54 protein-coding genes and 1 riboswitch (2 of these 55 running past the window's edge) are annotated in these 55,306 nt (G+C 68.2%); of the genes, 31 read left to right on the top strand and 23 right to left on the bottom strand.

Going from position 1 to position 55,306, the window contains the following annotated elements:
* Both ACFOWB_RS16975 and otnI read right to left on the bottom strand, forming a co-directional pair.
* Nucleotides 1-708, bottom strand: the 5' portion of a protein-coding gene (locus ACFOWB_RS16975; protein ID WP_261403325.1) for an ATP-dependent DNA helicase. The gene continues 384 nt to the left of window position 1, outside the view; 708 of the gene's 1,092 nt are visible here — the first part of the coding sequence; its start codon is at nt 706-708; the stop codon falls past the left edge of the window.
* A 186-nt stretch (nt 709-894) separates the two neighbouring features.
* Nucleotides 895-1,680 (bottom strand): 2-oxo-tetronate isomerase, encoded by a 786-nt coding sequence (gene otnI, locus ACFOWB_RS16970; RefSeq protein ID WP_261403324.1) that lies wholly within the window; start codon nt 1,678-1,680, stop codon nt 895-897.
* 425 nt (nt 1,681-2,105) lie between these two features.
* On the opposite strand from otnI, the gene ACFOWB_RS16965 reads away from it, so the two are divergent.
* The 3 genes from ACFOWB_RS16965 (at nt 2,106) to ACFOWB_RS16955 (ending at nt 4,186) form a co-directional block, all read left to right on the top strand.
* Nucleotides 2,106-2,435, top strand: a complete 330-nt coding sequence (locus ACFOWB_RS16965) for a hypothetical protein (protein ID WP_261403323.1) — start codon at nt 2,106-2,108, stop codon at nt 2,433-2,435.
* Nucleotides 2,436-2,577: 142 nt separating this feature from the next.
* Nucleotides 2,578-3,498: an aldo/keto reductase gene (locus tag ACFOWB_RS16960; RefSeq protein ID WP_261403322.1), complete on the top strand. Its 921-nt coding sequence runs from the start codon at nt 2,578-2,580 to the stop codon at nt 3,496-3,498.
* 13 nt (nt 3,499-3,511) lie between these two features.
* A complete protein-coding gene (locus ACFOWB_RS16955) occupies nt 3,512-4,186 on the top strand; it encodes a DUF6064 family protein (protein ID WP_261403321.1) in 675 nt (224 codons plus the stop codon).
* On the opposite strand, the gene ACFOWB_RS16950 is transcribed toward ACFOWB_RS16955, so the two are convergent.
* The gene (locus ACFOWB_RS16950; protein ID WP_378148437.1) at nt 4,177-5,691 is read right to left on the bottom strand and encodes a malonate--CoA ligase; all 1,515 of its coding nucleotides are present in this window, start codon (nt 5,689-5,691) and stop codon (nt 4,177-4,179) included. The genes ACFOWB_RS16955 and ACFOWB_RS16950 overlap by 10 nt on opposite strands.
* A 120-nt stretch (nt 5,692-5,811) precedes the next feature.
* Here ACFOWB_RS16950 and ACFOWB_RS16945 point away from each other — a divergent pair, with 120 nt between their 5' ends.
* The 4 genes from ACFOWB_RS16945 to ACFOWB_RS16930 all read left to right on the top strand — a co-directional run bounded on the left by ACFOWB_RS16945 (nt 5,812) and on the right by ACFOWB_RS16930 (nt 7,664).
* A complete protein-coding gene (locus tag ACFOWB_RS16945) occupies nt 5,812-6,201 on the top strand; it encodes a thioredoxin family protein (protein WP_261403320.1) in 390 nt (129 codons plus the stop codon).
* A 111-nt stretch (nt 6,202-6,312) separates the two neighbouring features.
* Nucleotides 6,313-6,735 (top strand): VOC family protein, encoded by a 423-nt coding sequence (locus tag ACFOWB_RS16940; RefSeq protein ID WP_261403319.1) that lies wholly within the window; start codon nt 6,313-6,315, stop codon nt 6,733-6,735.
* A gap of 43 nt (nt 6,736-6,778) precedes the next feature.
* Nucleotides 6,779-7,264, top strand: a complete 486-nt coding sequence (locus ACFOWB_RS16935) for a VOC family protein (RefSeq protein WP_261403318.1) — start codon at nt 6,779-6,781, stop codon at nt 7,262-7,264.
* Between the two features lie 37 nt (nt 7,265-7,301).
* Nucleotides 7,302-7,664: a DUF1428 domain-containing protein gene (locus ACFOWB_RS16930; RefSeq protein ID WP_261403317.1), complete on the top strand. Its 363-nt coding sequence runs from the start codon at nt 7,302-7,304 to the stop codon at nt 7,662-7,664.
* Between the two features lie 7 nt (nt 7,665-7,671).
* On the opposite strand, the gene ACFOWB_RS16925 is transcribed toward ACFOWB_RS16930, so the two are convergent.
* Complete coding sequence (locus ACFOWB_RS16925; protein ID WP_261403316.1) at nt 7,672-8,622, bottom strand: DMT family transporter; 951 nt, start codon at nt 8,620-8,622, stop codon at nt 7,672-7,674.
* Nucleotides 8,623-8,912: 290 nt separating this feature from the next.
* Between ACFOWB_RS16925 and ACFOWB_RS16920 the strand changes: the two genes are divergently transcribed.
* On the top strand, nt 8,913-9,881 hold the full coding sequence (locus tag ACFOWB_RS16920) for a collagen-like protein (RefSeq protein WP_261403315.1): 969 nt from the start codon (nt 8,913-8,915) through the stop codon (nt 9,879-9,881).
* 71 nt (nt 9,882-9,952) lie between these two features.
* Here ACFOWB_RS16920 and ACFOWB_RS16915 read toward each other — a convergent pair whose 3' ends face one another.
* Together ACFOWB_RS16915 and ACFOWB_RS16910 are read right to left on the bottom strand one after the other, a co-directional pair.
* Nucleotides 9,953-11,080 (bottom strand): asparaginase, encoded by a 1,128-nt coding sequence (locus ACFOWB_RS16915; RefSeq protein WP_261403314.1) that lies wholly within the window; start codon nt 11,078-11,080, stop codon nt 9,953-9,955.
* Between the two features lie 129 nt (nt 11,081-11,209).
* Nucleotides 11,210-12,100, bottom strand: a complete 891-nt coding sequence (locus tag ACFOWB_RS16910) for a PhzF family phenazine biosynthesis protein (RefSeq protein ID WP_378148432.1) — start codon at nt 12,098-12,100, stop codon at nt 11,210-11,212.
* Between the two features lie 108 nt (nt 12,101-12,208).
* Between ACFOWB_RS16910 and ACFOWB_RS16905 the strand changes: the two genes are divergently transcribed.
* Nucleotides 12,209-12,913, top strand: a complete 705-nt coding sequence (locus ACFOWB_RS16905; RefSeq protein ID WP_261403313.1) for a RibD family protein — start codon at nt 12,209-12,211, stop codon at nt 12,911-12,913.
* 146 nt (nt 12,914-13,059) lie between these two features.
* Here ACFOWB_RS16905 and hemB read toward each other — a convergent pair whose 3' ends face one another.
* A complete protein-coding gene (gene hemB, locus ACFOWB_RS16900; RefSeq protein WP_261403312.1) occupies nt 13,060-14,088 on the bottom strand; it encodes a porphobilinogen synthase in 1,029 nt (342 codons plus the stop codon).
* Between the two features lie 155 nt (nt 14,089-14,243).
* Here hemB and ACFOWB_RS16895 point away from each other — a divergent pair, with 155 nt between their 5' ends.
* Nucleotides 14,244-14,687, top strand: a complete 444-nt coding sequence (locus tag ACFOWB_RS16895; RefSeq protein WP_261403311.1) for a DUF6163 family protein — start codon at nt 14,244-14,246, stop codon at nt 14,685-14,687.
* A gap of 265 nt (nt 14,688-14,952) precedes the next feature.
* Nucleotides 14,953-15,468, top strand: a complete 516-nt coding sequence (gene ldtR / locus ACFOWB_RS16890) for a transcriptional regulator LdtR (protein ID WP_261403310.1) — start codon at nt 14,953-14,955, stop codon at nt 15,466-15,468.
* Between the two features lie 73 nt (nt 15,469-15,541).
* Here the strand turns inward: ldtR and ACFOWB_RS16885 are convergent, their stop codons facing one another.
* Nucleotides 15,542-16,612 carry an outer membrane protein assembly factor BamB family protein gene (locus ACFOWB_RS16885; RefSeq protein ID WP_261403309.1) on the bottom strand — a complete coding sequence of 357 codons (1,071 nt, stop codon included), beginning with the start codon at nt 16,610-16,612 and terminating at the stop codon, nt 15,542-15,544.
* A gap of 540 nt (nt 16,613-17,152) precedes the next feature.
* Between ACFOWB_RS16885 and ACFOWB_RS16880 the strand changes: the two genes are divergently transcribed.
* Both ACFOWB_RS16880 and ACFOWB_RS16875 read left to right on the top strand, forming a co-directional pair.
* Nucleotides 17,153-18,487, top strand: coding sequence for a L,D-transpeptidase family protein (locus ACFOWB_RS16880; RefSeq protein ID WP_378148429.1), 1,335 nt, complete (start codon nt 17,153-17,155; stop codon nt 18,485-18,487).
* Nucleotides 18,484-18,714, top strand: coding sequence for a DUF6898 family protein (locus tag ACFOWB_RS16875; RefSeq protein ID WP_261403307.1), 231 nt, complete (start codon nt 18,484-18,486; stop codon nt 18,712-18,714). The genes ACFOWB_RS16880 and ACFOWB_RS16875 overlap by 4 nt, the downstream gene beginning before the upstream one ends.
* A gap of 23 nt (nt 18,715-18,737) precedes the next feature.
* On the opposite strand, the gene ACFOWB_RS16870 is transcribed toward ACFOWB_RS16875, so the two are convergent.
* Entirely contained in the window at nt 18,738-18,968 is a 231-nt protein-coding gene (locus tag ACFOWB_RS16870; protein WP_261403306.1) for a hypothetical protein, read from the bottom strand.
* 250 nt (nt 18,969-19,218) lie between these two features.
* On the opposite strand from ACFOWB_RS16870, the gene ssb reads away from it, so the two are divergent.
* The 12 genes from ssb to ACFOWB_RS16810 all read left to right on the top strand — a co-directional run bounded on the left by ssb (nt 19,219) and on the right by ACFOWB_RS16810 (nt 33,805).
* Entirely contained in the window at nt 19,219-19,740 is a 522-nt protein-coding gene (ssb, locus tag ACFOWB_RS16865; protein WP_378148426.1) for a single-stranded DNA-binding protein, read from the top strand.
* A 152-nt stretch (nt 19,741-19,892) separates the two neighbouring features.
* Nucleotides 19,893-21,092, top strand: a complete 1,200-nt coding sequence (locus ACFOWB_RS16860) for a tyrosine-type recombinase/integrase (RefSeq protein WP_261403305.1) — start codon at nt 19,893-19,895, stop codon at nt 21,090-21,092.
* A 50-nt stretch (nt 21,093-21,142) separates the two neighbouring features.
* Nucleotides 21,143-22,654 carry a site-specific integrase gene (locus ACFOWB_RS16855; protein ID WP_261403304.1) on the top strand — a complete coding sequence of 504 codons (1,512 nt, stop codon included), beginning with the start codon at nt 21,143-21,145 and terminating at the stop codon, nt 22,652-22,654.
* On the top strand, nt 22,651-24,609 hold the full coding sequence (locus ACFOWB_RS16850; RefSeq protein WP_378148423.1) for a hypothetical protein: 1,959 nt from the start codon (nt 22,651-22,653) through the stop codon (nt 24,607-24,609). The genes ACFOWB_RS16855 and ACFOWB_RS16850 overlap by 4 nt, the downstream gene beginning before the upstream one ends.
* An 89-nt stretch (nt 24,610-24,698) precedes the next feature.
* Nucleotides 24,699-25,160: a hypothetical protein gene (locus ACFOWB_RS16845; RefSeq protein WP_378148421.1), complete on the top strand. Its 462-nt coding sequence runs from the start codon at nt 24,699-24,701 to the stop codon at nt 25,158-25,160.
* Entirely contained in the window at nt 25,157-25,606 is a 450-nt protein-coding gene (locus ACFOWB_RS16840) for a DUF6262 family protein (RefSeq protein ID WP_378148419.1), read from the top strand. The genes ACFOWB_RS16845 and ACFOWB_RS16840 overlap by 4 nt, the downstream gene beginning before the upstream one ends.
* Nucleotides 25,607-25,752: 146 nt before the next feature.
* Nucleotides 25,753-27,633 carry an AAA family ATPase gene (locus ACFOWB_RS16835; protein ID WP_378148417.1) on the top strand — a complete coding sequence of 627 codons (1,881 nt, stop codon included), beginning with the start codon at nt 25,753-25,755 and terminating at the stop codon, nt 27,631-27,633.
* A 311-nt stretch (nt 27,634-27,944) separates the two neighbouring features.
* Complete coding sequence (locus ACFOWB_RS16830; RefSeq protein ID WP_261403297.1) at nt 27,945-28,307, top strand: DUF2946 family protein; 363 nt, start codon at nt 27,945-27,947, stop codon at nt 28,305-28,307.
* 105 nt (nt 28,308-28,412) lie between these two features.
* Nucleotides 28,413-30,647, top strand: a complete 2,235-nt coding sequence (locus ACFOWB_RS16825; RefSeq protein ID WP_378148415.1) for a TonB-dependent receptor — start codon at nt 28,413-28,415, stop codon at nt 30,645-30,647.
* A gap of 14 nt (nt 30,648-30,661) precedes the next feature.
* A complete protein-coding gene (locus tag ACFOWB_RS16820; RefSeq protein ID WP_378148413.1) occupies nt 30,662-32,050 on the top strand; it encodes a PepSY-associated TM helix domain-containing protein in 1,389 nt (462 codons plus the stop codon).
* A 107-nt stretch (nt 32,051-32,157) separates the two neighbouring features.
* Nucleotides 32,158-32,715 (top strand): hypothetical protein, encoded by a 558-nt coding sequence (locus ACFOWB_RS16815; protein ID WP_378148411.1) that lies wholly within the window; start codon nt 32,158-32,160, stop codon nt 32,713-32,715.
* 82 nt (nt 32,716-32,797) lie between these two features.
* Nucleotides 32,798-33,805: a zinc-dependent alcohol dehydrogenase family protein gene (locus tag ACFOWB_RS16810; protein ID WP_261403292.1), complete on the top strand. Its 1,008-nt coding sequence runs from the start codon at nt 32,798-32,800 to the stop codon at nt 33,803-33,805.
* A 168-nt stretch (nt 33,806-33,973) separates the two neighbouring features.
* Here the strand turns inward: ACFOWB_RS16810 and cobM are convergent, their stop codons facing one another.
* The 3 genes from cobM to ACFOWB_RS16795 form a co-directional block, all read right to left on the bottom strand.
* Nucleotides 33,974-34,735, bottom strand: coding sequence for a precorrin-4 C(11)-methyltransferase (cobM, locus tag ACFOWB_RS16805; RefSeq protein WP_378148408.1), 762 nt, complete (start codon nt 34,733-34,735; stop codon nt 33,974-33,976).
* Nucleotides 34,732-35,976, bottom strand: a complete 1,245-nt coding sequence (gene cbiE, locus ACFOWB_RS16800; protein ID WP_378148406.1) for a precorrin-6y C5,15-methyltransferase (decarboxylating) subunit CbiE — start codon at nt 35,974-35,976, stop codon at nt 34,732-34,734. The genes cobM and cbiE overlap by 4 nt, the downstream gene beginning before the upstream one ends.
* 77 nt (nt 35,977-36,053) lie before the next feature.
* Nucleotides 36,054-36,890 (bottom strand): cobalt-precorrin-6A reductase, encoded by an 837-nt coding sequence (locus ACFOWB_RS16795; protein ID WP_378148404.1) that lies wholly within the window; start codon nt 36,888-36,890, stop codon nt 36,054-36,056.
* A 51-nt stretch (nt 36,891-36,941) separates the two neighbouring features.
* Between ACFOWB_RS16795 and cobA the strand changes: the two genes are divergently transcribed.
* Together cobA and ACFOWB_RS16785 are read left to right on the top strand one after the other, a co-directional pair.
* Nucleotides 36,942-37,733 carry a uroporphyrinogen-III C-methyltransferase gene (gene cobA, locus ACFOWB_RS16790; RefSeq protein WP_378148821.1) on the top strand — a complete coding sequence of 264 codons (792 nt, stop codon included), beginning with the start codon at nt 36,942-36,944 and terminating at the stop codon, nt 37,731-37,733.
* Entirely contained in the window at nt 37,730-39,034 is a 1,305-nt protein-coding gene (locus ACFOWB_RS16785; protein ID WP_378148402.1) for a cobyrinate a,c-diamide synthase, read from the top strand. Before cobA ends, ACFOWB_RS16785 begins: the two co-directional genes overlap by 4 nt.
* On the opposite strand, the gene ACFOWB_RS16780 is transcribed toward ACFOWB_RS16785, so the two are convergent.
* Nucleotides 38,999-39,445 carry a DUF1636 domain-containing protein gene (locus ACFOWB_RS16780; RefSeq protein WP_261403289.1) on the bottom strand — a complete coding sequence of 149 codons (447 nt, stop codon included), beginning with the start codon at nt 39,443-39,445 and terminating at the stop codon, nt 38,999-39,001. The two genes, ACFOWB_RS16785 and ACFOWB_RS16780, sit on opposite strands and share 36 nt — an antisense overlap.
* Nucleotides 39,446-39,567: 122 nt before the next feature.
* On the opposite strand from ACFOWB_RS16780, the gene cobD reads away from it, so the two are divergent.
* Both cobD and cbiB read left to right on the top strand, forming a co-directional pair.
* On the top strand, nt 39,568-40,566 hold the full coding sequence (cobD, locus tag ACFOWB_RS16775) for a threonine-phosphate decarboxylase CobD (RefSeq protein ID WP_378148399.1): 999 nt from the start codon (nt 39,568-39,570) through the stop codon (nt 40,564-40,566).
* Between the two features lie 24 nt (nt 40,567-40,590).
* Nucleotides 40,591-41,571, top strand: coding sequence for an adenosylcobinamide-phosphate synthase CbiB (gene cbiB, locus ACFOWB_RS16770; protein ID WP_378148397.1), 981 nt, complete (start codon nt 40,591-40,593; stop codon nt 41,569-41,571).
* On the opposite strand, the gene ACFOWB_RS16765 is transcribed toward cbiB, so the two are convergent.
* The 9 genes from ACFOWB_RS16765 to ACFOWB_RS16725 form a co-directional block, all read right to left on the bottom strand.
* Nucleotides 41,568-43,046 carry a cobyric acid synthase gene (locus ACFOWB_RS16765; protein ID WP_378148395.1) on the bottom strand — a complete coding sequence of 493 codons (1,479 nt, stop codon included), beginning with the start codon at nt 43,044-43,046 and terminating at the stop codon, nt 41,568-41,570. The two genes, cbiB and ACFOWB_RS16765, sit on opposite strands and share 4 nt — an antisense overlap.
* A gap of 246 nt (nt 43,047-43,292) precedes the next feature.
* Nucleotides 43,293-43,895, bottom strand: a complete 603-nt coding sequence (cobO, locus tag ACFOWB_RS16760; RefSeq protein WP_261403287.1) for a cob(I)yrinic acid a,c-diamide adenosyltransferase — start codon at nt 43,893-43,895, stop codon at nt 43,293-43,295.
* Nucleotides 43,892-47,893, bottom strand: coding sequence for a cobaltochelatase subunit CobN (gene cobN, locus ACFOWB_RS16755; protein WP_378148392.1), 4,002 nt, complete (start codon nt 47,891-47,893; stop codon nt 43,892-43,894). Before cobN ends, cobO begins: the two co-directional genes overlap by 4 nt.
* Nucleotides 47,894-48,030: 137 nt before the next feature.
* The gene (gene cobW, locus ACFOWB_RS16750) at nt 48,031-49,068 is read right to left on the bottom strand and encodes a cobalamin biosynthesis protein CobW (protein WP_261403285.1); all 1,038 of its coding nucleotides are present in this window, start codon (nt 49,066-49,068) and stop codon (nt 48,031-48,033) included.
* Between the two features lies 1 nt (nt 49,069).
* Nucleotides 49,070-49,606, bottom strand: coding sequence for a bifunctional adenosylcobinamide kinase/adenosylcobinamide-phosphate guanylyltransferase (gene cobU / locus ACFOWB_RS16745; protein WP_261403284.1), 537 nt, complete (start codon nt 49,604-49,606; stop codon nt 49,070-49,072).
* A gap of 3 nt (nt 49,607-49,609) precedes the next feature.
* Complete coding sequence (locus ACFOWB_RS16740) at nt 49,610-50,356, bottom strand: CbtA family protein (protein WP_261403283.1); 747 nt, start codon at nt 50,354-50,356, stop codon at nt 49,610-49,612.
* A gap of 12 nt (nt 50,357-50,368) precedes the next feature.
* Nucleotides 50,369-50,551 carry a CbtB domain-containing protein gene (locus ACFOWB_RS16735; RefSeq protein WP_261403282.1) on the bottom strand — a complete coding sequence of 61 codons (183 nt, stop codon included), beginning with the start codon at nt 50,549-50,551 and terminating at the stop codon, nt 50,369-50,371.
* Between the two features lie 32 nt (nt 50,552-50,583).
* Nucleotides 50,584-50,782: riboswitch (cobalamin riboswitch) on the bottom strand.
* 50 nt (nt 50,783-50,832) lie between these two features.
* A complete protein-coding gene (locus ACFOWB_RS16730; RefSeq protein ID WP_261403281.1) occupies nt 50,833-51,207 on the bottom strand; it encodes a hypothetical protein in 375 nt (124 codons plus the stop codon).
* A gap of 77 nt (nt 51,208-51,284) precedes the next feature.
* Entirely contained in the window at nt 51,285-51,515 is a 231-nt protein-coding gene (locus tag ACFOWB_RS16725; protein WP_261403280.1) for a hypothetical protein, read from the bottom strand.
* Between the two features lie 127 nt (nt 51,516-51,642).
* Between ACFOWB_RS16725 and ACFOWB_RS16720 the strand changes: the two genes are divergently transcribed.
* Nucleotides 51,643-52,962: a porin gene (locus ACFOWB_RS16720; RefSeq protein WP_261403279.1), complete on the top strand. Its 1,320-nt coding sequence runs from the start codon at nt 51,643-51,645 to the stop codon at nt 52,960-52,962.
* Between the two features lie 280 nt (nt 52,963-53,242).
* Entirely contained in the window at nt 53,243-54,583 is a 1,341-nt protein-coding gene (locus ACFOWB_RS16715; protein ID WP_261403278.1) for a carbohydrate porin, read from the top strand.
* Nucleotides 54,584-54,639: 56 nt separating this feature from the next.
* On the opposite strand, the gene ACFOWB_RS16710 is transcribed toward ACFOWB_RS16715, so the two are convergent.
* A protein-coding gene (locus tag ACFOWB_RS16710; protein WP_261403277.1) for an alpha/beta fold hydrolase crosses the window boundary here: on the bottom strand, nt 54,640-55,306 show its 3' portion. It continues 212 nt past the right edge of the window; 667 of the gene's 879 nt are visible here — the last part of the coding sequence; its start codon lies off the right edge, out of view; the stop codon is at nt 54,640-54,642.

The following is a 55,306-nucleotide window of genomic DNA, read 5'->3' as shown; positions in this document are numbered from 1 at the left end:
GACGGCCGGCATCGGGTGGATAAGCCCCTTCAGCTCGCGCAGGCGGCCGTTGTAGAGCCGCCGGGTGCGGTTGGTGCCGACGAGCACCTGGTCGGCGCCGGTGACGTCTTCGGTCGCGATCTCGCGGCGCGACGCCACGCGGCTTTCGCCATACTGGCCGTAAGCGAGTTCGCGGCCCTCGCGCACGTCGAGCGACATCCGGATGATCGGATCGTCGGCGGCCTGCCGGTGGACTTCCGTCAGCATCGCGTCCGGCTCGGCCTCGGTGAAGAAGCCGCCGCCCTTGACCGGCGGCAACTGCGCCGGGTCGCCCAGCACCAGCACCTTCTTGCCGAAGGAGAGCAGGTCGCGGCCGAGCTCCTCGTCCACCATCGAGCATTCGTCGATGACGATGAGGTCGGCCTCGGCGGCCGAGCCCTGGCGGTTGATGGCGAAGGACGGCCCTTCCTCGTCGCCGCCGCGCGGGCGGTAGATCATCGCGTGGATGGTGCTCGCGCCGACGCAGCCCTTCGACCGCATCACGAGCGCGGCCTTGCCCGTGTAAGCCCCGAACGCGACGTCGCCGTCGATGTCCTCGGCGAGGTGGCGGGCGAGCGTCGTCTTTCCCGTGCCGGCGTAGCCGAACAGGCGGAACACCTGCTGGCGCGGCTTCGCGAGCCACTCCGCGACCGATTTCAGGGCGTCGTCCTGCTGGGGCGACCAGCGCATGCGTTCTCCGGGGAAGGGAGGTTGGAGGCAGACGTCTTAGCGCGAGTCGAACCGCAAGGCGTCATCCCCGTATGCCGCGGCCCTTGTGCTGGACCCGATCCGGCACCCAGAAACGGCGCCGGAAGACGAAAAAGGCGAAGACGTCCGGAGACTTTAAAACCCAGCGTCTCGGTTCTGGGTCTCGGATCAAGTCCGGGACAAGGGGGCGGCGCGGTCCATCCATCCCAGCCCGTCTTCCGTGCGCCCGAGCGGCCGATACTCGCAGCCGACGAAGCCCGCATAGCCCAACCGGTCGAGCGCCGCGAACACCGCGAAATCGTCGAGCTCTCCCGTTCCCGGCTCGTTGCGGCCGGGGACGCTCGCGACCTGCACATGGCCGATCAAGGGCATCAGCTCCTCGAGGCCGCGGATCACGTCGCCGCGCAGGATCTGGCGGTGATAGACGTCGAACTGCAGCTTCAGGTTCGGGCGCCCGAGCGCCGCGATGATCTCGGCGGCGCGCTCGAAGCTCGCAAGGTGATAGCCCGGCATGTCGCGGCCGTTGATCGGCTCGATCAGAACGTCGACGCCCATGGGACCGGCGCGGTCGCAGGCGAAGGCCAGGGCGTCGCGATAGGCGCTGGCCGCGCGGGCGTCGTCCGGCTGTGCGAGGCCCGCAAGCGCATGGAGGCGACGCGTGCCGAGACGCTGGGCATAGCGCAGCGCCTCCTCCACGGATGCGCGGAACTCCTCGGACCGGTGAGGGAAGGAGGCGAGGCCCCGCTCGCCCGCCGCCCAGTCTCCCGGGCGCATGTTGAACAGGACAAGCTCGAGATCGGCGGCCTTAAGCCATTCCGCAAGCGTTTCCGGCGCATGCTCGTAGGGGAACAGCATTTCGACGGCATCGAACCCTGCGGCGCGCGCGGCGTCGATGCGATCGGGCAAAGCGCGGTCGGCGAAGAGGAACGAGAGGTTCGCGGCGAAGCGGGGCAAGGCGTCTTTCCGACAGGGCGCAAGAGGGCGGGCGTCTTTTTACAGGGCCGGCGTTCGGGACACGAGGCGCGTCCGGCCGGCGGCGATCTCGTGAGCCGACTTTATGTCCCGGCGGACAATAGTCCTGACATTCACTGGGGTCATAGTCCTAGGATGGCGCATAATCCTAGGCTTGCGCTCTCGTTCGGTTTGCCGAACACGGGCTCGGCGGCGTCATCTGCAAAGCTTATTATGAAATTCATATCACACGCTCGTCAGTAACGCGTCATGCAGGATGACATGTTCGTAGATGGGCTTTTCTTATTCTCTCAAGAAATCATCTTTGTGCTCACGTCATGCAAAGACGTTCCGGATGACAGGTCAGCGCCTCGCGCCGTCAAGGTGGTCCGAGATCGATAAAACATGTGAAGAGAGGGCACATAACCATGATGACTTTTGCGAAAGCTGCAGTTCTGGCGCTCGGCGCGACGGCGTTCGCCGCGGCTCCCGCGCTTGCGGTGACGGTGGCCAACAAGTTCGACAAGGCCGTCGAGGTGACCGCCGACCTCGGCACCGAAGAGCCCAAGACCACGATCGAGGCCGGCAAGTCGGCCCAGATCAACTGCCCGGGCGGCTGCGAGCTGCGCGTCAACACCGGAAACTCCTACGGCCTCGCGGCGACCTCCGGCCAGAGCGTCGAGATCGGCAAGGACGGGATGCTCGTTCATGCCGGCGACGCGCAGGCCTCGAACGACAAGGGCGCCAAGTCGAAGTAACGGCGCTGCCGCGGAGTTCACGGTCTCTCCGGTCCGTGAACTCCGCGCGTCTCGATCGATCGCCGTGAGGGCCTAGATGAGAAACCGCCGGCGCGGCCCGCGCCGGCGGTTTTGTCCGCTCGCCCGACCGCGGAGGTTTCAGATGCCCGAGATCGACCGCCGCGCCGTCGTCGCCGGTATGGCCGCGCTCGGCGCCGCAGGGCTCGTCGGCGCCGCGGGCGCGCAGCAGGCCCCGAAGCCGCTGATGAAAACCATTCCGTCGTCCGGCGAAGCGATCCCAGCGGTCGGGCTCGGCACCTGGATAACCTTCAACGTCGGCGAGGATCAGGCGCTGCGCGACGAAAGCGCCGAGGTGATGCGGGCGTTCTTCGAGGCCGGCGGGCGCATGATCGACTCCTCGCCGATGTATGGATCGGCCCAGGCCGTCGTCGGCCACGGGCTGAAGAAGCTCGGGAGCCAGCAGGCGCTGTTCTCGGCCGAGAAGGTGTGGATTTCTTCCGGGCGCGACGGCCCGGGACAGATCGAGCAGACCCGTCGGTTCTGGGGCGTGCCGCGCTTCGACCTGCTGCAGGTCCACAACCTGCTCGCCTTCGACAGCCATTTCGAAACGCTCGAGGCCATGAAGGCCGAGGGCAAGGTTCGCTATGTGGGCGTGACGACCTCCGAGGGGCGCCGGCACGGCGACCTTGAAAAGCTGCTCGCGACCAGGAAGCTCGACTTCGTGCAGCTGACCTACAATCCGGTGGACCGCGAGGCCGAGCAGCGGCTGCTGCCGCTCGCGCGCGAGCGGGGGATCGCGGTGATCGTCAACCGGCCGTTCCGGCAGGGCGACCTCACCGAGGAGCTCGAGGGCGAAAAGCTGCCCGATTTCGCCGGAGAGCTCGGCGCGACCAGCTGGGCGCAGTTGATCCTCAAATTCGTTGCCTCGCATCCGGCGGTCACCTGCGCGATCCCCGCCACGACAAGCGTCTCGCATGTGCGCGAGAACCTCGCGGCCGTCTCCGGACCCATGCCCGACGAGGCCATGAGGGAGCGGATCGCGAAGGCGCTCACTGAGATCTGAGCGAAAAATCCTCATGAGCGAGTGGTGGACCTACCGCCCGTCCGATTTCCTGCTGTTCTCGCCGCGGGTTTATGAGCGGCTGATCGAGAGCCACAACGCCGGGGTCTGGCCGTGGCAGCTCGCGGCGCTGGCGGCGGGACTCGTCCTGATCGGCCTTGTGCGGCGCGGTGGACCGCAGTCCGGCAGGGCCGCGCTGGCGCTCGCGGGCGCAGGACTGGCTATGTCGGGCTGGGGCTTCCTTTGGAGCCGATACGCCGGGATCAACTGGGCGGCGGCCTATGCGGCTCCGGCGTTCCTCACCGCAGGCGCAGGCTTCGCCGCAGTCGCGGCGCTTCTCAACGCGCCCTTGCGCCCCACCGTCAGGCCGGCCGGAGCCTTGGCGGCCGTGCTGCTTGCGCTGGCCGTCATCGCCTATCCGCTCGCCGCGCCGTCGCTCGGAAAGCCGTGGAGCGCGGCCGAAATCGCAGGCGTCATGCCGGATCCGAGCGCGCTCGCCGCGCTCGGCGTCGCGGCGTTGGTCCGCCGGCCGTTTCTTGCGGCGGCGCTCGCCGCCGTTCCGGCCCTCTGGTCGCTCTATGCGGCGATGACGCTCTTCACGCTCGGCGCGCCCGAGGCCTGGTTGATCGCCGCAGGCCTCGCGCTGTTCGTCGCGGCGGTGACGGCGCGCGCGGTTCAGCCTTACCGATAGAGGTCGGCGTAGCGCTCGCGCAGCGCGGCCTTCTGCACCTTGCCCATGGCGTTGCGCGGGAGTTCGTCGACGAGCAGCACGCGCTTGGGCTGCTTGAACCGCGCGAGCCGCTCCTTCAGCGCGGAGAGGATCGAGGCCTCGTCGATCTCGGCGGTGCCGTCCGGCACCACGACCGCCGTCACGCCCTCGCCGAAGTCGCGATGCGCCACCCCGATCACGGCGCTTTCGAAGACGCCGGGCAGCTGGTCGATCTCCTCCTCGACCTCCTTGGGGTAGACGTTGAAGCCGCCCGAGATCACGAGGTCCTTACCGCGCCCGACGATCGAGACCCGCCCGTCCGCGTCGCGCCGGGCGAGATCGCCGGTGACGAAGAAGCCGTCGTCGCGGAACTCGGCGCGGGTCTTCTCCGGCATCCGCCAATAGCCCTTGAAGACGTTCGGGCCCTTCACCTCGATCATCCCGACCTCGCCGTCGGCGAGCGGCGCGCCGCTCTCGGCGTCGACGACGCGCAGCTCGACGTCGGGCAGCGGATATCCGACCGTTCCCGCGATCCTGCCGCCCTCATAGGGGTTGGAGGTGATCATGTTGGTCTCGGTCATCCCGTAACGCTCGAGGATGGCGTGGCCGGTGCGCCCGGAGAACTCGCGGTGGGTCTCGGCCAACAGCGGCGCGGAGCCCGAGACGAACAGGCGCATGCCGGCCGTCGCCTCGCGCGTCAGCCCGGCATGGCCGAGAAGGCGCACATAGAAGGTCGGCACGCCCATCAGCACGCTCGCGCGGTCCATCAGGCCGACGACTTCGGCGGGGTCGAAGCGCGGCAGGAAGATCATCGACGAGCCCGCGAGCAGCGCCGTGTTGGTCGCCACGAACAGTCCGTGGGTGTGGAAGATCGGCAGCGCGTGGATCAGCCGGTCGGCGGCGGTGAACCGCCAGGTCTTCACGAGCGCGAGCGCGTTCGACAGCAGATTGTCGTGCGTCAGCATCGCGCCCTTGGAGCGGCCGGTCGTGCCGGAGGTGTAGAGGATGGCCGCGAGGTCGTTCGGTCCGCAGGCGGCGTCGCTGAACCCGCGCCCGTCTTCGCCGCGGACGTGGTCCATGAGCGACCCCTCGCCGGCGCCGCCGAGCGTCAGGAGACGGGCGCCGCGCGTCGTCGCGATCGGGGCGAGGGCGGCTTCGGAAGGGGGCGACACGACGAAGAGCCGCGGCTCGGCGTCGCCGATGAAATAGTCGATTTCCGCGGGCGTGTAGGCGGTGTTGAGTGGAAGGAAGACGCCGCCGGCCCGCACCGTCGCGAGATAGAGCAGCAGCGCCTCGGGGCTCTTCTCGACCTGCGCGGCCACGCGGTCGCCGGGCTCGAGCCCGAGCCGGACCAGCGCCGCGGCGAAGCGCGCGGTCTCGTCGACCAGCTCGCCGTAGCTCCAGCGACGGCCGTCCGTCGTCTCCATGAAGGTTTCGTCGCGCCCCGGCGCGGCGGCCCTGACGGCGTCGAACAGATGGTTGGCCACGCGAACTCGCTCCCGTACTCGCAGACGTCATCGAAGACGCTTCCCGGGCCCGGTTGGCGAAACCGGACCCTGCGCGCATACGTAAAGGCCCGAGACGAGACCGATCGCAAGGAAAAGCCGATGTTCGACCGTCGCTCCTCCCTCGGAATTTTGGCGCTCGCTGCGGCGCTGTCCGTCGCGCCAGCCTTCGCCGCGAGCCTGCAACCCTTCGGAACCGCGAATTTCGAGGCCGCGCGCGGAAAGGGCGCGGTGATCGCGCTCATCGACGCCTCATGGTGCCCGACCTGCCGGGCCCAGAAGCCGATCGTCACGAAGCTGCTGGCGGACCCGAAGTTCGCAAAGGTCGCGGCCTTCGCGATCGACTATGATTCGGAGAAGCCGACGCTGAAGGCGCTCAACGCGCCCGACCGCTCCACGATCCTCGTGTTCAAGGGTGGAAAGGAGGTCGGACGCTCGGTCGGCGACACGCGCGAAGAGACGATCGCGGCGCTGCTCGAAAAGGCGCTCTGACCGCGCCGGCGCTGTCTTCCAAAAAAATCTTCGGCCGTGTGTCGGGCTGCCGTCGCCTCGTTCGTCCTAGGATCGAACGAGCCACGATCAGCGCACGATGAGGAGCCCACGATGCCGAAGCTGATTTTCGTCAACCTGCCCGTCGCCGACCTGCCCGCCTCGATCGCCTTCTACAAGGCGGTGGGCGCGGAGCAGAACCTCAACTTCTCCGACCACACCGCCGCCTGCATGGTGCTGTCGGAGACCATTTTCGTGATGCTTCTCACCCACGAGAAGTACCGGCAGTTCACCTCCAAAGAGATCCCTGACGCGCGCGCCTCGGCGCAGGTGCTGCTGTGCGTTTCGGAGGAGAGCCGCGAGGCGGTGGACGGGCAGGTGGCCAAGGCGACGGCGGCCGGCGGGACCGCCGATCCGACGCCCCTGCAGGACTACGGCTTCATGTACGGCCGCTCCTACGAGGATCCGGACGGGCACATCTGGGAGGTGATGTGGATGGATCCGGCCGCGGCCGCAGGCGGTCCGCCGGCCGCGTGAGCGCGCCAGAACATCAGAAAAAACTCGATCCCGGAGGCCCCCCATGTCCAAGATCTCGCCCTGCATCTGGTTCGACAGCGACGGCGAAGACGCCGCGAACTTCTATGTCTCGCTGCTGCCCGACAGCCGCATCGACCGCGTCACGACGAGCCCGGGAGACTTTCCGGGCGGCAAGGCCGGCGACGTCCTGCTGATCGAGTTCACGCTCGCCGGCCAGACGTTCCAAGCGCTGAACGGCCGCAGCGCGCCGCAGCACACCGACTCCGTGTCGCTGTCGGTCGATTGCGCCGACCAGGCCGAGGTCGACCGGGTCTGGGACGCGATCAGGGACAAAGGCGGCAAGGAGGTCGCCTGCGGCTGGATCCACGACCGCTGGGGCGTGCGGTGGCAGATCGTGCCGCGCGCTCTCTCGGAGTTGATCGCCGATCCCGACCCGGAGGTCGCGAGCCGGGTTTTCACGGCCATGATGGGCATGGTGAAGATCGACGTCGCCGCCATCGAGGCCGCGGCGGGGAAACGGGCGGCGTGAGTCCGCCCGTCAAGGGGGAGGCTTAGGCGAGCGACCGATGGCGTATGTGCAGGGTTTCGTCATTCCCGCGGCGGCGGGCCGCAAGGACGACTATCGCGAGATGGCCGAGCAGGCCGCGGAGATGTTCAAGGAGTACGGCGCGCTCCGGATCGTCGAGTGCTGGGGCGTGGACGTCCAGCCCGGCGAGACGGCGGACTTCCGTCGCGCCGTTCGGGCCAAGGACGGCGAGGAGATCGTGTTCTCCTTCATCGTCTGGCCCGACAAGGCGACCTGCGACGCGGCCGCGGCCAAGATGGAGGCCGACGAGCGCATGACCCCGCCCGAAGACGCGCCGTTCTCGATGGATCGCATGATCTTCGGCGGCTTCGAGCCGCTGTTCGACAGCGACGGAGAGCTTTAGGCCCCGTTCAGGCGAGCGGAGCCGCCGAATTGGCGAGCGGCTCCGGCTCGTTCTTCTTCTCGCGCTTGAGCGCATAGAGGCCCGACCCGACGATCAGCGCGGAGCCGATGAGCGACAGCGCGTCGGGGGTGTGGCCCCAGACCGCCCAGCCGAGGATTAGCGCCGCCAGGATGACGCTGTAGCGGAACGGACCGACCACGGTCATGTCGCCGAGGCGGAACGCCATCACGATCAGCATGTTGCAGCCGACCACGAGCCCGGCCGCGACGACGATCATCGTGGTCTCGAAGCCGTCGGGCATCAGCCAGGGGCCGGCCTGCGCGGCGCCGGCGCCGAAGCCCACCGCCGTCACCGCGATGGTGGAGCCGAGCGTCACGACCATCGAGGGCGCGGAAGACGGGATCCGCGACGTGACGAGGTCGCGCACCGCCATGAAGCAGGCCGACAGCAGCGTGAGCGCCGCATAGACGTTGACGCCGCCGGTCGTGGGCTTTGCGATCAGCAGGACGCCGCCGAAGCCGACGCCGATCGCGGCCCACCGCTTCCAACCGACCGTCTGCCAGCCGAGCAGCACCGCGAGAGCCGTGATGATGAGCGGCGTCGTCTGCACGATGGAGGTGAACTCGCCGAGCGAGAGATGCGCGAGCGCCGTCATGTAGGTGAGGCACGCCATCGCCTCGAGGCCGGAGCGCAGCGCGACCAGCGGATTGGCGAGCGTCTTCAGCCGGCGCGCCTCTCCGAGCGCGAGCGCGACGGCGAGCGCCAGCGCGATCGCCATGACGCCGCGCAGCGCCATGATCTCGCTCGCCGGCAAGCGGGCGGAGGCGAGCTTGATGACCGTGTCGTTGGTGGCCTGCACGACCATGCCCGCCACCATGGCGATGACGCCGCGGGCGGTGGGATCGAGACCGGACTTGTCGGAGGCGTAGGCGAGATCGGAGGCGGACATCGGGCGCATGCGGGAGAGAGTCTTATGGAAGACTCATTTCTAACCGGAAAATCTTAACGGCGGTTAGGCATGGGCCGCGCTTTCTCGTCATGGCCGATATGCGCGGGGGCGGCGAAGGCCGACGCGCTTTCGGCGCGGCGACGCCAGACCCGTCCGGGCGCGGAAGTATTCATCTGACAACGACGAAGTGAAGGGCCCGAGACGTCATCGGAATACGGCGATGTGCGTGGACGGGTCTTCGCAGTCAAATATAACGAGCGAAGACGCCCGGCGGAGGGCGCATTTGCTCGGGGGAGCTCATGTCGCGGTGGATACACGAACGGGTTTCGCCCCGTTGGACGACGGCGGCGGCCGCGGTCTGCCTGGCCGGCCTCGCGTCGACGTCGGCGGCCGCGACGACCGCGTGTTATTCGCCCGACCGCGCGAGCGTCCGCATCCCGGACGACGCGGACGCCGGCTGCGCGCCGAACGAGGTCGCGGCCCAGCTCGAGGCCACCGGGATCCGCTGGCGCGGATCATGGAGCGCCAAGAAAACCTATGCGGTCAACGACGCCGTCCAGTTCAAGGGGTCGTCCTTCATCGCGCGGCGCAAGAGCCAGGGCGTGCGCCCGCCGGACGAAACCAACTGGAGCCTGATGGCGTCGAAGGGCGCCGACGGCGACCGTGGCCCGACAGGTCCCAGAGGCGCTGCGGGTCCGCAAGGGCCTGAGGGACCAGCGGGACCCTCCGGCCCCCAAGGCCCGACCGGACCGCAGGGCGAGGCGGGCGCCCAGGGGCCAGCCGGCGTTCAGGGTCCTGTCGGGGAGCAGGGACCGGTTGGTGAGCAAGGACCTGCGGGGCCGCAGGGGCCCGCCGGTCCCGGCGGGGTGACGGGCGGAACCCAGACGGTGACCACGCACAGCGTCGGGGCGTTCGGGCCGACCGTCAGCCAAGTCCTTATGACGACGCCGAGCTTCACGGCGGAGCGGGATATGAGGTGCCTCGTGATCGCGACGGTCCAGCTGTCCGACCCGTCGCCGCCGCCCGCCGGCGACGCCTCGATGTTCGTCAAGATCGCGTTCAACCGCGGGCTCGGCAGCGATGACGACCGGCGCGAGGACCAGACCTATGTCAGCAACGGGATCGCGGGCCGGCAGCCTTCCGTGACGCGCTCTTCGGCAGTTTCGGTGCCGGCCGGGACCGCGGTGCGGTTCGGCGTCAGCCTGAAGAACACGCTCAACTGGGGCGGGGCGACGGCGTTCACGCAGGCGAGCTATTTCTGCTCCTAGCCGCGCGCAGGGCCTTCGCGAAAGACGGCGGCCGCCCGACCCGGCAGGTCGCCGGGCGGCCGCCGGAGCCCTCAGTACTTGTAGAGGATCTTCTCGATCTCCTTGGTGTCCTGGGTCTTGGTCAGAGCCAGCGACGTCAGGAGACGGGCCTTCTGGGGAGACTGGTCGGCGGTGACGATCCAGTCGTTCTCGTCGTCCTTCTCCTCGCCGTTGCGCACCACTTGGCCCGAGCCCGTCCGGGTCGCGCGCACGACGATGACGCCTGACTTGCGCACCTCCTTCAGCGGCTCCTCCATGTAGTCGGCGACCGAGCCGTTGCCGGTGCCGCCATAGATCAGCGCCTTCGAGCCGTTCGAGGTGATGGCCTTCAGGATCGTCGGGTCCATCGAGGTGTGGGCGTAGAACACGTCGACCTTAGGCAGCGCCGTGATCTGGTCGATGTCGAACTCGGTCGCGGTGGTGTGCGGGCGCGCGGGCAGGCGGTAGTAGTAGGGCTTCGACTCCACCACGACGCCGAGCGGGCCGTAGAGCGACTTGAAGGTCTCGACCTTCAGCGCGTTCGACTTGGTGACGTCGCGCGCCGAATGGATCTCGTCGTTCATCACGACCAGCACGCCCTTGCCCTTGGACTCCGGCGAGGCCGCCACCACCGCGGCGTTGTAGAGGTTGAGCGGGCCGTCGGCCGAAAGCGCGGTGCCGGGGCGCATGGCGCCGATGATCACCACGGGCTTGTCGGTCTTGAGCGTGAGGTTGAGGAGATACGAGGTCTCCTCGATGGTGTCGGTGCCGTGCGTCACCATCACGGCGTCGACGTCGGGCTGCTTCACGAGCTCGGAGATGCGCTTGGCGAGCTTGAGCATGCGCTCGTCGTTGTAGCTCTCCGAGCCGATCTGGAAGATCTGCTCGCCCTTGACGTTGGCGACCTCCTTCATCTCGGGAACCGCCGCGATGATCTTCTCCACCGCGACCTTGGCGCTGTCATAGTCGCCTGTGTTGACGCTCGACGCGCCCGCGCCCGCGATCGTGCCGCCGGTGCCGATGATGACGATGTTGGGCTTCTTGGCGGCTTGCGTCTGCGAGGCCTGCGGCGAGGCTTCCTGCGCCAAGGCGGGCGAGGCGGCCGCAAGGGCGACGGCGAGCGCGCCGACCAGCATGGCGGCGGGACGGCGCGAGGGGAACGCGGTCTTGGGTCGGGTCATCGGTCCTCTTCTCCTGAAGGTCGCGTCGGCGGCCCGAGGGGGGAGGCGAGGCGGGGGCCGCTCACGGCCCAGAGTGGCCCGGCCGACTTAAGTCGGACAAGGCTTTTGTTCCGCTGGCGCGTCGGACCTCTAGAAAAGCGTGCCTTCAGCCGCGACCACGGCCGCGCCGCCGATCGTCGCCCCGGCGAGCGTGCCGTTTGAGATCTCGAGCCCGAGTTCGATGACGCTCGGCCGCTTCATCTCGAAGCCCTGGCCGATCCTGAACGCGTGGGTTCCCTCCGCAGGGGCCTCGAAGGCCGTCAGCGCGCCCGCGAAGGAAGCCGCGGCCGATCCGGTGGCCGGATCTTCCGAAGCGTCCGCGCGCAGCATGCGGGCCCGGAAGGCGAGGGCGGGATCACCTGTCTCGCGCGTGTAGAGATAGGCGCCGCGGTCGGCGACGCCCGCCGCCCATGCGCCGGGCTGCGGCCGGGCGCGGCCGAGCGCTGCGAGGCTCTTCACCGGGATTAGCGTGAAGGCGTTGCCAGCGTCGAAGCGGGACGGGACATGGGCGTCGAAGCCGATGTCGGTCTCGTCCAGCCCGAGCGCCGCCGCGACGGCGGCGGGAGACGGCGGCGGCGCCACCGGCGCCGGCAGCTTCGTGAGCCGGAACGTCGCGCGGCCGGACCGCTTGCCGGTCGCCTCGACGTCGCAGGCGATGACGCCGACCTGCTCCTCGATCTCGAACCGGGCCGCGCGCCCCTTGCCCGCGACCGCGTCCATCAGCCCGAGCAGCACCGCCGTTCCGACCGTCGGATGTCCGGCGAAAGGCAACTCCGTCTGGGGCGTGAAGATCCGAAGCCGCGCCTTGCGCGCCTCGTCCTCCGCCGGGAGCAGGAAGACGGTCTCGGACAGGTTGAACTCGCGGGCGATCGCCAGCATCCCCTCGGAGTCGAGCCCGGAGGCGTCGAGCACGACGGCGAGCGGGTTTCCGGCGAGCGGCCGGTCGGTGAAGACGTCGAGGATGACATAGAGGCGCGACATGGTCCGCGGGGTAGCACGCGCGCCCGAGTCTCGTCACGGAGCTTCTCCGACTGGCGGTCGCCGTTCGGCGCGCTAACTCGGCGCGTCCAGTCCGCCGGAGCTGTTTCCATGAAGCCGCATGTCACCTGCCTGATGCTCTCCTCGCTCGACGGCCGGCTCGGCTCGGGCCGGTCGGGCGAAGGCGCGAAAGACGAGATCGCCGCCCGCGGCAAGGCGTTCGAAGACGCCCATGACGAGCTCGGCGGCGACGGCTGGATCATCGGCCGCGTGACGGGCGCGGAAATGTCCAAGGCGCTCGCGCATCCGCCGGCGAACTTCGAGGCCCCGCCGCGGCCGTTTCACTTCGCCCGGCGCGACGCGGCCGCCTACGGGATCATCGTCGACCCGCGCGGAAAGCTGCATTTCGAGAAAGCCGACATCGGCGGCGACCACGTGGTGGTCCTGCTCGCCGGCGGCGTCGAGGATGCGCATCTCGCAGAGCTCAAGGCCGACGGCGCCTCCTATGTGGTCGCTGAGGGCCCAGAGATCGACCTCCGCGCGACGCTCGAGCTGCTCGCGCGCGAACTCGGCGTGAAGCGACTGCTGCTCGAGGGCGGCGGCGGCGTGAACGGCGAGTTTCTCAAAGCCGGCGTGGTCGACGACGTCGTTCTGCTGATCTGGCCGTCGATCGTCGGACTGTCGGGCGAGCGTACGGTGTTCGAGTCCGGCGCGCACAGCCTCGCGGACACGGTCGGGCTCAAGCTCAGGAGCTGCGAGGCGAAAGGCGAGGTGGTTCGCCTCCACTATGACGTGACGCCCAAAACGACCGGCTGACACGCCGGAACCGCGGCCGTCATCCCGGCCGCAGAGCCGGGATCCAGAAACGCCGTCGTCTCGATGTTTCCTGCCCCGCTTTCGGATCTGGATCCCGGCTCTGCGGCCGGGATGACGCGCGAAGGTTCGAGCGCCGGGCGATCGGCCTATCCGGCCCTCAGCTTCCGTGCGGCCTCGACGGCGAAATAGGTCAGCACCCCGTCCGCGCCCGCGCGCTTGAAGGCCTGCAGGCTCTCCATCATGGCGGCGTCGCCGTCGAGCCAACCGTTTTGCGCGGCCGCCTGGATCATCGCGTACTCGCCCGACACCTGATACGCGAAGGTCGGCATGCGGAACCTGTCCTTCAGGCGACGGACGACGTCGAGATAGGGCATGCCTGGCTTCACCATCAGCATGTCCGCGCCCTCGGCGATGTCGAGCTCCGCCTCGAGCTCCGCCTCGTCGCCGTTGCCCGGGTCCATCTGATAGGTCTTCTTGTCGCCGACCAGCGCCTTTTTGGTGCCGATGGCGTCGCGGAACGGCCCGTAGAATGCCGAGGCGTATTTCGCCGCATAGGACATGATCTGGACGTCGGCGAAGCCCGCCTCGTCCAGCCCCGCCCGGATCGCGCCGACGCGCCCGTCCATCATGTCGGAGGGCGCAATCACGTCGGCGCCGGCCTCGGCCTGCACCAGAGCCTGCCGGACGAGCGTTTCGACCGTCGCGTCGTTCAGGATGCGCTCGCCCTCCATCAGCCCGTCATGGCCGTGGCTGGTGTAGGGATCGAGCGCGACGTCGGTGATGAGCCCGATCTCGGGAACCTCGCGCTTGATGAGCCTCAACGCCTGGCAGACGAGGTTCTGCGGGTTGAGGGCTTCCGATCCTTCGGGATCGCGCGCCGCAGGGTCGGTGAAGGGAAAGAGCGCGACAGCCGGAATGCCGAGCGCCGCGGCGTCAGCCACCGCGCGGGCCGCCTCGTCGACGCTCATGCGCTCGACGCCCGGCAGCGAGGCCACCGGCTCGCGGCGCTTCGCGCCGTCGATGACGAAGATCGGCCAGATCAGGTCGTCGACGCTCAGCGTCGTTTCGCGCACGAGGCGGCGCGTCCAGTCGGCCCGGCGATTGCGCCGCGGGCGGCGCGGCAGATCGAGCGCGCCGTCCCGGGTCCGGCCGGTCGTTCCGATCGTCTCGTGCATGCGGCGGCCTCCGGACCGTCTTTGGATTGGCGAGAGCCATAGCACCGCGCGAGGCCATGGCACAAAGCAGGGCGGGTTTGCGTGGAGAGGGGGAGTCGGACAACAGTGCGCCGCCTGAAGCCGGCGCCCCCTCCGCCGGCGACCCGGGAGACGCGATGTCGGCCGAGGACGACCGGAGCGATCCGCCGCCGATTTCGGCGCGCGACCAGCGCCTGTCGGCGGACAGGGGAACGCGCCCGTGGCGCTGGCGGCTCGAGGTGTTCCTGCGGGTCCTGTCGGCGGCCGAGATCGCCAAGGGCCTCGTTCACTGGGCGCTGCTGATCGGCTCCGGCGGCGCGGCCGAGCCGCTCGGCTCCGTCGCGCCCGGCTGGATGTTCGCCACCGTGTTCTTCGCCGTCGCCGATCCGGTCGCGGGCGTCGGGCTGTGGGTCGGGGCGGCCTGGGGCGTCGCCATCTGGCTCATCGCGGCGCTCGGCCAGATCCTTGCGGTTGCGCTTGGCGTCGAGGCCTTTGGCGGATGGGCTGCGGCGGGGCTCGTGTTCGCCGCCATGGCGACCTATGTGGCGCTGTCGATGATGGCGCGGCGCGAAGGCCGCTGAGCTGATCGGCGGACCACATTTCCTTCGCGAGTTCCGCCGGCGATGGTTTCTGCAATTTGAATGAAAAATGAAGATCGATTTACGTCTGTCGCAGCAACTCTCTGAAGACCTTGGGCGGCAAGAGTCTGTTTAGTCTGCTGGATAAATACAATTTTCATCACGCCATTTAAGCGCATTTTCAGAAGCGCGGCCTATCTTCGGTACCAACAGAGACGCGAAACAAAACGACGTCTCAAGTATATCGACAGACAGGAAGGCGTCAGTCATGAAGAACACCGCTCGCCGAATGGAGACCGCTCCCGCCGTCGACGCCGCCCAGCCGGCCGTTCGTCCGCTCTACCTCGAGGCGCTCACCCTCGTGGAGCGTCTTCACCGTCGCCTGCTCGACGTGATCAAGGACGAGTTCGACCGTCGCGGTCGCTCGGACATCAACTCGGTGCAGGCTCTGCTGCTCTACAACATCGGCGACGCCGAGCTCACCGCCGGGGAGCTGCGCACCCGCGGCTACTATCTGGGCTCGAACGTCAGCTACAACCTCAAGAAGCTGGTCGAGATGGGTTATCTCAGCCACCAGCGCTCGCGGATGGACCGCCGCTCGGTGCGCATCAGCCTGACCGAGCAGGGCCGCGAGATCCACGACATCGTCGAGAGCCTCTACGCCAAGCACGTTCGCACGATCGAGCAGGTCGGCGGCATCAACGCCGACGACTTCAAGACGCTGAACGTCGCGCTCGTCCGCCTCGAGCGCTTCTGGACCGATCAGATCCGCTTCCGCCTCTGATCGACGCGCCTTTCAGATCTGTCGACGACAAAGACGCGCCGCGGGCAAGCCCGCGGCGCGTCTTGCGTTGCGGCTACTTCGTCTTGAAGGCGTAAAGCGAGGAGTCGGCGGATCCGAAGTACAGGACGCCGTTCGACATCACCGGCGAGGAGTCGACGATGCTGCCGGTCGCAAACGAGAACAGCTGCTTTCCGGTCGCAAGCTCAAGCCCGTAGACCTTCGCGTCCTGCGAGTCGACATAGACCACGCCGTTGGCGACGCTCGGCGAACTGCGGACGATTCCGCCGGTCAGGAACGTCCATTTGGTGACGCCGGTCTTGGCGTCGAGCGCGTAAACCTGCCGGTCGTCGCAGCCGAAGATCACCATGCCGCTCGCCACCGCCGGCGAGGAGTTGATGGTGCAGCCGATGTTGAGGTTGAACCCGGGGGCGCCGTTGGCGGTCTTGTAGGCGTTGATCGTCGCGTCGGTCGAGCCGATGTACACGAGGCCGGCGGAGACGGCCGGCGACGAGAAGATCGAGTTGGTGGTCGATTTCGACCGTTTCTTCTTGCCGGTCCTGGCGTCGAACGCATAGGTCGAGCCGTCCCCCGAGCCGACGAAGACCAGCCCGCCGTCGAAGGCCGGCGACGAGTAGAGGCCGCCGCCGGTCTTGGGGCTCCACAGCTTCTTTCCGGTCTTGGCGTTGAACGAATAAAGGCTCTGGTCGAGCGACCCGATGATCACGCTCCCGTCGACGACCAGCGGCGACGAGCGGTCGACGATGCCCCCGGTCGGCGAAGCCCAGATCTGCGCGCCGGTCTTGGCGTTCAGCGCATAGACGAAGTTGTTCTGGCAGCCGAAATACACGACGCCGTCGACGACCGCGGGGGAGGTGGTGATCTTGCAGCCGGGCTGCCTGAACCAACCCGGCTGGCCATTGCTCGCCTTGAAGGTCCGAAGCGCGGAATCGCTTGTGGCGACGTAGACGACGCCCTTGACGACCGCCGGCTGCGTATAGACGCCGGCCGGAAGCGAGGCCTTCCACTTCTGCTTCAACTTCTTGGCGTCGCCCACGCCGACGACGGCTTCGTCAAGATTGAGGCTCGTGCGAGCCGGCCCCTGCTTGAACTGCTGCCAGTCGCCCGGCGTCGGCGTCGCGGCCACGGGTTCAGCTGCATTAGCGTAGCTGAAACCCATCAGAGTTGCTGCAAGAGCGAACAAAAGTGCGTATCTGGCGTAACGGATGTCCACTGGATACCTCCAATACCAAATAAACATGATCATCAATACATGAATGACGCGCGCCCACAACACATGGTTGTCCGGTATGAAAATCTCCAAAATTGACGGATAGTTCTGATGTTTTCGCGAGTTCATATTTTCAATTGATCACGGGTCCGTGCATCGGCGTTTGGCCGCCCGACGCGAGGCGGGCGCGTCGGCGCGCGGAGCGGCGGTCGCGAGCGCTTCACGATCCAGCGCGCGCGGCGCCTCGCCCGTCGTCCGACATCGTTCCGCCTCAAAGGCGCGGCATTCGGAAACGCTCGGGAAGTCCTTCGGCCGTCAGGCGTTTTGCGCGGTCAAAGGGTCGCGGTCGCGACGGCTTCCTTTCAGGCCGCTTGGCCGCCGGGGTCGGGGTTCGTTAACCATGGCTGAGGCACCTTGCGGCTTCGCGCGGAGAGCGGGCGAGGAGCCCGTGCCCGCATGTCCGGATCGCAGGAGCTCGTAGACGCCGTGACGGATCGCCCCTCTGATTTTTCCGCCGCCACCCGCCGCGGCGCGCTGAAGCTCGGTCTCGGCGCCGCCGCGGCGGGCGCTTTCGCCGGTTCGGCTGCGGCTCAGGAAATGAACCTCTTCAGCTCGCAGGCCGAGTGGAAGGACCGCTACGACGCGGCCGGCGGCGTCGCGACCCGGACCTCCTCCTCGCGCGTGCCGACGCTCAGCCCCGAGACCGCGCAGGCCACCGAACAGGCGATCGCGAGCTATCGCGAGCTGGTCTCGAACGGTGGCTGGGACACGGTGCCGAACGGCAATCGGCTCAAGCTCGGCTCCACCGGCGAGCGCGTCACGGCGCTGCGGCGGCGCCTGATGGTCACGGGCGACCTGTCCCCGAACCTCGGAATGTCGCCGACCTTCGATTCCTACGTCGAGGGCGCGGTGCGCCGCTTCCAGGCCCGCCACGGCCTCATTCCGGTCGGCGTCGTCGGCGACGACACGCTGCAGTCGCTCAACATTCCGGCCGCGACGCGCCTGCGGCAGCTCGAGATCAACCTCGTGCGCATCCGCACCATGGCGAACGGCAATCTCGGCGAGCGCTACGTGATGGCCAACATTCCGGCGGCCGAGGTCGAGGCGGTTGAGAACGGCATGGTGGCGGCCCGCTACACCGCCGTCGTCGGCAAGGTCGACCGCGCCTCGCCGGTGCTCGACGCCAAGATCCTGCAGGTGAACCTGAACCCGTTCTGGACGGTGCCGGCCTCGATCGTGCGGAAAGATCTCATTCCGCAGATGCAGAAGGATCCCCAGTACCTCACCAAGAAGAACATCCGGATCATCGACCGCAGCGGCGTCGAGATCTCGCCCGAGCAGGTCAACTGGCAGACCGACGAGGCCACCCGCTACATGTACAAGCAGGATCCCGGCGAGGACAACTCGATGGGAACCGTGCGCATCAACATGCAGAACCAGCACGGCGTCTACATGCACGACACGCCGTCCAAGAACCTGTTCGGCGACAACGCCCGGTTCCACTCCTCGGGCTGCATGCGCATTCAGAACGTCAAGGAGCTGTGCACCTGGCTCCTGAAACCCTCGGGCAATTGGGACCGTCGCGCGCTCGACGCCGCGATCAAGACCGGCAACCGCACCGACATCCAGGTGACGCCGCCGGTGCCGGTCTACTGGCGCTATGTCTCGGGCTGGGGCGCGGCCGACGGCACCGTGCAGTTCCGCGAGGACATCTACGGACAGGACGGCACCGGCGAGCTCGCCATGGCCGACGGCGGTGCGAGCCAGGCGACGGGGTCGTCGCAGCGGTGACGCCGAGGCGGCCCTTCGGTCGTCCATCGAATTCGCCCGGCGTCGACGCGGTCGCGCCGGGCGAAGTGCTGTTTGAGTTCATCACCCGCGGAAACGCGACGCGCTGCGCGGCGATCGACGCCGCGACCGGAGTCGAGGTGGTGGTCGTCGGCCCACCGAGCGCGGTCGAAACCCAGCTCAAGGCCGTCGCGCTGCGCAAGCTCAGGATGCGGCTCGCCAAGGGCTAGGGCCGCATCCTGGAGCGGTGAGATCAGTCCGCCTTGGCCGCCGCCGGCTTCTTCGCGCCGCCGGGCTTCGGCTTGGCGGCCTTGAGTTCGCGCACGTCGCGGCTGAGCTTGGCGAGGCCTTCGGCGAGAAGGCCCAGGCTTTCGAGCATCAACGCCCGATCGGCGTTCTTCGGATCCTTGATGGACCCAGCCCGCTCTGCGAGCTTGGTCTGAAGTTCGGTGAGCCGTTTCGCGATCGGTTCGTTGGCAGCCATCGGCAGTCCCCCAGTACGCTTGATCCCGCTGCCTTTCTTGCATTGGCGCCGGGCCAAGGAAAGCCCTGCGCCTTGGTTTTGACAACTTTCGGGTCGCGATATAGAAGAGAACAAAGAAAGAACTTATCGGCCCGCTCGTCCGGCGCGGCGGCGCTTTGTGGACAAGCCCCGAGGGCGGGCGACTTCCGCGCGGCGGCGCACTAGGGTGCGGGCCTTGGCCCTTTAGCGAAGGACGGCAGGAGAGACGACGATGGCGGGCAGCGTGAACAAGGTCATTCTGGTGGGCAATCTCGGGCGCGACCCCGAGGTGCGCCGCCTGAATTCGGGCGAGCCGGTCGTCAATCTCCGGATCGCGACGTCCGAGACCTGGCGCGACAAGGGCTCCGGCGAGCGCCGCGAGCGCACCGAATGGCACCAGGTCGTGATCTTCAACGAAAACCTCGCCAAGGTCGCCGAGCAGTATCTGCGCAAGGGCTCCAAGGTCTATATCGAAGGCCAGCTCCAGACCCGGAAATACACGGACGCCTCCGGCGCCGAGAAATACTCGACCGAGATCGTGCTGCAGCGCTATCGCGGCGAGCTGACCATGCTCGAGGGCCGTGGCGGCGGGGGCGGCGACGACGCTTATGAGGGCGGCGGCGGGGGCGACAGCTTCGGCCGGTCGAGCCCGATGGAGCGCCGCCAGCCTGCGCCGGCCGGCGGCGGCGGTGGTGGAGGCGGCGGCGGTCGCGGCGGCTATGGCGACGCCATGGACGACGACATCCCGTTCTAGAATGCGGTACATGTGGTTTTGTCCACTGTATGTGATAACCGATTCTAATCGCTAACTTTTAAGCGAACATGGTCGGGGGCCGATTGAGGAATTTCAGGGTCGTATCTGGCGGTAGTTCAATTTCGTAAACTACTGTCAGCTAAGTTTCTGAAATGACCGATGAAATTGCCCCGTTCAGTGTAAAGCTGCTACGATTCCGCAATGGTGAGCGCTTCCCGGCCGTCGTTGACTGCCGGGGGCTGCTGGCAGCGCAGCCCAACGTTTACGCTCTGCTCTCCTTGCGCCCGCGAGAGCAGGCGGCGGCAACCAGCGAACAGCGCTTGAGGGCAGTCTGCACGGCGCTCAACTGGGCGGAGAGCAGGGCGCTCAACTTCAAGGCTAGGATCGAAACGTTCGAGCTTCTGAGCTCGTACGAGGTCGAAGATCTCAAGGACGCCCTGCGCGTCAGCGCCCGCGCTACGAAAGGCCAAGGGGCAAAGAGCGTCGTCGGAGCGGCGCAGTTCGTCGATCGGTGTCACGCCGTTCGCGATTATGTCGCTTGGCACGCTAAGACGGCGCTTCAGCGCATTCGCGTCGGAGATCCGCGGCTAGGTGAAGCACGGCTTTGCCTCGATCGCTTCATCAAGATGATGAACGACGGACTTCCGAGAAGCGGCAAGTCGGACAAGGTCGTTGTCGGCGATGGTGCGCTTCAAGCGATGCTCGCGGCCGCAGCGCCCGGATGCGATGAAAACCCTTTTCAGACCCAGCATCAGCATCGAAATTTTGCGCTGCTCTTGCTTTACTACGAGACAGGCATGAGGCGCGGCGAAGCGCTGAAGCTTAAGGGGCAGGATCTCAACCTTCAGGGCGAAAATCCATCTGTCACCGTTGCCCGACGTCCTGATGACGCCGACGACCGACGGCGCGTCGCGCCGCAGGTGAAGACCCTCGGGCGTACGATCCCGATTACCAAGCATCTCGCTCACGCTCTTCGAGTTTGGATAACCGAGCACCGGACCGACGCTCGGCGGTACCCCGACGCGCGGCGTACCCCGTTTGTCTTCGTGTCCCGGGCCGGTCAGGCGCTCGGGCTCAGGACCGTCAACGACATGTATGAGTTACTCCGGAAGAGGGTCGCAGGGCTGCCCGCTGAGCTCACGACACACGCCAACCGTCACGCCGCGAACTCCCGTTTCTCCGCCGGGAGCAAGGAGCTCGGCTGGAATGACGCCGAGACCGCGCTTGCCAGGAATTATCATTTTGGATGGGTAAAGGGGTCTGATCAAGGGGTCCATTACAACAAAGAATACGTGAGAAAAATGTCCGAAGCTTATGTCGCCAGTATTCAGCGTAAGAGCGCACCGGAGTAATCTTAGTGAAGCCTAATATACTATCACAAAATCAAGCTTCGTTTCCATCGATGGGCATCATCGTTGATCGCGCGGGACTTAACGTCGATGCGAGTGGTTGGCGGTGGGTACTGAACAGCGCGGGAGAACAAGTTTATCTCAATTGGGAAAGATTTCCGCGATGTTCATACGAGGTATTAACGGATACTGTTAGATACTTTGCTAGAAGAATTAAGTCAAAATCTCCTGATGCGGTGTATGCAACATTCGAAACATTGCTATATTTGTCTCATAGTCCGAGTTTTGTTGCCGCCGCAGACGGTAATGATGAGTTGTCAATCGACGTATTTAATGAAGTGCGAGGCTTCCTCGAAGGGCGGTTTGAAAATAGCATCTGGCGATTGCATCATGTGCGGCACTGGTATCGCTCTTGTGCCGATTACGGTAGTGCGGCGTTCTCACCTGAAGTAGCGTTCGAGCTTTATGAGAAAACGATTGGCGGTAATAGGAAAGGTCGTGCTGTACTGTCGTTAGATCCTGAAGAGGGTCCGCTCGTCGATGTTGAGATAACCGCTCTTCTGAACGCGTTGAACGATGAGCGTCGGCGAAAAACGTTTCGTCTTGATCATGCAGCGGCAATTTGGTTGTGTATTGCCTTGGGCTGTAATCCAAAACAGATGGCGTTACTTCGGGAATGTGATCTTCAGCTCATGGAAGAGAGTGGGGTCCGCTTTTTCCATCTTAAAGTGCCGCGTGTGAAGAAAAACCACGACGTTCCTCGTGCCGCATTCCGTACGAGAAAGTTGACGGTAGAAATTGGCAATGTTCTCCTAAGCTTAATAGCAGAAAATCGCGCTCGTGAAGAAGGTTATGGTCGAGTCACAGGTCCAAACAGTCCTATTTTCATGCGCCGTAATGTCAGGATGCATTCCGCAGGTGCCATGCAAGAATATGGACGCCACCTTTATCCGAGCGAATTTACAAAGTTAGTCTCCGACGGCGTCAGGAGATTGGGCGTTGTTTCGGTCCGAACGGGACTTCCGCTGGCCGTGACTACACGGCGCTTACGTTACACGTTCGCGACCCGCCTTGTCCGCGAAGGCGCAAGCATGGAGGAGATTGGCGAGGCACTGGATCACACTGATCTCCAGAACGTCAGGGTCTACTTCGACATCAAGAGCGACATCGTCGATTCTCTCGACCGCGCCATGGCCCTGAAACTTGGACCGGTCGCCCAGGCCTTCCTCGGGAAACTGGTTGCTTCGGAAAGGAAGGCCGAGCGTGGAGACGATCCCAGCAGCAGGGTGATGGCGGTCGACAAAGCCTCTGGACGCCCGGCTGGTCTCGGCACGTGCGGAGAGCATTCGTTCTGTGACCTGCTCGCTCCGATCGCCTGTTACACCTGCAGTCAGTTCCAGCCTTGGATCGATGGGCCTCACGACAAGATCCTGGACGATCTCCTTGCGCAGCGAGAGCGGAAAAAGGCTGCGGGCATGGATGGTCGGATGGTGGCGATCCACGACGCGACCATCCTCGCTATCGGCGATGTGATCCAGCGCATCACGGAGGTGCGCGCGGCATGAATATCCACGTTCTTCCGTCTGCCAGACATCTCGACGCGCAGACGAACCTTGAGAACTTCATCGCCAAGGCTCGCGCCTTGACGGCATTCGGCGCAGTCGACTTCGACGCGCCTATCTGGGCCGTGACGCTGATCAAGCAAAAACGTGCAAGCAGCGGCAGGTCCGGGGTCAACCGACTGTATTTTACCGAGGTGCTGGCCGGAGGACGAGGCGAAGATGGGCGGGTCCCCCTGCACGAACCCTTCGCGAGCTTCCTGAAGGCAGTCGTTCGATCCCGAGAAAGCGATGGAGCTAAGCATCTCGACGACCATGCCGCGCTGATCGCCGCTGCTCGGTTCCTCCATGAGGAAATGGCCGAGATCGGCTTCGACCCCTGCTCTCTGGACCCAGATACGTTCTACCGCGCCGCCATCGCCGCCAAGAAGGCTCAGAGTGCTTCGACGGCTTATTCGACCGGCAAGAAACTTGTCGAGATCGCAGGCTGGGTCGATCGCTTTGGTGTCGGTCGCACGCGCATCGAATTCCGAAACCCGATCAAACGACCGGACGGAACCGAGGGCCGATTGGATGCCGCAGCGCGGGAGCGGCGGGAGGAGAAGCTGCCGACCGACGCGAGCCTTAATGCGCTCGCCAGGCTTGCCAACCTCGTCACCGAAGACGTCGACATTCTCCGCATTCGCGTGATCGAGTTGCTGGTCTGCGGCGGCTGGCGCATCAACGAACTTCTGAGCATCCCAGCCAACTGCGAGGTTGAGGAGGCAGCCTATCGCGACGGCAAACCGGTGCTCGACGACAAGGGTGACCCAGTTGTCCGCTACGGCATCCGGTATTGGGCGGAGAAGGGCGCGCCGCCAGCGCCGAAGTGGATCCCGTCAGCCCTCGTGGACGTCGCGCGGCGGGCGATCGCGGACATCCGCCGCATCACCGAACCGACCCGAGAAGCAGCTGCGTACGCCGCTCGTCACCCGTGGGGGGTGAAAGTTGAAGGCCTCGACGATGGTGATCCCGAGTGTCTCATTGAGTGCAGCGCGGTCGGCGCTCTTTTAGGGATGACGCATCGCACAAGCGGCCTTCAGTGGTGTCGTTCGTGGAGTGTGCCGCTCGTCCAAAGCGCTGTCGGAATGTCCGCGACCCGTCGAGACGTATCGAGAGTCATTAGGCGCGAAATGCCGCAAGTGCCGCCGGATAGTCCTTTGCGGCTGGATGAGCATCTATTTCTCATACCTCAGAACTTCACCCATCCCGGACGCACCTCGATCCCTGGATCGGTGCGCTTCCTTACCGACGGCATGATCGGTCTGTTCATCACCGGCAAAGAGGGCGCACCGTCGATCTTTGAGCGGTTCGGCATGGTCGAGGACGACGGGTCGCCTATCCGGATGAATAGCCATCAGCTGCGGCATTGGCTCAACACGTTGGCCCAGGCCGGCGGGATGAGCCAGATGGAGATCGCGCGCTGGTCCGGCCGCAAGGATGTCCGGCAGAACGCGGCCTATGACCACGTGTCGGGGGCCGAGCTCGCTGGCAAGGTTCGCAAGCTGGTCGAGAACGGCGAGATGAGAGGGCCTCTCGCCGAAGCGCACGAACGCTTGCCTCCGCGCGATCGCGCCTCCTTCCGGCAGACCCAGATTGCGACAGCGCACCTGACCGAGATCGGCCTGTGTCTTCACGACTGGAGCCTGCTGCCCTGCACGAAGCACGGTAGTTGCCCTGACTGCACCGAGCATTGCGTAAAGAAGGGCGATGCGGGCCAGTGCGGTGCGGCCGAACGGCTGCTTGCCGAGACCAACGCCCTGCTGGAAAGCGCGGCCGTCGAAGCAGACGAAAGGACCTACGGCGCGGCGCGCTGGGTGGAGGCTCACCGCCGGACGGCTCGCGGCCTCGAGGCTATCGTCGCCGTGCATCATGACCCCAGCATTCCCAACGGCACGCTGGTTCAGATCGCAAGGCCCTGAGGGGCCGTCGGAGGGGAGTGTTCACCTCCTTGCTGTCTACTTGGTGGCTCCGGGCCGAATCACCGTCGAGCCCAGTCTGGGTGGGGCAGATGGCCGTGAAGGAGAAGGGTAGTCGACGTTCGCCAGCCCGCGCTCCGCGGACGGGCAGCCGGCGGCATCTCGACGAAGCGACCGTGGCGCGGATCCGCGAGGTCATCTTGACCTGGGCGGCTCTTCCGCTCCGCTGGGAGGATATATCAGCGGCGCTCAAACAGCTCGGCGTCGGTTCGTGGACCAGGCAGGCGCTGGCGGCGAAGCCCGAGATCGTCGATGCCGTCAAAACCCGTAAGGTCGCCTTGGCCGGCGGCGCGAAGCGGCGCTCCCGTGATCCAGAGGTCGTCATCCTTCGACGACAGGTCGAGGATCTGCAGGAGCGCATGAAGGAACTGGCCGAACGCAACGCCTGGTACGAGGAGCGGCACCTCATCATGCTGCGCAACGCGGCCGTGAAGGGCGTCAGCGAGGCCGAACTCATGAAGGCGCTTCCGCCCATCGACCGGAGCAGGTTTTGACTGCGGCCGCAGGGCAGTCTGGAGCGGCGGCCGGCGCCGAGAATTCTCGCCGCCTTCAGGAGTATCTCGACGCGCTCGCGGCCGAACGTCGCCCGCTTCCGATGCGCAACGGTCGCGTCAACGTCTCGGCCGTGGCGCTGGCCTGCGGCTTCGACCGGCAGGTTCTCTACAAGAACCCGGCGGCGAAGGAAGCGCTGGACCTCGCGGTCGAAGCGATGGGGCTCGCGCCCGAGAACGCTGAGGAGCCTGACGTAAAGCCGGAAGTCCGCACGCCGGACCGGCGCGAGCGACGCATCCACAAGCTCGAACAAGAGAACGCGGCGCTCCGCGCCGAGGTCGCCGGCCTGCGGGAGCGCCTGCGGCGGGTCGAGCATGTCGAGACGCATATGGTGGAGACGGGACGCTGGGTCTCTTCTCTCCCGTTCCTCGGTGAGACCGGGGAATGACCGTTCCTCGGAGCCGACCTGCGAACAGCAGGCCGCCGCGCGCAGGGGAAGGGAAGGGGGCGCGCCTCGGCGCGCCGCTTGCGCTTGCCCCTTCCCTGGACCGAGCACGGTGGCATGGTGGGCGTGGGTCGGCGGGGCACGTCCCGATGGCCGCTCTGATCCGCCACCTCGCTGAGACGCCAGCCTTCGAAGGTATCGGCTGGGCGAAGGCCGCTCGGCTGGCGGAAGTCTTCGGGCCGGATCTTCCACGGCTCCTCGCCGGCGGCGACCCGAACCCGTTGGCGACGGTGGTGGGAGAGCGGGAGGCCGAGACGCTGGTTCGAGCTTGGGCTGAGGATCTCGCGCGAGGAGACGTCGTGGTCTGGCTCGAGGAGCGCGGCTTCGATCCGCGCCTGGCCGGAAAGGTGATGCGCCTCTGGGGAGCGGAGGCCGCCCAACGCATTCGCAGTCAGCCTTACGCCATGATGGCGCTCGCCTCTTGGCCGACCGTCGACGCCGCCGCGAAGCGCATAGGGACGGCCGAGGACGATCCCGCCCGACTGATCGCCGCCGTCGAGGCTGTGCTCTACGAGCGCCTGCAGAGCCAGCACACGTGGACGAGCGACGCCACCCTCCGAGCCCGCCTGCGGAAGCTTCTCGGCCCTGTAGGAGCTGTTCTGACGTCTCGCGCGGTCGACCATGCCCGGGACGTTGGGGCCGTCGTGAGCAGCGATGGAGGGTGGCAGCCGGCCGGCGCGGCTATGATGGAGGCCTACGTTGCGTCCCGGCTCCTGACCGCGCTGTCAGAGCCCGTCCAAGGCGACCTGATCGCCCGTGAGGTACCCGAAGAAGAAATCGATCAGTGGCTCGATGGTGCGAGACGTGAGGTCGGGGTCGAGCTGAACGAGGAACAACGCGCCGCGGTCCGCCTGGCGGTCCGGTCTCGGTTCGGCATGGTGCTCGGGGGAGCGGGCGTCGGGAAAACGACAGTCCTGAAGGCCGTCTGCGCGGCGAACGAGGCGTTCGGCAGAGTTGTTCACCAGATGGCCCTGGCTGGCCGTGCAGCGGTCCGGATGCGCGAGGCGACTGGTCGGCCAGCATCGACCATCGCGGCCTTCCTGAAAGCCTGTGAGGCGAAAAAGGTGGCTCTTGGGCCGGAGAGCCTCATCGTCGTCGATGAGAGCTCCATGCTTGACCTGCCGACGCTCTACCGCCTGCTGCGGCACATGCCCGAGGAGAGCCGCTTGCTGTTGGTCGGCGATGAGGCCCAGCTCGGACCCATCGGCTTCGGCCTCACCCTCCACGCGTTCGCCGAAGCTCCTCAGGTTCCCGCCATCCGGCTCAGACGGATCTATCGCCAGGCGGCGACTTCGGGCATCCCGGTCGTAGCGGCCGCGATCCGAGAGGGTCAGTGGCCGACGCTCGAGCATCAGGTCGGTTTGGACGGCGTCGCCCTAGTCAGCACGGACAGCGCCCCGACCGCCGACCACGTCGTCGATGTCGTCGAGCGCCTCGGAGGCTTCGGCCACGACCTTCGCATCCTTACCCCGCTCAGGGCTGGTGATACCGGCTTGGAGGCGCTGAACGGCCTGTTCCATCGCCTTCTTAGTGTGGGAAGGGCCCGGGTTCCCGGTCGCGACCTTGCGCTGGGCGAGCCCGTCATGTTCGGCCGAAACGACTATCGTCGCGACCTGCGCAACGGCAGCCTCGGCGTCGTGGTGCGCATCGACGATGCCGTTGAGGTCGACTTCGACGGCGAGCGCCATGAGTTCGTAGGGTCAGCTCTCGACGACCTGTCGCTCGCCTACGCGGTCACCGTCCACAAGGCGCAAGGATCTCAGTTCCGCAGCGTGGTCGTCCCGGTCACGCGCTCGCGGCTGCTCGATCGGTCCCTGATCTACACCGCGGTCACGCGCGCGACCGATCGGGTCGTGCTCATCGGCGAGGCTGACGTTCTTGCAGAAGCCGTTCGCCAGCCCTCCGCCGCCGGCAGGCGTGAGACCGGCCTCGGAAGGCCTGCGTTCTGGCGGGATCACGCGGTAGCGTGATATGCTCGAAACTGGATCGGCGAGGGCCGCTCCAGCATGTTCGCCAACCACCGTCAGATCGACCAAATGAGCGACAGACGACATTTGTCGCTCATCACGTCCAAGGATTCTTGAAGCTGCTCAACGCCGTAACACACACAGTGGCGCTTCTGTACCGCACAGAACCTTTCTGATCTCGAGCCGCCGGAGCGGGTCCGATCCCCGACCTCGGCCCCAGCGTCCGTTGGTCATGGTTTGACGGATGCGCGCGCCATGCTATGGCCGCGCGACGGCGACGCGGGGGCGAAGTGGTGGCGGCACGAGGCGGCTTGATGCGACGGGCGGGGGGCGTTCTCGCCGCCTATCTCGTCGTGTTGCAGGCCGTCTTGGCGGGCGTCGCGCTCGGCGCGGCTCCGGCGGCCGCCGATCCGTTCGGCGTTTTGTGCCGCACGATCGCGGACGAGACGTCGGCCCCGGACGACGGCGGCTCGGACAAGAGCCACAAGGCGCTGCCCGACTGCTGCGTTTCCGGATGCGCGCTCCATGCGGTCGCCGCCGCGCCGCGCGACGTTCAGATCGTTCCGGACGTTCCGCAGGTTCTCGGCGGAACGGAGCGGCTTTGGGCGGACGCGCTCGCGCCGCCTGCGCAAAAACGAACTCCACGAAATCCAAGGGCTCCTCCGCGCGAGGCGTGATCGCGGCCTGCAAGGCCGCGCGTCGTTTCGCCAAGACCTCGCCGGCCGGGCAGGGCGTCGCCCGCCGCCGCGCGGGCCAAGCCCTTTCGCGTGGAGTTTTCCGAAGTGTCCGTTCGTTTCTCGCCGGCGCGCAGCGCCGCGCGTCGCCGCGCCTTGTTTTCCGCCGCCGCCGTCGCGGCCCTGCTCGTCGCCTCCCCCTCACTGGCGCAACCCCCGGAAGGGGACGGCGAGGCTGCGACCCCTCTCGACGAGATCGCGATCGAAGGGCGCGGCGAGGGCGACGCCTCCGCGCCGGCCGCGCGGCTCAAGCGCACGAGCGAGGCCGCGAGCCGCCTCGGCCTCACCGTGCGCGAAACGCCGGCGACCGTCGACGTGCTCACACAGCAGCAGCTGCAGGAGCAGGGCAGCCGCTCGCTGATCGAGGCCTACAACTCCGCGCCGGGCGTCGTCGCCGGCAACCTGCCGGGCGAACCCGGCGTCACCGCGATCCGCGGCTTTTCGCGCGGGGCGGTCGGCTATGTGATCGACGGGGTGAGGGCGATCGATCCGCTGATCGCCTCGCGCAACTACGACACCTACAGCTTCGACCGGATCGAGATCCTCAAAGGTCCGGCCTCCGTGGTCGACGGGGCCGGCGCGCTTGCGGGCACGATCAACCTCGTGACGCGCAAGCCGGAGTTCGACGTCTTCAAGGCCGACGGGCTGCTTTCCTACGGCTCGTTCGACAGCGTGCGCGCAGGAGCGGCCGTCAACGTCGCGCCGAGCGAGAACGTCGCCGCCGCGGCGAGCGTGCTCTACGGACGCTCCGACGGCTATGTGAACGACACCGACAGCGAGAACGTGCAGGTCACCACCGCGATCGCGCTGAAGCCGACCGATCGCCTCAAGATCACGGCGGCGTTCGACTATTTCCACGACGACTTCCGCACCGCCTATTTCGGCACGCCGCTGCTGCCCTCGGACGTCGCGCGCGACCCGAGCGGCGTCGTGACGGGCCGCGGCTTCGTGCTCGACAAGTCGATCTGGAAGAAGAACTTCAACGTCGACGACGGCGTGATGAAGTCCGACGCCGTGTGGGCGCGCGCCGGCGCCGAGTACGAGCTCACCGACGCCTGGACGCTGAAGAACGACTTCGGCTTCTACAGCGCCGACCGGCTGTGGCGGAACTCGGAGGACTACACCTACGTGGCGACCCAGCCGGGCGACGCCAAGCTGCGGCGCGACGCGACGCTGATCTCCCACGACCAGCAGTCCTGGACCAACCGCACGACGGCGAACTTCGACGGCGAGATCGGCGGCATGCGCAACCGCTTCACGACGGGCGTCGAATACATGCGCACCGAGTTCGGCTCGAGGCGCCGGTTCGGGACCGTCGACTTCGTCGATCCGTTCGACTTCGACCGGGGAGACTTTCCCGACACCGCGGGCTTCGCCACCCGGCAGAACTTCGACAGCACGGTCGACAACACCGCCGTTTTCGTCGAGAACGCGCTCAACCTCACGCCCGAATGGATCGTGGTCGGCGGCGTCCGGCAGGACTGGATCGACCTCGACCGCAAGGTCGACGACCTCAACGACCCGACGCTGTCGGACCGTTTCGGCAACAAGTTCAAGGCGACGTCCTGGCGCATCGGCACGGTCTACGACCTCACGCCGCAAGTCAGCCTGTTCGGCCAGTACACGACCGCGATCACCCCGGTCAGCTCGCTCCTGCTGTCGAGCTCGGCGCGCGCCGCCTTCGACCTGACGAAGGGCCGGTCGGTCGAGGGCGGCGTCAAGACGCTTCTTTGGGACGAGCGGATCGCCGCGACGGCGTCGATCTACCAGATCGAGCAGGACAACATCCTGACGCGCGATCCGGTCACGCCGGCACTCACCGTCCAGGGCGGCAGCCAGCGCTCGCGCGGCGTCGAGCTCGACGTCTCGATGGCGATGACGAGCCAGTGGAAGGTCAACGCCAACGCGGCCTTCCTCAAGGCGGAGTTCACGAAGCTTTCGGAAGGCGGCGTCAGCCTCAAGGGCAACCGGCCGCTCAACGTTCCGGAGCGGACGATCAATCTCTGGACCACTTATCGGCTGGCCGAGGCGCCGATCACTTTCGGGGCCGGCCTTCGCCATGTCGGAAGCTTCTACACCGACAACGCCAACACGATCCGCGTCGCCGGCCGCACGCTGTTCGACGCGTCAATCGCGGTCGACGTGCCGGCGGGCGGCGTCGTCACGCTCCGGGGCCGGAACCTCACCAACAAGCTCTACGCCGAGTGGTCGGGCTATTCCTCGACCCAGGTCTATGTCGGCGCGCCGCGCAGCTTCGACCTGACCTACAGCGTGAAGTTCTGAGAGGGGAGGCGGCGATGGGCTTTTTCCAGAACCCGGCGCTCTACCGCGCGGTCTGGCGCTGGCATTTCTACGCCGGGCTGATCGTCGCCCCGTTCCTGCTGATCCTCAGCGTGACGGGGGCGATCTATCTCTTCAACGACGAGATCAACGACGCGCTCCATGCGGACAAGCGCATCGTCGCGCCGCATGAGACGACGCTGCCGCTGGGCCGCCTCGTCGCCGCGGCCGCGGCGAGCGTCCCGGGCGGCGAGGCCACCCGGATCGACACCTGGGCGGGCGCCGACCGGAGCGCGCAGGTCTACGTCAAGGACGGGCAGGGCGGAGAACGCCGCGTCTTCGTCGATCCGGGGACCGGCGCCGTGCTCGGCTCCTACGTTTACGACCGGACGCTGGTGGGCTTCGCGGACCGCTTCCATGGCTCGCTGATGCTCGGCAAGGCCGGCGACGCCATCGTCGAGCTCGCGGCCTGCTGGGGCGTCGTGCTCATCGTGACGGGGCTCTATCTCTGGTGGCCCCGGGGAGCGCGGCGTTTCGCCGACGCTCTCGTCCCGAAACTCCGGGGGACCGGCCGGCCGTTCTGGAAGAGCCTTCACGCCGCGATCGGCGTCTGGACGGCGGCCGTCCTGCTGTTCCTCATCCTGACCGGACTGCCATGGGCGAATGTGTGGGGAACGCTCCTGCGCGCCGGGACCGAGGCCGCAGGGATCGGCTACCCGGTCAGCCACCGCAACCACGGCGCCGTGCCGGCCTCGGCCGAGACGATGAAGCAGGCGACCGGAGAGGCGCCCTGGACGCTCGAGACCGCGCCGATGCCGGCCTCGCGGGAGCAGGCCGGGGACGAGCATGCCGGCCATCATGGCGGCCACATGAGCGCCCCCGCGGACGCCGCCGCCGCGCCGATCGGCGTCGACCGCGCGGGCGAGATCCTCGCCGCGGCCGGCATGGCGCATCCCTACCGGCTCTCGCTGCCGAAGGGGGCGGCCGGGGTCTACTCGGCTTATGTCTATCCCGATCGCCCGCAGGGGCAGCGGACGATCCAGATCGACCAGTACTCGGGCGCGATCCTGAACGACGTCGGCTTCGCCGACTACGGCGTGGCCGCCAAGGCGGTGGAGCTCGGCGTCCAGCTCCACATGGGCAACTATTTCGGCCGCGCGAACCAGTTCGTGATGCTGCTCGCCTGCGTCGGGACCGCGGCGCTGTCGATCACCGGGCCGATCATGTGGTGGCGCAGACGACCGAAAGGCCAGCTCGCCGCGCCGCGGACGCTCGAGCCGACGCGGCTGCGCACGGTGGCGACGATCACGCTCGTCATCGGGATCCTGTTCCCGCTCGCTGGACTTTCGCTCGTCGCCGCGCTTGGCGTCGACCGGCTGATGGCGCGCCGAGGCGCCGGCGGCTGACTTCGCCGTTAAGCATTTCGAAAAAAACACCCTCACGGGTTGTGGATGCGTCTGGCGCTCGCCTCATCAGGCGGTAGTCTGATCCCTAACAAACTGGGGGCGGGGCGATGCCGAAATCTGCTGCGATCGCGAGATTGACGTCGGCGGCGAGGACGGCCGGCGAAAAGGCGGGCTTCGCCGCTCTCGTGATCGCGATCGTCGTCGCGCCTTCGGCCATCGCTTCCGCTCTGGTCGCCGCCGACGTCGTCTGGGAACTGGTTGTCGCAGCCTCGAACGCCGTCACCGCGACGCTCTATGCGACGTCGCCGGTGGTGCGCGACAGCCCCGGCCAGACCGCGGACGCGCTCAGGTTCCTGTTCGGCGCGATCCTGGCCGCCGCAGCCCCCTCGGTCTCGATCGGGGCGTTCGAGCGCGCATGGGGCGCGAAGGCGCTCGCGGCGCTGCTGTTCTATCCGCTCTGGCTCATGGTGATCCTCGCGCCCGCGATGGTCGTGCGCCAGTTCGCGTCCGAGATCGACGCCGCCCGGCTTGGTTCGCATGTCTCGATCGACTTCCTCGTGACGTTTTCGGCCTGCGCGGCCTCGATCGCCCTCTGCTTCTCCCTGTGGGCCCGCACCCGCCCCTTGGGTCTCGCGCGGTCGAGACGCGCCGTCGTCAGGGTTTGAATCCCATCGCGCCTCGAAGCCGGGCGTTCGCGCGCCAGATAGGCGCGTCCGGACGACGGAATTCTGTGGGAGTAGACCGATCATGAAGGCGATGACGCTCGGAAGCCCGGCGGGGCTCGACACGCTGGCTCTGGTCGACAAGGACGAGCCGGGCGGGCCGGGTCCCGGCGAGATCCGGGTGCGGCTGAAGGCGAGCTCGCTCAACTTTCATGACTACGCGGTGGCGACCGGCATGCTGCCGTCGCAGGCCGGCCGGGTGCTGATGTCGGACGGTGCGGGGGTGGTCGAGGAGGTCGGCGCCGGCGTCGACGAGTTCGCCGCCGGCGACCATGTCGTCTCGACCTTCTTCCCGACCTGGATCGACGGCCGCACCGACATCTCGGACTTCTCGCTCACGCCGGGCGACGGCGTCGACGGCTACGCCTGCGAGATGGTCACCGCGCCCGCGACCTCGTTCACGCGCGCGCCGAAGGGCTGGACGCACGCCGAAGCCGCGACGCTCACCTGCGCCGGACTGACCGCCTGGCGCGCCCTCGTCGTGAACGGCGGGCTGAAGGCCGGCGACGTCGTCCTGACCATGGGAACCGGCGGCGTCTCGATCTTCGCGCTGCAGATCGCCAAGGCGATGGGCGCCACCGTGATCGCGACCTCGTCGTCGGACGAGAAGATGGAGCGCCTGAAGAGCCTCGGCGCGGACCACGTGATCAACTACCGGTCGACCGAGAATTGGGGCGAGGCGGCCCACGGTCTCGCTTACGGGCGCGGCGTCGACCATGTGGTCGAGATCGGCGGTCCGGGAACGCTCGCCCAGTCCTTCGCCGCCGCGCGCGTCGGCGGCCATGTCTCGCTGATCGGCATCTTCACCGGGCTTTCAGGCGAGGTGCCGACGTTCGCCCTCATGGCCAAGCAGGCGCGGCTCCAGGGCATGATCGTCGGTTCGCGCCGGCATCAGCAGGACATGGTCGAAGCCATGGAGGCGACCGGGCTGAAGCCGGTGATCGACCGCAGCTTCGGCCTCGACGCGTTGGGCGAGGCCTTCCGGCATCAAGAGTCGAACCGGCATTTCGGCAAGATCTGTCTGGAGTTCTGATCTTTTAGGTCCGCCTATCGGCGCTGCTGTAGCGGTGGACTGCGTGCTTCGAGACGCCGACAAGGGTCGGCTCCTCAGCATGAGGACCGTCTTTGGATCGCCGCCATCGTTCATGCTGAGGAGGCCTGCAGGGCCGTCTCGAAGCACGCAGTTCCTCTCGGCCTGTCCTTATTTGGCCGCAGGCTTCAGCCGCCGGACATGTTCCGGCGCATAAAGCGCGCTCGACGTCTCGCCGAGGCCGTCGAGCGCGCGGCCGACGATGACGAGCGCCGTGCGCTCGATCCCCAACGGCGCGGCCTTCTCGACGATGTCGGCGAGCGTTCCCCGCACGATCGCCTCGTCGGGCCATGTCGCGCGGGCGACGAGCGCGACGGGACAGTCGGCGCCGTAAAGCGGCGCAAGCTCATCGGCGATGCGTGCGAGCTGCTTTGCGGCGAGGTGGAGCACGAGCGTGCCGCGCGCCGCCGCCACCGCCTGAAGCGTTTCCGCCTCGGGCATTCTGGAGGCGCGGCCGGACAAGCGGCTGAGCGTGATCGTCTGGGCGATCTCCGGAACCGTGAGCTCGACGCCGAGCCGCGCCGCCGCCGCCGCGAAGGCCGGCACGCCGGGCACGATCTCGTACGGAATGCCGCGCGCCTTCAACGCGGCGAACTGTTCGGCCGTCGCGCCGTAGATCGACGGATCGCCGGAATGCACGCGCGCGACGTCGAGTCCGCCGGCGTCCGCCGCCTCGAACTCCGCCACGATGTCGTCGAGCGACAGCGCCGCCGTGTCGACGACGCGCGCGTCCTTCGGCGCATGCGCCACGACGGCTGCGGGCACGAGGGAGCCTGCGTAGAGACAGACGGGGCATCGGGCGATAAGGTCGCGCCCGCGGACCGTGATCAGGTCGGGATCGCCCGGCCCTGCGCCGATGAAATAGACCGTCACGGCTTCACGACGGCGTATTGCGTGACGGGCATCGCAGGGCGCCAACCGGTCATCCGGCCGACCGCGTCCGCGTAGGTCGCCTGGAGGCGCACGAGATCGCCGCCATAGGCCGCGCGGGCGGCCGTCAGCCTCGCCTCGGTCTCGAGCGTCACGGCGTTGGCGACGAGGCGTCCGCCGGGCTTGAGCGCAGCCCAGCAGATCTCGACGACGCGCTCGCCCGTGGCGCCGCCGCCAAGGAAGATCGCGTCGGGGCGCGGCAGGCCCGCCAGTCCCTCAGGCGCCGCTTGCTCGCGCACGTCGAGCGCCGGAACGCCGAGCCGCCGCGCGTTCCGTCGCGCCCGTTCCGCGCGGTCGGCGCGCGGCTCGAGCGCGATCGCATGAGCGTCCGGCTCGGCGCGCAGCCATTCGATCCCGATCGAACCGGAGCCCGCTCCGACGTCCCAGAGCAGGGCGCCGGGGGCGGGCGCAAGGCGCGCGAGCGTGACGGCCCGGATCTCGCGGCGCGTGATCTGGCCGTCGTTCTCGAACGCGTCGTCCGGCAGGCCCGGAATGCGGGGAAGACGGGATGCGCCGGGCCCCGCCACGATCTCGATCGCCACGACGTTGAGCGCGTCGAAGCGATGATCGTCCATCTCGGCGGCCGCGCAGGACAGCGCGCGCTGGGCCGGCGCGCCGAGGCGCTCCAGCACCGTCATGCGGCTGCGTCCGAACCCGAGCGAAACGAGAAGCCGTGCGGCCTCGGCCGGCGTGCCTCCGCCGGCCGAGAGCAGGACGACGCGCGCGCCGTCGAACAGTTCGAGCGCAAGCGCTTCGAGCGGCCGTCCGCAAGCGGAGACCAGCCGGGTCTCCTGAACCGGCCACAGCATCGCGGCGCAGGCGAGCTGAAACGAGGAGACCGTCGGAAGAACCGCGACCTCTTCGCGCGCGATCCGGGCGAGCAGGGTCGCGGCGACGCCGTAGAGCAGGGGATCGCCGCTCGCCAGCACGACGACGCGACGACCACGCCATTCCGCGATCGTCTCGACGAAGGGCAGCATGGGAGAGGGCCAGGCGTGGCGCTCGGCGTGGGGCGCGGCGTCCGCCGGCACGAGCGAAAGATGCCGCGCGCCGCCCACGAGGGCCTCGGCCCGTTCCAAGGCTGCGCGCGCGTCCTCGCCAAGCCCGCCGAAACCATCCTCGCCGATCCCGACGACGGTCAGCCAGCGCGGGTCGGGCAGGGGGGCGGAGGCTTGTGCGGGCACGCGGAAGATCCGGAAGCGTCTGTAGTCGAACTTCGCTTATCGGCGGGCGCACGGCCAAGAGCAAGACGGCTTCCGGATCAGGCGACGCCCGGATCTCCGATCAGCGCCTTGGCCTGCTCGAGCGCCTCCTCCACGGTCTCGACCACGAGGCCGGCGGGCGGCGGCGGGCGATCGACGAGCACCACGGGCACGCCGCGTTCCCGCGCCGCGTCGAGCTTGGCGACCGCGCCCTTGCCGCCGCTGTTCGCCGTCACCAGCACGCCGAAGCCGTGCTCCTCGAACAGCGCGTGCTCGTTGGCGAGCGAGAACGGGCCGCGGTCGTTGACCACGATCGCGTTCGGATGGTCGAAGGGCGGCTCCGGAGGCTCGACGGTCCGGATGACGAAGCGCAGGTCGCGGCGTTTCGCGAACGGCGCGATCTTCATGCGCCCAACGGTGAGGAAGCAGGGGCCGTCCGTGCGCGGGGTCAGCTGCGCCGCGGCTTCGACGTCCGACGCGAAACGCCAGTCGTCGCCTTCGCGCGGCCGCCACGCGGGGCGGACGACATGGACGAGGCGCGCGCCGACCGCGTGACAGGCCTTGGCGGCGTTGTCCTTGATCCGCGCCGCGAAGGGATGCGTGGCGTCCACCACCAGGGCGAAGTCCTCGACCGCGAGATAGGCGCTGAGGCCGGTGACGCCGCCGAAGCCGCCGACCCGCCAGAGGCCTGCGGGCGTACGCCGCGTCTCGGTGCGGCCGGCGAAGGACGTCACCACCTCGTAGCCGCTCGCGGTGAACCGCTCGGCGGCCTCGAAGCCGTCCGACGAGCCGCCGAGAATGAGAACCCGCGGAGCGGCTTCCCGCCCTCGAACGTGGGATTGTGCGGCGCCGCGAGAGGGGTCATGGTCCGCCGCATGTCGCCGATGCTGCCGCATGCCGAATGTCCTTCGACGCCGCTCGTGTTGCCGCCGGCGCTGGCGCGCGCAATGCCGCCGTTTCTTCCCGGAACCGTCTGGCTCGTGGGGGCCGGTCCGGGCGATCCCGGCCTCGTCACGCTGCAGGCGGCGTGGGCGCTCGCCCAGGCCGACGCGGTCTACTTCGATGCGCTCGTGAATGAGGAGGTTTTGAGGCTCGCGCGGGACGATTGCGAACGGGTGTTCGTCGGAAAGAGGGCCGGCTGCCCGTCGCCGAAGCAGTCCGAGATCACCGCCCTTCTGATCTCGTCCGCGCGCGCTGGCAAGCGAGTCGTGCGGCTGAAAGGCGGCGACCCTTACGTGTTCGGCCGCGGCGCCGAGGAGGCGCAGGGGCTGGTGGCGGCCGGGACGCGCTTCCGCGCCTCTCCGGGCGTGACGGCGGGCGTCGGAGGCCTCGCGGCCGCCGGCATCCCGGTCACCCATCGCGACGTCAATCAGTCAGTGACTTTTTTGACCGCGCACGACGCGAAGGGCGCGCTGTCGGAGCGGCTGGACTGGACCGCGCTGTCGGCCGGGGCGCCCGTTCTCGTCGTCTATATGGGCTTCCGGCTAATGCGCGTGATCGCCCGAAAACTGCTGGAGGCGGGGCGCCCGGAAGCCGAGCCTGTCGCGGTGGTGGCCAACGCCACGACGCCGCGCCAGCAGGTCGTTCTCACGACGCTTGCTCGCCTTGCGGCGGGCGAGGATGTCGCAGGCGTCGAGCCGCCGGCGATCGTGGTGGTGGGCGGCGTGGTGGCGCTCGCGCCGGTGCTCGGCATGGCGGCCGCGCATGCGGACGCGGCGATCGCGGACGCCGTACGGTGACGCCGAGCTTCGTGGTCGCCGCGCCGTCGAGCGGCTCCGGCAAGACGATCCTGACCCTTGGCCTGCTTGGCGCCTTCCGGCGGGCCGGCCTCGCCGTCGCTTCCGCCAAGATCGGTCCGGATTACATCGACCCTCGCTTCCACGAGGCGGCGACAGGCCGCCCGTCTCCGAACCTCGACGGCTGGTCTATGCGGCGGGACCGGCTGCTCAGCCTTGCGCATGAAGCGGGGCAGGGCGCTGACGTCATGGTCGTCGAGGGGGTCATGGGCCTCTTCGACCGCGCCGCGGAACGCGGCGTCGACGGCTATGGGGGCGCGGCCGAGGTCGCGAAGACGCTCGGCCTGCCGGTCGTGCTCGTGATCGACGTCGGCGGCATGGCGCAGTCCGCCGGCGCGGTGGCGGCCGGGTTCCGGGCCTTCGATCCGGATGTCGAGATCGCCGGCGTCATTCTCAACCGGGTTGCGAGCGCCCGGCACGCGGCTCTGTCGCAGGACGGCTGCGCGGCCGCGGGTTTCAGAGTGTTCGGCGCCGTGCCGCGGACTGCGGGCCTCGCGACGCCCTCGCGGCACCTCGGTCTCGTGCAGGCGGAGGAGATCGAGGGTCTCGCCTCGATCCTGGACGCGGCCGCGGGTCTCGTCGCCGACCATGTCGACCTTCCGGCGCTTCGGGACGCCGCCCGGCCGCTCGCGGCTCCGCCGGCCGCGGCGCCGGGGCCGCCCGCTCGACCGCTCGGGAGCAGGATCGCGCTCGCCTGCGACGTCGCGTTCCGCTTCGCCTATCCGCATCTTCTGGACGGCTGGCGGCGGGCTGGCGCCGAGATCATGCCGTTCTCGCCGCTCGACGACGAAGCGCCGCCGGTCGGAGCCGACGCCGTGTTCCTGCCGGGCGGCTACCCGGAGCTGCATGCCGGGCGGCTCGCGGCGGCGGCCCGCTTCAGGGACGGCATGCGCGCCGCGGCCGCGAACGGCGTCGCGATCTATGGCGAGTGCGGCGGCTACATGACGCTCGGCGAGGCCATCATCGACGCCGACGGCGTCCGCCACGAGGGCCTCGGCCTGCTTGCGCTCGAAACGTCCTTCTCCAGCCGGCATCTTCATCTCGGCTATCGTCGCGCCCGCCTCGCCGCCGGCGGCCCGCTCGGCCCATCCGGGACGGACGTGCGGGCCCACGAGTTCCACTACGCCACCATCCTGCGCGAAGAGGGCGAGGAGCCGCTCTTCAGGCTACAGGACGGCGGCCGCGCGGGCCTGCGCCGCGCAAACGTCTCAGGATCCTTCCTGCACGTCCTCGACTGCGACTGAGATGTCTTCGACGAGTGCATGCTCGGCGCCGGGCGGCGGCACCCGCGCGACCGTGTTCTTGCGGATCTTTTCGGGCCGCGTCCGCCAGGGCGGAATTCCGTCCGGCGCGTCCGCATGAGCGAGGGCGAAGCGGGCGAGATCCTCCGCGTCTTCGGGAACGAGGCCGCCGACCACGTAGGAGAATTTGCCGGGGGCCGCCACCGAGGCGGCGCAGGAGCGCCCGCAGGCCGACAGGCATGCGATCGCCCGGACCTCGACGACGCTGTCGGGACCTGCAAGCCGCTCGACCGCCGCGACCGTCGCGCGTCCGAGCCGCGCTCCGGGCGGCTCCGCAGCGACGTCGCCCTCCGGTTTGCAGGTCCGGCAGACGGCGACCACCGTGATACCGCGGCTGGCGGAAGCCGCGCTCACGCCCGATCGCTCCCCGCGCGGCCCGGCAGTGGCGTCTTCGCCGCGGGCCGCAAGACCTCAGCAGCGTTGACGCGGCCGCAAATCTGCTCAATTTTTTGGCGTGGGGACAGGCAGGAGCGTTCATGAGGCATGGCGGCGATCTCGCTGCGGCGGAGGCCGCTTTCGGCCAGCCGCGGCAGGGTTGGCTTGATCTGTCGACCGGCGTCAATCCCCATCCCTATCCGCTCAGGCCCTTTCCGCCCGAGGCGCTGACCAGGCTTCCCGACCCCGAAGACCTCAAGGAACTCCTGTCCGTGGCCCGGCGCGCCTATGGCTGGCGCCCGGATACGCCCGTCGTCGCCGGGCCCGGCGCGCAGGCGATGATCCAGCTGCTGCCGTACCTGCGCACGCGCGGGCCAGTGCTCGTCGTCGGGCGCACCTATGCCGAGCACGCCTATTCCTGGGCGCGGGCCGGCCACAAGGTGAAAGAGGCCTGGTCGCTGACGCATGCGAGCGAGGCCGACGTCGTCGTCGTCGTGAACCCCGACAATCCCACGGGCCGCACCTTCGAGCCGGACGTATTGGCCGGTCTTGCGACCCAGCTCGCGCGCCGCGGCGGCCTGTTGGTGGTCGACGAGTCCTTCGCGGATGTGAGCCAGGAGACAGCGCTCGGCTCCAAGGTGGCGTCCAAGGGCGTGGTGGTGCTGCGGTCGTTCGGGAAGTTCTATGGGCTCGCCGGCCTTCGCCTTGGCTTCGCGGCGGGCGACGAAGAGATGATCTCGGAGCTTGCCGCCGAACTCGGGCCGTGGCCGGTCTCCGGCCCTGCGCTCCATGCCGGCAGGGCCGCGCTTGCCGACGACGCCTGGGCGGCCGAGATGCGCCTCCAGCTCGCTGTCGACGCGCTCCGGCTCGAGAGCCTGCTGCAGAGCGCGGGCTTCAGTCAGGTGCGGGGCTGCGATCTGTTCCGCATGGTTCGACATCCGCGCGCGTCCGAGATCCACCGCAGTCTGGCGCGCGACGGGGTGTGGACGCGCGCCTTCGAAGAGCGGCCCGACCATCTGCGCTTCGGACTGCCCGGCGGGCCGGACGCCTTCGCGCGGCTCGACCGCGCGCTCGAGACCGCGCTAAAGACGGCGGCCTGACGAGCAAAGCCGGATTTGGACGCCTTGGACATCGCGCACACCGCGGCGATCGCGCTTGTCGCGCTCGCCCTCGACGCCGTGATCGGCGACCCGGACCGGCTCTGGAGGCGCGTCGCGCATCCGGTGGCGGTGATGGGGGCGGGCGTCGCGTTGCTCGACCGCCGCCTCAACCGGCTGGAGCTCGACGAGGCGGTGCGGCGCAGGCGGGGCGTCGCCGCCGTGTTCGCGCTCGTGCTCGGCGCCGGCATGGTCGGCTTCGCCTTGTCCTTGCCGCTTGGCGGTCTGCCGTACGGCTACCTGCTCGAGGGCGTTCTCGCCTCGATGCTGGTGGCGCAGAAGAGCCTCTATCTGCATGTCCGCGCCGTCCGCGACGCCTTTGCTGCGGGGGGCATCGGCGCGGCGCGGCACGCGGTCTCGATGATCGTCGGTCGCGATCCCTCGAAGCTCGACGAGGCGGGCGTGTCGCGCGCCGCGATCGAGTCGGCGGCGGAGAATTTTTCGGACGCCGTCGTCGCGCCGGTCTTCTGGCTCGTGCTCTTCGGGCTGCCCGGACTGTTCGCCTACAAGGCGATCAACACCGCTGACAGCATGATCGGGCACAAGACCGAGCGCCACCGCGCCTTCGGCTGGGCGGCGGCGCGGCTCGACGACTTGGTCAACCTGCCGGCTTCGAGGCTGTCGGGCGCGATCGTGGCGATCGCAGCGGCCCTGACGGGGCGTTCCGCCGGCGCCGCCTTTCGAGCGATGCGCGAGGACGCCGGCCGCCACGCTTCGCCCAACGCGGGCTGGCCGGAGTCAGCCTTCGGCGGAGCGCTCGGTCTCGCGCTCGGCGGCCCGCGGATCTATTCGGGCGTGGCCGTCGACGATCCGTGGATGAACCGTCGGGGCAGGCAGGACGCGCGCCCCGAAGACATCGGCGCGGCGCTGAGACTGTTCCGGTCGGCCTGCGCCGCGCATGCCGGGGCGGTTCTCGCCGTGTTCGGGGTCGCGACGCTTATGGGCTAGCCGCGACTGCGCGCGATCGCGAGGATCGCGTCGACGTCGAGATGCGTTTCGAGATGCGCCGCGAGCGCGTCGAGCGTCGCCTCGATGGTCGCCTCATAGGCGAGCGCGGAGCCGGGTAGGCCGAGCGCCTTGAGATAGGCGCGGCGGAACCCGTCGGCCGCGAAGACGCCGTGAAGGTAGGCGCCGGCGACGAGCCCGTTCGGAGACGCCGCGCCTTCGGGCCGGCCCTCGACCTCGAACGGCGCGCGGGCCGTGTCCGGACCCGCGGTGCGCCCCATGTGGATCTCGTAGGCCTCGACCGCTTCTCCGCTCGGCATATGGCGGCCGGTCACGCGGGCAAGACGCTTTTCGCCGCCCAGCACGGTGTCGACCTCGAGGAGTCCGAGGCCCTCGACCGAACGGGGAGGGCCCTCGACGCCGTCCGGGTCCGCGATCGTGCGGCCGAGCATCTGGTATCCGCCGCAGAGGCCCAGAACCCGGCCGCCGCGACGGACATGCGCATGGATGTCGTGGTCCCAGCCGAAGCGCCTGAGCGCATCGAGGTCGTCGATCGTGGCTTTCGACCCCGGCAACAGCACGAGATCCGCGTCGACCGGCAGCGGCGCTCCGCCTTCGACGAGCTCCAGCGAGACGCCGATCTCCAGCCGCAGCGGATCAAGGTCGTCGAAGTTCGAGATGCGGGGCAGGACAGGCGTGACGATCCGGATCTCGCCGCGCGCCGGCCGAGCGCGCCCCACGAGATTGACGGAATCTTCCGCTGGAAGTTTGCCGGCTTCCGGAAACCACGGCGCGACGCCAAGCGAGGGCCATCCGGTTCGCTCCGCAATCGTTGTAAGCCCGCCGGCGAACATCGCGGGATCGCCGCGGAAGCGGTTGATCAGAAAGCCTCGAATCAGAGCGCGATCGTCCGGCGGCAGCAACGCCGAGGTTCCGACGAGAGAGGCGATGACGCCGCCCCGGTCGATGTCGCCGATGAGGACGACCGGAACATTAGCCGACTGTGCGAATCCCATGTTGGCGATGTCGTTCTGGCGGAGATTGACCTCCGCGGCGCTCCCCGCGCCCTCGACCAGAACGAGATCGGCGTCGGCCGCCAGCCGCTCGAAGCTCTCGATGACAGGCGCCATCAGGCTTGGCTTCAGCCCGGAATAGGCCGCTCCACGATAGCTGCCGACGCGCCGGCCCTGCACGACGACCTGGCTGCCGGTTTCGCTCTCTGGCTTCAGGAGCACCGGGTTCATGTCGACGACCGGTTCGCGGAAAGCCGCGCGCGCCTGCAACGCCTGGGCGCGGCCGATCTCTCCGCCGTCCAGGGTCACGGCCGCGTTGTTCGACATGTTCTGCGGCTTGAACGGCGCGACCTTCAGGCCACGGCGCGCGAACAGCCTGCACAGCCCGGCGACGATCAGCGACTTGCCGACGTTCGAGCCGGTGCCCTGGAACATGATCGCGGGGGTGGGGGACATTCGCGTCATCCCGGACGGCCGCAGGCCGAGCAGGGATCGTCCTCAAGCGGGGATGCGGCGAAAAACTGCGTGCTTCGAGACGCGGCCTGACGGCCGCTCCTCAGCATGAGGAGGGTTGGGAGCATGAAGAACCTCAAACCTCCCTCATGCTGAGGAGCGAGCCCTTTGGCTCGCGTCTCGAAGCACGCAGTTCGTTTGTAAAAGCGGTCGTCGCGCATCCGGGTCCCGGCGCAAGGCCCGAACGCAGGCGGCGCGTCAAAACTCGATTCCCGCCTGCGCCTTCACGCCGTCGCGGAACGGGTGCTTCACCTGGGTCATCTCGGTGACGAGGTCGGCGATCTCGATCAGTTCGTCCTTGGCGTTGCGGCCCGTCGCCACGACGTGGCAATCGGCCGGCCGGCTCCTGATGGCCTCGAGAACCTCGTCGAGCGCCAGATAATCGTAGCGCAGCACGATGTTGAGTTCGTCGAGGATCACGAGCCGGACGTCCGGATCGGCGATGAATTTCTTCGACATTTCCCACGCCTCGCGCGCGGCGCGGACGTCCCGCTCGCGGTCCTGCGTCTCCCAGGTGAAGCCTTCGCCCATGGCGTGTATCTCCACCTGTTGCGGGAACTGGCGCAGGAGATCGCGTTCGCCGCTCTCCCAAGGGCCCTTCACGAACTGAACGACGCCGACCTTCATGCCATGCGCGATCGCGCGCATCGCCATGCCGAAGGCGGCGGTCGACTTGCCCTTGCCCTTGCCCGTGTGAACGATGAGGAGACCTTTCTCCGTCTGGCGCTCGGCCACGATCTTGTCCTGGTGGGCCTTGCGCGCCTTCATCTTCTCGGCGTGGCGTTCGGCGTCGATAGTCATCGGGCGGCTCCTTCTGCAAGCGTCGAAAGATGGTGGTGGGCGCTGTTGCGGCGCGGGCGCCAGAAGCCGCGGCGCTCGGCCTCGAGGAAGGCCGCCGCCATTTCGGTCAGCGCCGCGGGATTGGCGTCCGCGATGAAGCCGCGCGTCTCGTCGTCGCCGAGATAGGCGTCGTACAGGGCCTCGAACTGGTGAGAGCCGGTCGCGTCTGTGGTCGCGGCGAAACCCATGAGGTTGCGCACCGTCGCGAGCATCTCGGCCGCGCCCTTGTGGCCGTGTTCGCGCATCGCCGCGATCCATTTTGGGCTCGCGGCGCGCCCGCGCATCACAAGGGCGATCTCCTTGCCGAGCGTCCGCGCCTTGGGAGACTCGGGACGCGACGTGTCGAGGTGATAGACGGCCGGCGCCTCGCCTTTCAGCCGCTCGATCGCGGCCGAAAGGCCCCCGGCGAACTCGTGAAAATCATCCGAGTCCAACAGATCGAATTCCCGCGCGTCCTGCGCCTGCACGACGCCGTCGACGCTGCTGGCCATGGCCTCGAGCGCGCCGCGGGCGGGAGCGCCGTCGTGGCCTTGGGCGTATGCGAACCCGCTCGAGGCGAGATAGGCCTCGGCGAGGTCCTGGCGCTTGTCCCAAGCCGACCCGTTCAACAGCGGCGCGAGGCCGGTTCCATAGGCGCCGGGCGCCGAGCCGAAGATCGCGCGCGCGTCGCGGCCCGCTTCCGTTTCTGAGAGGACGCGCGCGCGAATGGGGTTGGCCTTGTCGTCTTCATCGAGCGCGGCCACGAGCCCGTAGGCTTCGTCCAACAGGTCGATCTGGAACGGAAAAGCGTCGCGGAAGAAACCGGAGATGCGGAACAGCACGTCGACGCGGGGGCGTTTGAGCTCGGAGAGCGCGATCGGCGCGAGGCCGACCACGCGCGAGGATCCCGGCTCCCATTGCGGCTCGACGCCGAGAAGGGCGAGCGCCTGCGCGACGTCGTCGCCGCCGGTGCGCATGTTGGCGGTGCCCCAGGCCGAGATCGCGAGCCGCCGCGGCCATTCGCCGTGGTCCTGGAAATGGCGGCGGCAGACCGTGTCAGCCGCAAGCCGCCCCAGCCGCCAGGCGGCTTCGGTCGGGGCCGAGCGCGGATCGAGCGCGAAGAAGTTGCGCCCGGTCGGCAGGGCGTCGAGCCGAGCGCGGGTCGGCGCGCCGGAGGGTCCGGGCGCGACGAAGCGTCCGTCGAGGGCGGTGATGAGGCCGGCGATCTCCGCCGCGCCCGAGGCGTCGACGCGCGGGGCCACCACAGAGGCGACCTCGCGAAGGACGGCGGCAGCGCGGGGGAAGGGCTCAACTCCCTTGCCTGGGACAGGGGAGAGAAGGGTGAGGTGGGTCTCAGAGAGAGGTTCGTCATGCCCCGGCTCGTCCGGGGCATTGACCTCTGGCGCAGGCGCGGACGACCCAATCGCGCGTGGGAGCCGCTCCTTGGATCCTCCGGACAAACCGGGGGATGACGACGGAGACAGGGACGCCTCTTCCACCAGCAGCAGCGCCAACATTTCCAGCCGTTCGACCGTATCGCCGACCGTGCGCCACGGCGCGTCGGACACCTCTGCGAGCGCGTCCGATCTCGCTCCCTCCCACGCCGCCGCAAACTCCGGCGCAAGCGGATCGAAGCCGTCGAGCCCGAGATCCGCCGCGAGCGCCCGTGTCAGCGACGCGTCCCCCGGTCGAGAGCCGCGCGGGCTCCGCACCAGCGCCACAAGCAGTTCGGCGCGCGTCGTGCCCAGAGGAGAGCGGCCGAACACATGCAGTCCGTTGCGGACCTGAAGCTCCTTCACCTCGCACAGAAACGCGTCGAGCTTCGTCAGGGCGTCGTCGGGATCGTCGGCGATCGAAAAGCCGCAGTCGCGGTCGAGCCCGAGATCGGCGGCGCGGACAAGGATCTCCTTGGCGAGCGTCTTCGCCCGGCGCGGGTCGAGCCCTTCGGCTTCCGCGTATTCGTCCACCAGCGTCTCGATCTCGCGCAACGCGGCGGATCCTTCGGCGCGAGCGAGCGGCGGGGTCAGATGATCGACGATGACCGCCGAGGCTCGCCGTTTGGCCGCGGCGCCCTCGCCGGGGTCGTTGACGATGAACGGATAGACGTGGGGCAGGGGGCCGAGCGCGATCTCCGGAAAGCACTCGGCTGAAAGCGCGAGCGCCTTTCCGGGGAGCCATTCGAGATTTCCGTGCTTTCCGACATGCACGACGGCCTGAGCGCCGAAGTTCTGGCGCAGCCAGACATAGAAGGCGAGGTGGCCGTGGGGCGGCGGCAGGTCGGGGTCGTGATGCGCGGCCTTGGGATCGAGGTCGAAGCCGCGGCCGGGCTGGACGCCGAGAACGAGGTTTCCGTAGCGTCGAAGCGCGAGACGGAAGCTTTGCGAAGCGGCGTCGAAGCTCGGGTCGCTCTCGGGCGCGCCCCAGCGGGCGGCGATCTTTTCGCGGGCGACGAAGGGGATGCTGGCGAGGAAGCGCGTGTAGTCGGAGAGCGAAAGGCTCGCCGCATCCCGGCCGAAGCGAAGCGCAGAGCCGGGACCCGGATCCGCCAAGGCGGCCGAAGGGAACTCGTCGGTGGTCGCCTCGGTTTCATGCGGCGTCGGTTCTGGGTCCCGGCTCAAGGCCGGGACAAGGGGGCGGCGATTTTCGGGCTCGATGGCGGACTCGAGCGCCGCCGTCATCTCGGCCACCACCTCCGCGCCCGTCTCCGGCGCGCCGTCGGCCGCGTATCCGGCTTGGCGCAGGGCCTCGAGAATCACCGCCGTGCTTTCCGGCGTGTCGAGCCCGACACCGTTCGCAAGCCGCGCCGCGCCTGTCGGGTAATTCGCGAGAATCAGCGCGACGCGACGCTCGGTTCGCGGCGACGACCGCAGCCGCGACCAGTTGGCCGCAAGGTCCGCCACGAAGGCGACGCGGTCGGGGATCGGCTCCAGCGCCAGCACGTCGGTCTCGGTGGCGGGGTCGAAGCGTCCGGCCGACTTGAACGCCACGGCGCGCGTCAGCACGCGGCCGTCGATCTCGGGCAAGGCGACCGCCATCGCCAGGTCGCGGGCCGAAAGGCCTCGCGACGACGCCTCCCAGGCCGCGCGGTCGGAGCCGGAAAACACCAGTTGCAGCACCGGGGCGTCGGCCGAATCGAGCGGCGAGCCTTCCCAGGCCGCGCCAGGCTTGGAGACGGCGAAGGCGGTGGCGTTCAGCACGACGGCGGGCCGGACTTCCGCGAAGGTTTTCCGCACGAAGCTCGCGGCGGAGGCGTCCTTCAGCGACGAAACGTAGATCGGCAGCGGGCCGAGTCCGCGCGTGAGAAGCGCCTCGACCATGGCCTCGACCGGCGCGACGTCGCCCGCCTGGAACTGCGCGCGGTAGAACACGATCGGCGCCGCGACGGCGCCTTCCGGCCATTGCGCGCGAATGGCGTCCAGATCAGGCGATGGGAGGCCGGGCCAGAACAGGCCGGCGGCAGGCAGCGGCGCGGGATCGAGCGCGGACGGCGCGCCGTCGAGCCAGGCGCGGCAAGCCCGCAACGCCGCCGCGAGATTGTCCGGCCCGCCCTCGACGAGCGTCCGCCACAGCCGATCGGCCTCATCGGCGGGGACGGTCGAGCGCGAGACGAGATCTGGATCGGCGTTGCCGCAGCCGGGCATCACCGCGAGCTTCACGCCGTGGCGGCGGCAGATCCTCGCGGCCTCCTCGACGCCGTAGGGCCAGTAGGCCGCGCCGCCGAGGAGGCGCAGCACCAGCAGTTTCGAACGCGCCACCGTCTTCTCGAGAAAGAGGTCGACCGACATGTTGTGGCGCAGCCGCTGGAGGTTCGCGAGCCGCAAGCTCGGCGCGTCCGCCCCGAGAGCCGCATGGGCGCGCGCGAGACCCGCGATCTCCGTGTCGGCCGCGGAGACGATGACGACGTCGGCCGGAGAGAGGTCGAGATCGACCGCCTCCGTTCCGTCGCCGATCGGCGTCCCTTGGGCTTTGAGGAGATGCATTCAGACGCTCCAGTGCGCGCTTCGAGACGCGCCTTTGGCGCTCCTCAGCATGAGGAGCGTTGAGGCGATGGAGAGGCGCGAGCTTTCCTCATGCTGAGGAGGCGGCGGCGCGGCCGTCTCGAAGCACGCAGTCGGTCTCAGCCCCTCAACGCTGCGGCGATCGCCGCCTGGTCGACGCCCTTTTCGCCGATCACCACGAGGCGACCCTCGCGGCTCTCTTCGGCGCGCCAGGGGCGGTCGAAATAGGTTTCGATCCGCGTCCCCACGGCTTGCACGACGAGCCGGGCGGACTTGTTCTTGACCGCCACGAAGCCTTTCAGCCGGAGAACGTCGTGGGCGTCCAGCACATGGCGCACCCGCGCTTCCAGTTCGGCGGCGTCGGCGGCCTCGGACGTCGGCGCGATGAAGCTCTCGAAGTCGTCGTGGTCGTGCTGGACCTCGCCCTCCATCTCATGGGTGGTGGGGCGGCTCTCGATCTTGTCCTCGACGCCGGACGCGATGCCGAGGAGGACGTCGGCGGGCAGCGCGCCGCGCGCCGCCGAGACCACGCGCACGCCGTCGCTGGAATGTTCGAGAACGGCGGCGCGCACCGAGGCGATCTCGGCTTCGGTCAGCATGTCGGCCTTGTGCACCACAAGCAGATCGGCGGCGCGCACCTGGTCCTCGAACAGCTCCTCGATCGGGTCCTCGTGGTCGAGATTGGGATCCGCGGCGCGCTGGGCGGCGAGCGCCTCCTCGTCATGGGCGAAGCGACCCTCGCGGACCGCCGGACCGTCGATGACCGTCACGACGCCGTCGACCGTGACGCGGGTCGCGATTTCGGGCCAGCGAAACGCCCTGACCAGCGGCTGCGGCAGCGCGAGGCCCGAGGTCTCGATGACGATGTGGTCGACGGCCTGCGGGCGGGCGAGAATCTTCTCCATCGCAGGGATGAAGTCGTCCGCCACCGTGCAGCAGATGCAGCCGTTGGCGAGCTCGACGATGTCGTCCTCGTCGCAGGCCTCGCTCGCGCAGGCCTTCAGCACCTCGCCGTCGACTCCGACATCGCCGAACTCGTTGACGATCAACGCGATTTTTCGGCCGCCGGCGTTCTCCAGCAGGTGGCGGATGATCGTGGTCTTGCCGGCGCCGAGAAAGCCCGTGACGACGGTGGCGGGGATCTTGTGGTCGCTCATGTCATGGCTCCTTCGGGAGCTTGAGATCGAGAGGAAGGCCGGCGACCACAAGCGTCACGCGGTCCGCGACCGCGGCCACGCGCTGGTTCAGCCGGCCCTGATGGTCGCGAAACGCGCGGCCGAGGGCGTTTTCGGGCACGATCCCGGAGCCGACCTCGTTCGAGACGAGGATCGCGGGGCCGGTGAGCAGGGACACGCCGGTCACAAGCTCGTCGATCGCCGCCTCGACGTCTCGGCCGGCCAGCATCACGTTGGACAGCCAGAGCGTCAGGCAGTCGACGAGGACGATTCGCGTCCCGCCGGCCGAAGCGGCCAGCGCCGTCGCGAGATCGGACGGCGCGTCGACCGTGGTCCAGCCGCCGTCCCGTCTCTCCCGATGATGCGCGATGCGCTCCGCCATCTCGTCGTCGAACGGCTGGGCGGTCGCGACATAGGTGCGCGCGAGGCCGCTTCGCAGGGCGAGGTCCTCGGCGAAGCGGCTCTTTCCGGAGCGCGCGCCGCCGAGGATCAGCGTGAGGGCCCGCGGCGCGGGCGCCATCGATCAGGCCTTGCCGAAGCGCGGCCGGACTGCGCCCGCAAGCGCCCCGAGCGCCGCCCAGAACACGAAGCCCGTGACGATGACCGCGACGACGAAGCCGTGCTCGAGGTCGTGGGGAATCGCGGGCGGGGCAGGGGGCTTCGGCGCGCCGATGACATGCGGCGCAGCGATGAGCGCGACCGCGGCCAGAGCCGCGAGAGGGGCGCGCGAGAAAGCGATGAGCGCCAGTCCCGCCGCCGTCGCGACCGCCGTTCCCACCCACCAGATCTGGCGGTCCATCAAGGCCGCGCCTTCGACGCCAGGGGCCTCGGGCGGAAGGCTGACCGAGGGAGCGAGCGTAAAGACCACGAAGCCTGCAAGGCCCCAGAGCAGGCCCTCGCGCCAGGACGACAGGCCGCCCCTGAGCTCGCTCGCCGCGACGAGGAGCAACGAGAAGCCGACGCCCGCGACGATGTTGGCGACCAGCGTCCAGGCGAATCGCTCCGCGCCGTCCGCCGGCTCCCATTCGTCCGCGCCGTGCTGATGCGCTGCGGCTGCTGCTTCTTCCTGCGCTGTCAGGGCCGCATGGTCATGCTCGCCGGCTGCGGCGTGGTCATGCGGCTTGGCTGCGGCCTCGGCGTTCGATTGCTCGATGACTTCCGCCTTCACGATGAGCGGCTGGGTGCCGAACTGCTGAAGCGCGGTGAGCACGAGCCCGGCCAGCACGCCGGCGAGCGCCGCCGTGAAGACGATGTTCCGGAAAATGTTCAACGGACTTGCCCCTTAGTGGCAGGGGAAGCCGATCGAGTGGCGCTGGTCGTGCGCAGCGTTGTGCAGCGCGGGGACCGAAGCGAATCCGGCTCCGGCGATCACCACCACGCCGAGGAGGAAAGCCGACAGGATCGGCGCGAGGCGGGCGGGCGCAAGATCCGCGGCGCTCGAGGAGTTTGCGGTGACGTTCGACATGTCTGCCTCGCTTGGCCCTCCCACCGAGGGCCCTTGGGGTTGCTCGTCCGGCAGGTCTCCTGGCTTGCGGGTCGCAGCATGCGCGCCGGCCTTCCCGGGTCGAAAGCCCAGTGGCCAAAGTCGACGCGCCGCTCGCCGCTCACAGTTGCGGGGGCAGCTCCGGACTCGAGGCGCATGTCCTCCCACCGGATTCCCTCTTCGTCCCTTGCGGGAGCCGAAGCGAATGAGCGAGGCCTAGCAGAGCAGGCGGCGGCCGACAATCGGACGAATCGCCGTGACGCTTATCCCTTCCAGGCCGCCCAGCCGAGCTCGAACGGTCCAGGGAAGGCGCCGGCGCCGACCGCCGCGGTCTCCCAGAGGAATATGACGAGCCACAGGGTCGCCAGGGGAACCGCGACCCGCCGGAGCGTCTCGCCCGTCCGCCCTCGTGCGCGGGTTCGAGCGAGCGCCGTCGTGACAAACGCAAGCGCTGCGGCGATCCCCGCCACGACGATCCAGTATTGAGCGTTCGCCGCCCCTTCGATCGTGCGGGCGTGCCCGACCCCGATGACCGACAGCGCCACGAGCGACAGAAACGCGAGCAGGCTGCCGAGAAAGGCGGCCTTGCTTGCGGAGCGCTCTTCACCCGGCGCTTCGGGACGGTCGATGTCTGGCATGGCGGGATCTCTTCGCGCGGCGTGCGCCCGGTCCTTACCCTTCCGTCGCGCGGGCAGCCAGCGCGACAGGCCGACCGTCAGGTTTCCGAAATAAGGCGAAGCAGTCCGGCCCGCCGGGCAATTGTGGCGCGCGCGATCTTCTTGCGGTGACACAAAAGCGGCGGTGCGCCGGCTCGCTTTTCAGGCAGAAGGCCAACATTTGAGTGGCATTCCAGCCACAGCGGGATCCAAAGGTCGGATTTGGAACCGTCACAATCGTGATCTCGCTTGCGCCGGGCGCCGCCACGAATATGGTCGTCCTGCGACACGGGGCCTCGGCCAGAGAGTCGCGATCGTCGGGGGATCGGCGGTCATCACCGAATTTTATGTCACGCCGGTCGGGCCGGCGAAGGCTGGGTGTTTGCGCCCGCCGAACGGGGTTTGGAGGACTTCCTAATGAAACTGGTCAAGAGCCTGGTGCTCGGTTCGGCCGCCGCTCTCGTCACCATGACGGGCGTCGCGAACGCGGCTGACCTTCCGGGCGCCGAGCCCGTCGACTACGTCAAGGTCTGCGACATCAAGGGCAGCACGGGCTTCTTCTACATCCCGGGCACCGAGACCTGCCTCCAGATCGGCGGCTTCGCCCGCCTCGAAATGACCTCGGGCGAAGTGCTCGACCGTCCGAACCTCACCAACAAGAAGGACGAGTTCAACCAGACCGGTTACCGCGTCCGCGCTCGCGTTTGGTTCGACGCCCGCACCGACACCGAGTATGGCGCGCTCCGCACCTTCGTCCGCCTGCAGTTCCAGCGCGAGACCGGCACCGCCAACACCACTGACCGCCGCGCGCAGATCCAGAACGCCAACTTCGGCGACGACGCGCTGTTCGACCAGGCCTTCGTGCAGTTCGCCGGCCTGACCGCCGGTGTCACGGACTCCTTCTGGGACTTCAAGCCCTACACCACCTTCCAGAACCCCTTCATCTCGGACCGCACCCTCGCGGTTCTGGCCTACACGATGAAGGTCGGCGACTTCTCGGCGAGCGTCTCGCTCGAAGACAAGACCGCCCGCTACTTCAGCACCAACGACTCGCTCAACAACGCCGGCCAGCAGATCCCGGACATCGTCGCCAACCTGCGCGTCAAGCAGGGCTGGGGCGAGGCTCAGCTCTCGGGCGTTCTGCACCGCATCGAGCCGGGCAGCGAAAACCGCCTCGTTCCGGTCGGCTCGCTCGCCGGCACGGACAAGGAGTGGGGCTGGGGCGTTCAGGGCGGCGTCAAGCTGAACCTGCCGACCGCTAACACCTCTGACGCCAAGGGCGACTTCATCTGGGCGCAGGCCGCCTACACCGACGGCGCGGGCGTCTCGTACAACGGCTTGACCGACAACAACATCGGCTCGGGCCAGACCCAGAACATCGTCAACAACTTCCAGCCGATCTTCGATTGGGTGGGCGTGAACGGCAAGGTCCAGAAGACCCAGGTCTTCAACGCCAACCTCGGCGTGCTGCACTACTGGTCGCCGAAGTGGCGCTCGACCCTGCAGGCCAGCTACGCCCAGGTGAAGTACAACAACGCGGTCGCCAACGCCGGCATCGCCGACGACTGGAAGGCCGGCACGATCACCGGCAACCTGGTCTGGTCGCCGGTCAAGAAGCTCGATATCGGCGGCGAAGTCGTCTACGTGAAGAACCTCAAGAAGGCCGACGTCGGCTACACCGGCCCGAAGGACAAGGACGCCTTCATCGGCCGTCTCCGCGTCCAGCGCGACTTCTGATCGTCCTTCACGATCAACGCTCAAACGGAAAGGCCCCGGTTCGCCGGGGCCTTTTTCGTTTTAAGGACTGGCGTCCTTCCGGTTTAGAAAAGATCCATAAGCCACAGCGTCGGCCAATCGCCTGCGGGCGGTCGCTCGACGCTTTCGAGCCGGTCACGGAACCGTTATCTTTTCTTCTCTGCTCGGATCCGGTCTTGGCGCGCCCTGCGCTCGACGGATCGGCACCAGCCATGCTCCGCATCTGTCGCTGCGGACCTCTGTCGATCGGGGGATCGAACACATGCAGAAAGCCTCGTCGCGCGCAGGTCTCCTGTCCGCCGCCGCAGCGCTCACCCTCGTCGCAGCGGGAGCTCTCGGCGTGCGCGCCGAGGACGCGCCGCCGAACTATGCGGGCGATCTCTCCGAGCGCGAGGCGCTGACGGGCGATTGGGGCGGCGGGCGCACCAAGCTGCTCGAACAGGGCGTCCAGTTCGACGCGAGCTTTACGGCCGACACCTCGTTCAACCCTTCGGGCGGCATCCGGCGCGGCGAGGCCTATTCGGGCCTTCTGCAGCTCGGCCTTACGCTGGATATGGAGAAGCTCGTCGGCTGGACCGGCGGCGAGATCTACGTCGGCTCTTATTTCATCGACGGCAAAGGACTCACTACCGGCGAGATCGGCAACCTCCTGACGATCTCGAACATCGAGGCGACGCCCGCGATCCGCCTCGGCGAGGTCTATCTCAAGCAGAAGCTTCTCGACGACCATCTCGAGATCAAGGTCGGCCAGCTCGCGGCCGACGGCGACTTCGCGACCAGCGACACCGCCGGCCTGTTCGTGAACTCGACCTTCGGCTGGCCGGGGCTCAACGGGACCGATCTTCCGTCTGGCGGCCCGGCCTATCCGGTGCCGACGCCGGGCGCCCACGCCCTCGTCAAGTTCAACGACGCCTGGTCGTTCCAGGCCGGCGTCTACACCGGCGATCCGGCCGGCCGTGATCTCAAGAACAAGCACAACACCGACTTCCCGTTCAGCCCGGGCGCCTTCGCCATCGGCGAACTGATCTACGCCAATGCGGGCGAGGGCGGCGGACTGCCGGGCGCCTACAAGATCGGCGCCTGGTACAATTCGATGGACTTCGCGGACCTGCGCACCGGCGTGAACCGGGAAGGCTCTTATGCGCTTTACGGCGTCATCGACCAGACCATCTGGCAGAGCGGCGGAGGGGGGGATCTCAAGGATCCTTCGCCGGCGCCCGCGCAGAGTCTGTCGGTCTTCGCCCGCGCGGTGTTCGCCCCGCAGGCCAACCGGAACCTGATCGACTACTATTTCGACGCCGGCTTCAACGCGAAGGGCTTCACGCCCGGCCGTCCCGACGACGTCTTCGGGATCGCGGCCGCCTACGCCCACATCAGCAAGACCGCCCAGCGCGCCAACCGCGACGTTCCGGGCACGCCGGTGCGGTCGTCCGAGTTCGCCTTCGAGGCGTCCTATCAGGCCGCGGTCGCGCCGTGGCTGAAGGTTCAGCCGTTCGCCCAGTACATCGTGCGGCCGGGCGGCGGCGATCCGCGGCCCAATGATCCGACGCGGAGAATCAAGAACGCGACGGTGCTCGGCGTCCGCACGCAGGTGGCCTTCTGAGCCTCGGCGCCGGCCGCCGATCTTGACGAAAGCCCCGCTCCGGCGGGGCTTTTGCGTCAGGCTGGGTCGGCCTCGTCGAGAAAGCGCGCGATGGCCGACATCGTCGGCTCGTCCTCCAGCAGCGGCGCGTGGCCCTGTCCGGGCGTCGTGACGACGGTCAGCGGCCGGCGTTCCGTCATCGCCCGCACCGTCTCTGCGCTCAGGATGTCCGAGTGTTCGCCGCGCACGACCATCAGCGGAACGCCGGCCAGCAGATCGAACACCGGCCAGATCGCCGGCGTGGGGCGATCGAGGTCGACGCCCTCGAAGATTCGCATGAGCGCGGGATCGCAGGCCGGTTCGAGACCTGTCGGGGCGCTCCGCCAGGCGCGGCGGGCCCAGCGGTCGAAATCTTGCGCCGTCAGCGCCGGAAAGCGCTCCGCATAGGCCATGGCGAGCAGTCTTGCGCCGTGGGCGAAGTCGCGTGGAGCCTGATGGCGGGCGAGGCCCTCGCGGATGCGCTTGAGGCCTTCGGTCTCAACCACTGGCCCGATGTCGTTGAGAACGACCGAACGCAGAGCGCTCGGCCGCAAGGCCGCGATGGTCATCGCGTGCAGTCCGCCGCGTGAGGTTCCGACGACATGCGCCGCGTCGACGCCTATCGCGTCGAGCGTCGCCAGGACGTCTTCCGATTCGGTCTTGAGCTGGTAGCGCGCGGGATCCGGATCGCGTTCGGAGAGACCC

Origin of the sequence: Chenggangzhangella methanolivorans, from assembly GCF_042648545.1 — a bacterium.
Taxonomy (GTDB): domain Bacteria; phylum Pseudomonadota; class Alphaproteobacteria; order Rhizobiales; family Methylopilaceae; genus Methylopila; species Methylopila methanolivorans.
This window is presented reverse-complemented; position numbering and strand designations above follow the sequence as displayed.

Bases quoted from the DNA above. Each gene is read 5' to 3' on its own strand.
- ACFOWB_RS16965 (WP_261403323.1), top strand. From the start codon at position 2,106: ATGATGACTTTTGCGAAAGCTGCAGTTCTGGCGCTCGGCGCGACGGCG.
- ACFOWB_RS16960 (WP_261403322.1), top strand. From the start codon at position 2,578: ATGCCCGAGATCGACCGCCGCGCCGTCGTCGCCGGTATGGCCGCGCTC.
- ACFOWB_RS16955 (WP_261403321.1), top strand. From the start codon at position 3,512: ATGAGCGAGTGGTGGACCTACCGCCCGTCCGATTTCCTGCTGTTCTCG.
- ACFOWB_RS16945 (WP_261403320.1), top strand. From the start codon at position 5,812: ATGTTCGACCGTCGCTCCTCCCTCGGAATTTTGGCGCTCGCTGCGGCG.
- ACFOWB_RS16940 (WP_261403319.1), top strand. From the start codon at position 6,313: ATGCCGAAGCTGATTTTCGTCAACCTGCCCGTCGCCGACCTGCCCGCC.
- ACFOWB_RS16935 (WP_261403318.1), top strand. From the start codon at position 6,779: ATGTCCAAGATCTCGCCCTGCATCTGGTTCGACAGCGACGGCGAAGAC.
- ACFOWB_RS16930 (WP_261403317.1), top strand. From the start codon at position 7,302: ATGGCGTATGTGCAGGGTTTCGTCATTCCCGCGGCGGCGGGCCGCAAG.
- ACFOWB_RS16925 (WP_261403316.1), bottom strand. From the start codon at position 8,622: ATGCGCCCGATGTCCGCCTCCGATCTCGCCTACGCCTCCGACAAGTCC.
- ACFOWB_RS16920 (WP_261403315.1), top strand. From the start codon at position 8,913: ATGTCGCGGTGGATACACGAACGGGTTTCGCCCCGTTGGACGACGGCG.
- ACFOWB_RS16915 (WP_261403314.1), bottom strand. From the start codon at position 11,080: ATGACCCGACCCAAGACCGCGTTCCCCTCGCGCCGTCCCGCCGCCATG.
- ACFOWB_RS16910 (WP_378148432.1), bottom strand. From the start codon at position 12,100: ATGTCGCGCCTCTATGTCATCCTCGACGTCTTCACCGACCGGCCGCTC.
- ACFOWB_RS16905 (WP_261403313.1), top strand. From the start codon at position 12,209: ATGAAGCCGCATGTCACCTGCCTGATGCTCTCCTCGCTCGACGGCCGG.
- hemB (WP_261403312.1), bottom strand. From the start codon at position 14,088: ATGCACGAGACGATCGGAACGACCGGCCGGACCCGGGACGGCGCGCTC.
- ACFOWB_RS16895 (WP_261403311.1), top strand. From the start codon at position 14,244: ATGTCGGCCGAGGACGACCGGAGCGATCCGCCGCCGATTTCGGCGCGC.
- ldtR (WP_261403310.1), top strand. From the start codon at position 14,953: ATGAAGAACACCGCTCGCCGAATGGAGACCGCTCCCGCCGTCGACGCC.
- ACFOWB_RS16880 (WP_378148429.1), top strand. From the start codon at position 17,153: ATGTCCGGATCGCAGGAGCTCGTAGACGCCGTGACGGATCGCCCCTCT.
- ACFOWB_RS16870 (WP_261403306.1), bottom strand. From the start codon at position 18,968: ATGGCTGCCAACGAACCGATCGCGAAACGGCTCACCGAACTTCAGACC.
- ssb (WP_378148426.1), top strand. From the start codon at position 19,219: ATGGCGGGCAGCGTGAACAAGGTCATTCTGGTGGGCAATCTCGGGCGC.
- ACFOWB_RS16860 (WP_261403305.1), top strand. From the start codon at position 19,893: ATGACCGATGAAATTGCCCCGTTCAGTGTAAAGCTGCTACGATTCCGC.
- ACFOWB_RS16855 (WP_261403304.1), top strand. From the start codon at position 21,143: ATGGGCATCATCGTTGATCGCGCGGGACTTAACGTCGATGCGAGTGGT.
- ACFOWB_RS16850 (WP_378148423.1), top strand. From the start codon at position 22,651: ATGAATATCCACGTTCTTCCGTCTGCCAGACATCTCGACGCGCAGACG.
- ACFOWB_RS16845 (WP_378148421.1), top strand. From the start codon at position 24,699: ATGGCCGTGAAGGAGAAGGGTAGTCGACGTTCGCCAGCCCGCGCTCCG.
- ACFOWB_RS16835 (WP_378148417.1), top strand. From the start codon at position 25,753: ATGGCCGCTCTGATCCGCCACCTCGCTGAGACGCCAGCCTTCGAAGGT.
- ACFOWB_RS16830 (WP_261403297.1), top strand. From the start codon at position 27,945: ATGCGACGGGCGGGGGGCGTTCTCGCCGCCTATCTCGTCGTGTTGCAG.
- ACFOWB_RS16820 (WP_378148413.1), top strand. From the start codon at position 30,662: ATGGGCTTTTTCCAGAACCCGGCGCTCTACCGCGCGGTCTGGCGCTGG.
- ACFOWB_RS16815 (WP_378148411.1), top strand. From the start codon at position 32,158: ATGCCGAAATCTGCTGCGATCGCGAGATTGACGTCGGCGGCGAGGACG.
- ACFOWB_RS16810 (WP_261403292.1), top strand. From the start codon at position 32,798: ATGAAGGCGATGACGCTCGGAAGCCCGGCGGGGCTCGACACGCTGGCT.
- ACFOWB_RS16795 (WP_378148404.1), bottom strand. From the start codon at position 36,890: ATGCGGCAGCATCGGCGACATGCGGCGGACCATGACCCCTCTCGCGGC.
- cobA (WP_378148821.1), top strand. From the start codon at position 36,942: ATGCCGCCGTTTCTTCCCGGAACCGTCTGGCTCGTGGGGGCCGGTCCG.
- cobD (WP_378148399.1), top strand. From the start codon at position 39,568: ATGAGGCATGGCGGCGATCTCGCTGCGGCGGAGGCCGCTTTCGGCCAG.
- ACFOWB_RS16765 (WP_378148395.1), bottom strand. From the start codon at position 43,046: ATGACGCGAATGTCCCCCACCCCCGCGATCATGTTCCAGGGCACCGGC.
- cobO (WP_261403287.1), bottom strand. From the start codon at position 43,895: ATGACTATCGACGCCGAACGCCACGCCGAGAAGATGAAGGCGCGCAAG.
- cobN (WP_378148392.1), bottom strand. From the start codon at position 47,893: ATGCATCTCCTCAAAGCCCAAGGGACGCCGATCGGCGACGGAACGGAG.
- cobW (WP_261403285.1), bottom strand. From the start codon at position 49,068: ATGAGCGACCACAAGATCCCCGCCACCGTCGTCACGGGCTTTCTCGGC.
- cobU (WP_261403284.1), bottom strand. From the start codon at position 49,606: ATGGCGCCCGCGCCGCGGGCCCTCACGCTGATCCTCGGCGGCGCGCGC.
- ACFOWB_RS16735 (WP_261403282.1), bottom strand. From the start codon at position 50,551: ATGTCGAACGTCACCGCAAACTCCTCGAGCGCCGCGGATCTTGCGCCC.
- ACFOWB_RS16730 (WP_261403281.1), bottom strand. From the start codon at position 51,207: ATGCCAGACATCGACCGTCCCGAAGCGCCGGGTGAAGAGCGCTCCGCA.
- ACFOWB_RS16720 (WP_261403279.1), top strand. From the start codon at position 51,643: ATGAAACTGGTCAAGAGCCTGGTGCTCGGTTCGGCCGCCGCTCTCGTC.
- ACFOWB_RS16715 (WP_261403278.1), top strand. From the start codon at position 53,243: ATGCAGAAAGCCTCGTCGCGCGCAGGTCTCCTGTCCGCCGCCGCAGCG.